The organism is Deltaproteobacteria bacterium CG11_big_fil_rev_8_21_14_0_20_42_23 (assembly GCA_002796345.1).
In the GTDB taxonomy this organism is placed as follows: domain Bacteria; phylum UBA10199; class UBA10199; order 2-02-FULL-44-16; family 2-02-FULL-44-16; genus 1-14-0-20-42-23.
Genome location: PCXC01000060.1, coordinates 1 through 43,482, shown reverse-complemented (window position 1 = coordinate 43,482; position 43,482 = coordinate 1). Strand labels below are relative to the sequence as shown.

At 43.6% G+C, this 43,482-nt stretch carries 35 protein-coding genes and 1 pseudogene; 26 read left to right on the top strand and 10 right to left on the bottom strand.

The features are described from left to right. Window positions 1-101 precede the first annotated feature (101 nt). On the bottom strand, window positions 102-1,049 hold the full coding sequence (locus COV43_07285) for a hypothetical protein (GenBank protein PIR25078.1): 948 nt from the start codon (window positions 1,047-1,049) through the stop codon (window positions 102-104). A 192-nt stretch (window positions 1,050-1,241) separates the two neighbouring features. Beyond that, window positions 1,242-2,057, bottom strand: coding sequence for a hypothetical protein (locus COV43_07280; protein PIR25077.1), 816 nt, complete (start codon window positions 2,055-2,057; stop codon window positions 1,242-1,244). A 15-nt stretch (window positions 2,058-2,072) separates the two neighbouring features. Here COV43_07280 and COV43_07275 point away from each other — a divergent pair, with 15 nt between their 5' ends. From COV43_07275 to COV43_07260, 4 genes are all read left to right on the top strand, one after another. Next, on the top strand, window positions 2,073-2,276 hold the full coding sequence (locus COV43_07275) for a hypothetical protein (GenBank protein PIR25076.1): 204 nt from the start codon (window positions 2,073-2,075) through the stop codon (window positions 2,274-2,276). A 154-nt stretch (window positions 2,277-2,430) separates the two neighbouring features. After that, window positions 2,431-4,839, top strand: a complete 2,409-nt coding sequence (locus COV43_07270) for a hypothetical protein (GenBank protein PIR25075.1) — start codon at window positions 2,431-2,433, stop codon at window positions 4,837-4,839. Between the two features lie 44 nt (window positions 4,840-4,883). Next, window positions 4,884-5,285, top strand: coding sequence for a 6-pyruvoyl tetrahydrobiopterin synthase (locus COV43_07265; protein ID PIR25074.1), 402 nt, complete (start codon window positions 4,884-4,886; stop codon window positions 5,283-5,285). A 39-nt stretch (window positions 5,286-5,324) separates the two neighbouring features. After that, complete coding sequence (locus tag COV43_07260; protein PIR25073.1) at window positions 5,325-5,972, top strand: hypothetical protein; 648 nt, start codon at window positions 5,325-5,327, stop codon at window positions 5,970-5,972. A gap of 238 nt (window positions 5,973-6,210) precedes the next feature. On the opposite strand, the gene COV43_07255 is transcribed toward COV43_07260, so the two are convergent. After that, window positions 6,211-10,581: a response regulator SirA gene (locus tag COV43_07255; GenBank protein ID PIR25072.1), complete on the bottom strand. Its 4,371-nt coding sequence runs from the start codon at window positions 10,579-10,581 to the stop codon at window positions 6,211-6,213. A gap of 487 nt (window positions 10,582-11,068) precedes the next feature. Here COV43_07255 and COV43_07250 point away from each other — a divergent pair, with 487 nt between their 5' ends. From COV43_07250 to COV43_07240, 3 genes are all read left to right on the top strand, one after another. Continuing rightward, window positions 11,069-12,232, top strand: coding sequence for a tRNA 4-thiouridine(8) synthase ThiI (locus tag COV43_07250; protein PIR25071.1), 1,164 nt, complete (start codon window positions 11,069-11,071; stop codon window positions 12,230-12,232). Between the two features lie 365 nt (window positions 12,233-12,597). Next, complete coding sequence (locus tag COV43_07245; GenBank protein ID PIR25070.1) at window positions 12,598-13,938, top strand: hypothetical protein; 1,341 nt, start codon at window positions 12,598-12,600, stop codon at window positions 13,936-13,938. Beyond that, window positions 13,935-15,161 carry a hypothetical protein gene (locus COV43_07240; protein PIR25069.1) on the top strand — a complete coding sequence of 409 codons (1,227 nt, stop codon included), beginning with the start codon at window positions 13,935-13,937 and terminating at the stop codon, window positions 15,159-15,161. The genes COV43_07245 and COV43_07240 overlap by 4 nt, the downstream gene beginning before the upstream one ends. A 169-nt stretch (window positions 15,162-15,330) precedes the next feature. On the opposite strand, the gene COV43_07235 is transcribed toward COV43_07240, so the two are convergent. Then, window positions 15,331-16,392: a hypothetical protein gene (locus COV43_07235; protein ID PIR25068.1), complete on the bottom strand. Its 1,062-nt coding sequence runs from the start codon at window positions 16,390-16,392 to the stop codon at window positions 15,331-15,333. Between COV43_07235 and COV43_07230 the strand changes: the two genes are divergently transcribed. Further along, a complete protein-coding gene (locus COV43_07230; GenBank protein PIR25067.1) occupies window positions 16,376-16,555 on the top strand; it encodes a hypothetical protein in 180 nt (59 codons plus the stop codon). The genes COV43_07235 and COV43_07230 overlap by 17 nt on opposite strands. A 44-nt stretch (window positions 16,556-16,599) precedes the next feature. Here the strand turns inward: COV43_07230 and COV43_07225 are convergent, their stop codons facing one another. Further along, window positions 16,600-17,610, bottom strand: a complete 1,011-nt coding sequence (locus tag COV43_07225; GenBank protein PIR25066.1) for a hypothetical protein — start codon at window positions 17,608-17,610, stop codon at window positions 16,600-16,602. A gap of 369 nt (window positions 17,611-17,979) precedes the next feature. Here COV43_07225 and COV43_07220 point away from each other — a divergent pair, with 369 nt between their 5' ends. The 11 genes from COV43_07220 to COV43_07170 all read left to right on the top strand — a co-directional run bounded on the left by COV43_07220 (window position 17,980) and on the right by COV43_07170 (window position 29,742). After that, window positions 17,980-18,276, top strand: a complete 297-nt coding sequence (locus COV43_07220) for a co-chaperone GroES (GenBank protein PIR25065.1) — start codon at window positions 17,980-17,982, stop codon at window positions 18,274-18,276. A gap of 50 nt (window positions 18,277-18,326) precedes the next feature. Beyond that, window positions 18,327-19,973, top strand: a complete 1,647-nt coding sequence (gene groL, locus COV43_07215) for a chaperonin GroEL (GenBank protein ID PIR25064.1) — start codon at window positions 18,327-18,329, stop codon at window positions 19,971-19,973. Window positions 19,974-20,044: 71 nt separating this feature from the next. Then, window positions 20,045-20,359: a hypothetical protein gene (locus COV43_07210; protein PIR25063.1), complete on the top strand. Its 315-nt coding sequence runs from the start codon at window positions 20,045-20,047 to the stop codon at window positions 20,357-20,359. 198 nt (window positions 20,360-20,557) lie between these two features. Beyond that, the gene (locus tag COV43_07205) at window positions 20,558-22,240 is read left to right on the top strand and encodes a hypothetical protein (GenBank protein ID PIR25062.1); all 1,683 of its coding nucleotides are present in this window, start codon (window positions 20,558-20,560) and stop codon (window positions 22,238-22,240) included. A gap of 71 nt (window positions 22,241-22,311) precedes the next feature. Continuing rightward, window positions 22,312-23,646, top strand: coding sequence for a Trk family potassium uptake protein (locus COV43_07200; protein ID PIR25061.1), 1,335 nt, complete (start codon window positions 22,312-22,314; stop codon window positions 23,644-23,646). A gap of 71 nt (window positions 23,647-23,717) precedes the next feature. Then, window positions 23,718-24,407, top strand: a complete 690-nt coding sequence (locus tag COV43_07195; GenBank protein ID PIR25060.1) for a potassium transporter Kup — start codon at window positions 23,718-23,720, stop codon at window positions 24,405-24,407. Continuing rightward, window positions 24,404-25,573, top strand: coding sequence for a hypothetical protein (locus COV43_07190; protein PIR25059.1), 1,170 nt, complete (start codon window positions 24,404-24,406; stop codon window positions 25,571-25,573). The genes COV43_07195 and COV43_07190 overlap by 4 nt, the downstream gene beginning before the upstream one ends. A gap of 53 nt (window positions 25,574-25,626) precedes the next feature. After that, complete coding sequence (locus tag COV43_07185; GenBank protein PIR25058.1) at window positions 25,627-26,652, top strand: hypothetical protein; 1,026 nt, start codon at window positions 25,627-25,629, stop codon at window positions 26,650-26,652. A gap of 26 nt (window positions 26,653-26,678) precedes the next feature. Then, window positions 26,679-27,689 carry an ABC transporter substrate-binding protein gene (locus tag COV43_07180; protein PIR25057.1) on the top strand — a complete coding sequence of 337 codons (1,011 nt, stop codon included), beginning with the start codon at window positions 26,679-26,681 and terminating at the stop codon, window positions 27,687-27,689. A 5-nt stretch (window positions 27,690-27,694) separates the two neighbouring features. Beyond that, window positions 27,695-28,237: a hypothetical protein gene (locus tag COV43_07175; protein ID PIR25056.1), complete on the top strand. Its 543-nt coding sequence runs from the start codon at window positions 27,695-27,697 to the stop codon at window positions 28,235-28,237. A 20-nt stretch (window positions 28,238-28,257) separates the two neighbouring features. Then, complete coding sequence (locus COV43_07170) at window positions 28,258-29,742, top strand: C4-dicarboxylate ABC transporter (protein PIR25055.1); 1,485 nt, start codon at window positions 28,258-28,260, stop codon at window positions 29,740-29,742. Window positions 29,743-29,762: 20 nt separating this feature from the next. On the opposite strand, the gene COV43_07165 is transcribed toward COV43_07170, so the two are convergent. The 3 genes from COV43_07165 to COV43_07155 all read right to left on the bottom strand — a co-directional run bounded on the left by COV43_07165 (window position 29,763) and on the right by COV43_07155 (window position 32,518). After that, window positions 29,763-30,239, bottom strand: coding sequence for a transcription elongation factor GreA (locus tag COV43_07165; protein ID PIR25054.1), 477 nt, complete (start codon window positions 30,237-30,239; stop codon window positions 29,763-29,765). A 77-nt stretch (window positions 30,240-30,316) separates the two neighbouring features. Next, complete coding sequence (locus COV43_07160; protein PIR25053.1) at window positions 30,317-32,146, bottom strand: hypothetical protein; 1,830 nt, start codon at window positions 32,144-32,146, stop codon at window positions 30,317-30,319. 69 nt (window positions 32,147-32,215) lie between these two features. Continuing rightward, the gene (locus tag COV43_07155; protein ID PIR25052.1) at window positions 32,216-32,518 is read right to left on the bottom strand and encodes a hypothetical protein; all 303 of its coding nucleotides are present in this window, start codon (window positions 32,516-32,518) and stop codon (window positions 32,216-32,218) included. Between the two features lie 6 nt (window positions 32,519-32,524). Between COV43_07155 and COV43_07150 the strand changes: the two genes are divergently transcribed. Genes COV43_07150 through aspA form a run of 5 tightly spaced genes read left to right on the top strand, consistent with a single transcriptional unit; the run spans window position 32,525 to window position 37,509 of the window. After that, the gene (locus COV43_07150) at window positions 32,525-32,872 is read left to right on the top strand and encodes a hypothetical protein (protein PIR25051.1); all 348 of its coding nucleotides are present in this window, start codon (window positions 32,525-32,527) and stop codon (window positions 32,870-32,872) included. 14 nt (window positions 32,873-32,886) lie between these two features. Next, window positions 32,887-33,504, top strand: coding sequence for an MBL fold metallo-hydrolase (locus tag COV43_07145; GenBank protein PIR25050.1), 618 nt, complete (start codon window positions 32,887-32,889; stop codon window positions 33,502-33,504). Further along, on the top strand, window positions 33,435-35,360 hold the full coding sequence (locus tag COV43_07140; protein PIR25049.1) for a bifunctional homocysteine S-methyltransferase/methylenetetrahydrofolate reductase: 1,926 nt from the start codon (window positions 33,435-33,437) through the stop codon (window positions 35,358-35,360). Before COV43_07145 ends, COV43_07140 begins: the two co-directional genes overlap by 70 nt. Window positions 35,361-35,375: 15 nt before the next feature. Further along, window positions 35,376-36,083: a hypothetical protein gene (locus COV43_07135; protein PIR25048.1), complete on the top strand. Its 708-nt coding sequence runs from the start codon at window positions 35,376-35,378 to the stop codon at window positions 36,081-36,083. 31 nt (window positions 36,084-36,114) lie between these two features. Beyond that, entirely contained in the window at window positions 36,115-37,509 is a 1,395-nt protein-coding gene (gene aspA / locus COV43_07130) for an aspartate ammonia-lyase (GenBank protein PIR25047.1), read from the top strand. 203 nt (window positions 37,510-37,712) lie between these two features. On the opposite strand, the pseudogene COV43_07125 reads toward aspA, so the two are convergent. Both COV43_07125 and COV43_07120 read right to left on the bottom strand, forming a co-directional pair. Next, a pseudogene (locus COV43_07125) lies at window positions 37,713-39,613 on the bottom strand (D-alanine--D-alanine ligase). Between the two features lie 39 nt (window positions 39,614-39,652). Next, a complete protein-coding gene (locus COV43_07120) occupies window positions 39,653-41,314 on the bottom strand; it encodes a sodium-independent anion transporter (GenBank protein ID PIR25046.1) in 1,662 nt (553 codons plus the stop codon). Window positions 41,315-41,360: 46 nt separating this feature from the next. Between COV43_07120 and COV43_07115 the strand changes: the two genes are divergently transcribed. Further along, window positions 41,361-41,540: a hypothetical protein gene (locus tag COV43_07115; GenBank protein PIR25045.1), complete on the top strand. Its 180-nt coding sequence runs from the start codon at window positions 41,361-41,363 to the stop codon at window positions 41,538-41,540. A 512-nt stretch (window positions 41,541-42,052) separates the two neighbouring features. Next, window positions 42,053-43,393, top strand: coding sequence for a hypothetical protein (locus tag COV43_07110; protein ID PIR25044.1), 1,341 nt, complete (start codon window positions 42,053-42,055; stop codon window positions 43,391-43,393). The last annotated feature ends 89 nt before the right edge of the window (window positions 43,394-43,482 follow it).

The following is a 43,482-nucleotide window of genomic DNA, read 5'->3' as shown; positions in this document are numbered from 1 at the left end:
GAATACGCTCATATTGAGCTTTTGTAAGTTCCATCCCTCCCACATCTCACTTTATCTCTTCTTTGTCAATTAGTGTTAACACGCCCTAGATTTTGCTCGCATTATTTTCCTCGTGCGTATTTCAATATCCCGAAAGAGAAAAAGAGCATTAACAGCAAAGCTGTTCCATTTGGCATGTTCCCGCCCGGAACAAGCCTAAAGGTGCAGCTTCCTGTGCCTCGTTTGTAAAGGAAACCGGCATTTTGTGCTGGTGTGCTGCTGGGGTTGGTGAAGAGGCACGCATCGCCGATGCCGTTGCCGTTTGAATCTGTTTGGTCTGGATTTGCAATGGCGATGCAGTTATCGCACGCGTTCCCAATCCTGTCTCCGTCGGTATCCAGTTGGGAACTGTTGGGAGATCTTGGGCAATTATCCGTGATGTCTTGAATGCCATCACTGTCTTCATCCAGTTCACACGCATTTCCGACGCCATTTCCATCATCGTCACTTTGATCTGCATTTTCTTGGAAGGGACAATTGTCACAGGCATTTCCAAAGCCATCAGCATCGATGTCTTCTTGAAGCGGATTGTGTGCATTTGGGCAGTTGTCCCGCTGGTCACTTCTGCCATCGTTGTCGCTGTCGGAGCAGGCATCGCCAAAGCCATTGTTGTTGCCATCAGCTTGGTCAGGATTTGGTACGTCGATGCAATTGTCTTTGTTGTCGACAATGCCGTCGCGGTCACTGTCTTCGCATGCATCACCAACTCCATTTTGATTGGAGTCGGCTTGATTTCCTGCGCGAAGTTCTGCTTCTGATAAAAGTTCATCGCCATCAATGTCGCAGTAGTGCATGCTTTCCTGGCAGGCACCGTTTTTTACGGTGAGGCAATTATCAAATTCATCTGCAACGCGGTCGCAATCGGTATCGATGCGTACAATGCCGCTTTCGGGATTTACATCTACAACGCTGCATACCCCTCCTATGCCTTGAGCCTTAGCTTCCAAGGTGTAAAGGAGTGCAGAGCTGAGAAGCAAGAGAGAAAGAAAAAGATGACGAGGTAAATGCATGGCAGCACTCCTTTTACTTCGGTGACGGACAGCAGAGTCTTATATAGCGCTTCTTTCGGCGGGTGCTAGGGAAATTTCATTTTTTTTTAAGGAAGTGGCGAAGTTCTAAAGGAAAAAAGCTTAAGTGACCGAAATAGCTTAAGATTTGCAAAAAAACCGCCTTCCGGCGGTTTTGAAAATATTCTTTGAAGCCTACACTTTTTTCTTTCGCCCTAGCAAAAGCGCAATGCCGGAAGCCATGAGAAGAAGGCTTAAAGGATTAAACTGGCCTGCATTTGAAACAAGGCTGCATCCTTCGTCTTCAAACACAAAGGGTGCTGGAAGAGGAACGGTGTCAATAGGAGTGATTGGGCTCACGGTGTCGCAAGCGTCACCGCGGCCGTTTCTATTTTCGTCTTCTTGATTTGGGTTTCTGATAGTGGGGCAATTGTCTTTGTTGTCAGCTACGCCATCGCCGTCGAGGTCTAAGATGCATGCGTTTCCGAAGCCATCATTATCGTCATCCAGTTGGCCTCCAAGGGCAAGTTCTTCATCCGTCACGGTGCCATCGTCATCTACATCGCAGAAAAGTTCGTTCAGCTCGCAGCTTCCGTTTGGAACGTATTGGCAATTGTCGCACAAGTCGCCAAGGCCATCGGCATCTTGGTCGGCCTGTCTTCTGTTTTGGGTAAGTGGGCAGTTGTCGATTGCGTTTTTGACGGTGTCATTATCATCGTCGCTGCAATCGTCAGCTGCTTGGTTTGGATTATGCATATCGCAGTTGTCGCAGACATCGCCAACGCCATCGCCATCAGTGTCTTTTTGATCTGCGTTTACTTGTCTTGGGCAATTATCGCGCGCATTTGATATTCCATCTCCATCGCAATCTCTAGCGGGATTGCTGTAGCAAGCTATGGCGTCATTTATGTTTGGAATGGCAGGTGCGGCCTGCGCAGGTGTGGAAAGCAGAAAGATGCTCGCTGTGACAAAGCTCGAAAACATTAAAGTATAAAGTGTGTTTCTGTTCATCTTCTCCCCTTACGGGTGTTTTTGCCGAAAAAACAAGATCTCCAGCAAAATGGGCAGTTTTCCCCCTGCATCATCATTATCGGGTGGGTTTTTGAAAAGTTGCGTAGATTTTTTATTTTTTTGGCGCAATCAAAAAATGACGATCTTCCTGGCTCATTTTGGAGTCTTAACACCCCATCTTTATCTGTCAAATCAGGAGTTTTCGAAAAAATAATATAGTAAATCACTGAAAATAAAGGTGTTTTTCTTGGCACTCAATTTGCTCTTTTAGCCTTGAAAGGATTTTCTTATGCGAAAGAGGTTTTCATTTTTATTGCTTTGTACCGTTTGCCTGCTTTCAGCCTGCTTACCCCAGGATAAAGAGGCTTATACCGTGGTACATCAACTTATAGGAGATCAGCACGCTTTTACCATTTCGTTCCATTTGGATGAGGGTGTGCGAATTGCTGCTGAGCATGACTCCACACTCCCAAATTTTTTAAATGGGAGATCTCCTTTGCGCGTAAATATGGAGAAGTGCATCGAAGGAGCTAATCAAGATGATTGTACTCCTCTTTATATTAATCAAGTTCCGATAGATTGTACTCCTGTTGCAAGAACAGCAGATCATGGTTCTCTTGATTGTCCTTCTTCGCCACCCGAACATCCGTTCTACAACATAGTATGTAGTGTAAGTGATCCAAGTATCTTAGAAGTAATTTGTGCTTTCCGTTTGCCCACACGATATAACGAATCGTTTGAACGTGATGATTTGTTTCTTATTTCACTTTTTTCTAGAAAAGTGCACACTCCTCAACTCAATTTGAAATCGGCACAAGAAGCATCTGAAGTGCGCGCTGAAAGAAGTCGCGAGCAGATTTTAGATCACCTTGAAGATTACATTTTCAGTAAATTTTCTGAACAGTATCGTTTTGAGCTTACACGATCTGCAGGAAAAACGAAGCTAAAGGCCTATCTTCCCTTCCGTTTGAATGATGGCGGTGCGATAAGCTTTTCTGAATATGCTTTTGATTTTTTACAAATTGGCGAGACAGACATCGAGACCAATGGTGATGAGTTAAAAGCCATTGCAAAGCTTCCGTATAAAGTTGCGTTTCTGAAAAAATCTCAAAGGAGTACTAAAAAAACTCGAGTTAAGTCTGGTGATCTTCACTGTGCTCTTGCAGAAGATCAAAAAGGTTTAGACTGTGAAGGCGAAACAAGTGACTTCAAACTGTGGAACAAGTTTCAAGCAGGAGAGTTTAACAAAGCAAAAGTTTTTGCTAAAAAACAGAGGTTTATTCGAGATAATGATGAAGAATCTGTTTCCGAGCGCTCTCTTTTGACTTCACTCATAAACGTGCATGCGAGAACAGAACTAAACAAAGAAGAAAGGCTTGCCGTTGAAAATGGAAAAGATATTTTTCCTGAGAAAAAACCACTTTCAACAGCAACTGAGTTTGAAGTGCCACAACATCTCATTTCTGATGATGAATCAAATGATACCGATGCAGATGGTGTGAGTGACGATGAAGATAGCTGCCCAGAAACTGAAACAGGGACTGCAGTTGATGAAGATGGTTGTGCATTGGAAAGTGATGATGAAGAAGTTTCAAAAGCTGTTTCATGTTTGGATACAACGAAGCAAAGACTTCACTATGAATTTGGATTAGAAAATGCCGATTCGCTTGGCGAAACAAATTGTGATACCGGTGCAAAATCTGTAGTTACTGATGACATTCCTGCAAAAGGCGCAGGTGGCTGCAGCCTTACAAGTGCTTCGGAAAAAGATGACTTTATGTGTTCACTTGCAGTAATTGGTTTACTGTTTTTACTTGGTGTTCGCATCGCAATGTCTGGGGGAAAAATGAAAAAAAGAAAACTACACTATACTTCGTTTTGGAAATCGTTTTTATTGGTTCTCATTTCACTTTCTTCATTTGCTTGTGCGCAAGATATTTTGTCACAAGACCCAGCTGACTATGTGATGACTTTAGAACAGACGGAGGATGCAGACATCATCACCCTTTCCTTCGAGCTTGCTCCGGTGAAAGTATATTCTAAAGATGGTATTTCAGAAATAGAAGAATATAATTTTTTAAGAATGTTAGACAGGGTTCAAACGATTGACGGTAAAAGTATTCGTGGAGATTTAGACAGAGCGGTGAAAGCAGCAGATCTTCAAGCGCATTTCTATCGTGAAAAAAAATTAGAATCACGCATTGGAAGTTTTGCTTCTGCATCAACGTGTACTTCAAAAAATTTAGAACTTGGGAAAGTGATGTGTACTGTCACTATGCCAGCGGGAACGTTTGAAAGTGAAGAAGGTCAAGAAGCGCAGTGGATGCAAATGCGAAGTTTAAAAGAAGTTGTAACTCTTAACGGAGGCACAACTCAGAAGATGATACAAAATTTCACTACAGCTTTTATTGATGTTTCTTCAACGCGAGATCCAGACGCAGATGGCTTTGTAGGAAGTTTTGATCTTTGCCCAAATGATCCAGAACTCTTTTTGAAGGATAATGGCGAGTTTGTTCTAGATGCTGATACAGGCGAAAGAGTTCCGGCCGATGGTATTCCCGATGGTTGCCCAAATTCTCAACCGGAAGAATGTGCTGCGGGAGAGGCTGATTGTTCCACAACGAAAACACCTCCAACTGGAGGCGGGTCAGTTTCTGGTGGTGGTGCTTCTGGCGGCGCCTGTTCGTTAGTTCAAGCGAGCGAGAAAAGCTCATCTTGCCTTGTTTTTCTCCTCTTTTTTGCTCTCGCTGTTTTGGTGGGTGTGCGAAGGGCGGAAGAATAAAAAGCTTGCGCCTTTTGCCAAAACTGCGTTAAGCCCTGCCGCATATGTACAGCATCAGCAAAACATTCTACTTTTGTTATGGCCATCGCCTGATGGATGATCACAGCAAATGCAAGCACCTCCACGGTCACACGGCGAAGGCTGCTTTGCACTTGAAACGTGATCAGCTTGATGAGCGCGGCATGGTGATGCATTTTTCAGAGCTGAAACAAAGTTTTGGAAAGTGGATTGACGAAGAAGTTGATCACGTAATGCTGCTCAACGAAAAAGATCCGCTGGTTGCAGTGCTGAAAGCTCAAGGCGAAAAATGCAAGTTGCTTCCCTTCCATCCCACCGCAGAAAACATTGCCAAATGGTTTTTCGAACAAGCCAAAAACTTTGGCCTTCCTATCGTTCAACTAGATATTTGGGAATCCGAAAGTTCCCTTGCCAGTTATGCTGAGTAGGTTTTAGTACAAGTCTTGACGCAAGTTGCGCACTCCTTTATGAGCACGTTTATGAATGAAACTTCAGCTATAGCTATTTCTGCGAAAGAAAAGCGCAATTGGTTTTTGTTTTTGATTGGCTATTTTCTTTTTGGCTATATGACGCTCAATTTTTATAACTTGAATCGCGAAACTTATTTTGATGTGAGTTTTGCTTTTGAGCAATCTCTTCCGTTTTTTCCATCTGCTATTTTGGGGTATTGCCTTGTGTTTGTGAGCCTTGCCTTAACGCAAGTGTTGATAAAAACTGCGCATGCTTATCAACGAGCAGTGGTTGCTTTTCTTGCTGTGACCACCGTTCATTTTCTCTTTTTCTATTTTATGCCAGTGCGAATGACGTTGCGCCCAGATTTAAGTGCTAGTTCTGGAGTGATGAATTTTCTTTCGCATCTTTATTTTTTAATCGATCAACCTACCAATTGTTTTCCTTCTTTGCATGTAGCTTATCCCACTGCCGCAACATGGGCTATCTGGAAAAGCGCGCCAAGGTGGCGTTTGCCGTTCATCGTGATGACATTGATTGTTGCGGTGTCGGTAGTGCTCGTGAAGCAACATTACATTCTTGATGCAGTAGTTGGTTGCTTAAGCGCACTCCTCATTTGTTTTCTCACTTCAAACACCGAGCGTTATTGGAAAAAGTTTTTTTGAGTTTTTACAATCCAGCAATTCAAACAATTTGCTGTCATCCTCGCGCTTGCCTGCCTTTGGCAGGAACGCGGGGATCTACAATTCTCTGTCATAGCGACTGTGGCAATCTCCTCATTCAATTGCCAGAGGAGATTGCCACGTCTTGCTTCGCAAAACTCGCAATGACAAAAAACAAAACATAAAAAAACCGGGCAGTGTTTCCACTGTCCGGTTTTTATTTTTTTATGTGCCCTTCTTCTTAACTACAGCCCATCGAATTTCCACAGTTCAAGCATTTGTAGCATGAGCCGTTGCGAACGGTGGTGTGTCCGCATCCGTCACAAAATGGCGCGTCGCCCATCATGTTTTGCAAGTGTTTATTTGCTGCCGATGTTGTTTTGCTGCTTGAAAGTGAAACCACTACTCCAGAGCTAGTGCTTGTGGCTTGGATGTTTCCAACGCTTCCAATGACGCTCTCTGTTTTTGTTGCTACGACTGTTGCTTCTGCTTTTTCAGTTTCTTCAATTTGTTTTTGAACTTTGTTGTGAGCAACTTTACGTTCGAGTTCATCCATTTGAACCGCAATATTTACATCATCATCTTTTGTAGGCTTTACTTGCACGAAGTCTGTGCGGCCTAAATATTCCATGCCTAAAACGCGAAATACAAAATCGATGACCGAAGTCGACATTTTAATATTGGGATGATCCACCGTTCCGTTTGGTTCGAAGCGCGTGAAGGTGAAGCAGTCGACATATTCTTGAAGTGGAACGCCGTGCTGCAAACCAAGTGAAATAGCGATGGCAAAGCAGTTCATCATGCTTCTGAAAGCAGCGCCTTCTTTGTGCATGTCGATGAAAATTTCGCCAAGCCCACCATCTTCATATTCACCAGTGCGAAGATAAACTTTGTGTCCGCCCACTCTTGCTTCGTGTGTGAGCCCTCTTCGTTTTTTAGGCAATCGACGGCGAATAGGCTTTGCTGCTTGCGCTGCGAGCGGCGCTTCTGTTTGTGCAGGTGATTTTTTTGCTTCAGCTTTTTCATCTTCATTTTCAGCAGAGCTGCTTGAAGTTAAAACTTGAGAAAGTTTTGAGCCATCACGATAAATAGCAACAGCTTTCAATCCTGATCTCCAACCTTCTACATAGAGCTGCTCAATTTCTTCCGCTGTTGTTTCGTGTGGAACGTTTACCGTTTTGGAAATGGCTCCGGATAAAAACGGTTGCGCAGCTGCCATCATTTTGATGTGAGAAATAGGAGAGAGAAAACGTTTTCCTTTTTCGCCGCATTTGTTTGCGCAGTCAAAGATAGAAAGATGCTCATCTTTGAGATGCGGTGCACCTTCAATGGTCATGCAACCACAAATATGAACGTTTGCCTCTTTGATGTGAGCATCGCTGAAGCCAAGTTCTTTTAATAAATTAAAACCAGGTTTGTTGTATTGCTCTTCGGTGAAACCAAAACGACCCATGGCTTCTTTGCCAAGGCTGTAAGGGTTGAACGCAAATCCAAGTTCAAATACGCCAGGAAGTTGTGATTCGATAGTTGCGATGTCTTGATCGTTAAACCCTTTGCTACGCAAGCTTGCAACATTGATGTGTGGTGCGTTTGCGAGCGATGATGTTCCTTGAATATAATTGATGATGTCATCAATTTCATGTTTAGCGTAACCAAGTTTTTGCAAAGCAAGTGGAACCGAACGATTGATAATTTTAAAATATCCGCCGCCCGCTAACTTTTTAAATTTCACAAGTGCAAAGTCTGGCTCAATACCTGTGGTGTCGCAATCCATGAGCAGGCCAATAGTTCCCGTTGGTGCCAACACGGTTACTTGCGAATTGCGATAGCCATGTTTTGAACCAAGCGTTAAACAATCATCCCAAATCTTTTTGTTGATGGAAACAAAGCTAGCGGGAAGATCATTGCTTGGAATGGCATAAGCTGCATCGCGGTGCATGTTGATGACTTCAAGCATGGGCTCGCGATTTTTTGCAAAACCAGGGAACGCGCCCTTTTGCGCTGCAATTTCAGCTGACGTTTTGTACGCCACACCATGCATGATGCTGGTGAAAAGTGATGCCCAATTTCGTGCGGCGTTGGAATCGTAAGACAAACCTTGCACCATCAGCAAAGTTCCTAAATTCGCATATCCTAAGCCAAGTGGGCGGTAATCGTGAGAATTTTTTGCGATGTCTTCTGTTGGATAAGAAGAAAAATCGACCAAAATTTCTTGTGCCGTGATGAACACTTTTGCAGCGTGTTGATAGCCTTCCAAGTTGAAGCTGTTGCTCGCTTCATCATAAAACTTCATCAAGTTAAGTGACGCCAAGTTACAAGCCGAATTGTCGAGGAACATGTACTCTGAGCAGTTATGAATTAAAATGCCATCAGCGGCAAAATGGTGTGTGATGGGCTCTGTAAGGTCATAGACTTTTTTTGTTCCAAGAAATTCGAGTGAAGCAAAAGAATCTGTGAGGGTGTCTAGATAAGTGCCAACACTTTCATTGAGCTGTCTCAGTGAAATCGCTTTTTTGCTTTTCGGATGAAAACCAATGAATTCTTCGAAAAGAACACGAGAAGATCTGCTAATGCGAAGAGAGTGCATTTCTTTTACAGCATATTTTTTTAAACCACCATTTCCATCGGGAAGATGTGATTCTAATTTTCCAGCTCGTCTATTGATGTACAACTTTGCTTTAATGCCAAAGTTGAGAAGCAGTTTTTGCACTTGTTGAAGGAGTTCGAGGCTGCTTGAATCGAGTGCTACATACTGAGATTTTTCACCATAGTTGGCTACTGTTCCATCGGAAGTGAAAAGACCTCTTAACAACGCAGCTACGCTTGGTTTATCAAGTTCGAACGCTGAAGTGAGAAGAGATTTTTTATGTGAACCCTCATTGAGAGTGGCATATTTATCTACAATTGAAGTAACCATTTCTGCAGAAGTTGAAGTTCTTGCGCCTGTTTCAGTGTAGCGAACGCCAGCAATTTTTCTGTTTTCTTTTACAGTGTTGAGATAAGCAACGACTTCTTCCAGAATTTCGCTTTCTTCGTTTGCCATCGTAATGGTGATGCTGCCTTGAGCGTCTGTTGCTTTACATCCATCGCCAAGCGCTAATCCAATAAACTCGGCCATTTGCTGATCGAGATGAGCCTGGCCAAAATGCCCAGGAATAAGCACGAGTTTGTCTTCAGAGCTTAAGTCTTTCGCAGCAACATCGCCTCTGTTTTCTGTCCATACTTTATGATCGGCAGTGAGTTTTAAAGTGTATCCACTTTTTGTACGAAGTTCATAAGTATCTTTGAAACCTGTTGGGAAAATTTTTCCCACGTGAACAACGCGACCATCAAAAGTGAGAAGATCAGTTGTTTTTCCAACCAGATCTTGAATAGGCTTCAAGCCTTCAGTTGTTGCTACAAGTGTATCTCCGGTGACGCACGGATTACTTGCATTGATGCGGTCTGTGTTTTTGCAGGTGTGCCATTTGTTGATGATGCTGTCGTACTGAATGCCAGGGTCAGCACAACTCCATGCGGCGTTTGCCATTTTGTGCATGAGCTCGCGAGCCTTGAAGGTTTCCAATTTTTCGCCCGTTGTGCGTGCGCGTGTAGACCACTCTTCGTCGTTCAAGTACGCGTACATAAATTCATCGGAGACGCGAACCGAGTTGTTTGAGTTTTGGCCCGAAACGGTTTTGTAGGCTTCGCCGTTGAAGTCTGACGGATAGCCAGCTTTAATGAGCGCAGCTACTTTCTTTTCTTCGCGCGCTTTCCAGGTGATGAAATCAAAAATTTCTGGATGATCGATATCGAGGCATACCATCTTGGCCGCACGGCGCGTGGTTCCGCCAGATTTGGTTGCGCCAGCTCCGCGATCTAGAACTTCGAGGAAAGACATCAAACCAGATGAAGTTCCACCGCCAGAAAGTTTTTCGTGACGAGATCTAATGCGCGAAAAGTTTGTTCCGGTTCCTGATCCAAATTTGAAAAGACGCGCTTCGTTTTTCACGAGATCAAAAATAGACATGAGGTCATCGTTGACTGATTGAATAAAACAAGCAGAGCATTGTGGATGGCTGTAGGCATCGGCTGTTTGCGCCATGGCGTTGCTTTGCTGATCCCAAAACCAATTGCCGCCGCTGCCTTCGATGCCATATTCTTGGGAGAGTCCGCAGTTAAACCACACCGGCGAGTTGAAGGCGCCCTTCTGCGTGATGAGCATGTGCGTGAGTTCTGCTTCAAAAATATCGGCATCTTCTTTGGTGGCGAAATAATTTTCCAGTTCCTCACCAGCTTTTCTGATGGAGCGTGCAATGCGTGTCACCACTTGTTTTGCGGAGGACTCATATCCTTTTCCAGGAACGCCGCGTTTGCGGAAATATTTCGAAACTAAAATATCGGTTGCAAGTTGCGACCAGGTTTCGGGAACTTCGGCGTCGTCCATTTTGAACACAACCGAGCCGTCGGGATTGGTAATTAAAGAAGAGCGCTTGGAATACTTTAATTCTTCAAGAGGATTGATGCCGGGACGAGTGAAAAAACGAGAAAAACTGATTCCCTTTTTTACGGCTCGTACTTCCCCCTTTTTTTTGCCGCGTGGTTTTTTGAGTGCGCTTTCTTTTGTTGCCATGATTCCCCCAGTTTTCGTGATTCCGAAGCAGTGTGCTCAAAGGCTTTTCACGTGCAGAAGCATTTTAGCAGCAGGCTTCGGAGTAGTTTTAAAGTCGTATAACAGGTCTTTTTTTTGTGAGTGAAGCAGTATTTTAAGGCTTGTGGATAAAGAAGCTGTGAAAACAATTTTGTTTTTAGCTACTTACATCTTTATCCCCAAGTTTTCATCTGTTTTATCCACAACATATTGTGCCTATCTACGGACTATTACCACTATATATAGTGGTGTCAAAGGATTTTTTGCGTCCGTGTTCCGTCTTGTGTACAGCTGAAAAAAAAGGCTTTTGTTTCTCAAGTTTAGCACTTTGCAGCGTTAGAATTTTTTTTCATTCACCAAAAAGTGCCAGGCACTTTCTGGTAAATTTGGGCGAGCTTCTTCACAAGTTGGCTTGACAACTTGGGGTGAACGCAGCACACGACAGCTTCATTTTTGAGAGGAAGCATTTATGGAGAATCATCGCACCATTGTTTTGCACTACGGCGAGTTATGCTTGAAGGGGAAAAACCGTGGCATGTTTGAAGATCAGGTTGCGCGCAACATTCGTTTTGCGCTTGGTCGCGATGCCGAAGTGCTGAAGCTGCGCAAATTGTTTGGCAGGTTGTGTGTGGATCTGCCGCAAGGGTTTGATGCGCAGTTTGCGATGCAAAAACTGCAGCGCGTCTTTGGACTTTCCAACATGGCGCTTGCCGTAAAAACAGAATTCACCTTGGAAGCCATTTGGAAAACATGCGAAAGCTTATTGCCAAGCGAATCACCAACAAGTTTTTGTGTGCGAACGAAAAGGGCGGACAAACGTTTCCCGATGAAGTCGGAAGAGCTTAGCCGCGAAATTGGCGCGCGCGTGGTGGAAACAAAAGGATGGAAAGTAGATTTGAAACATCCAGCTTTGGAACTTTCCATCGAACTGCAAAATGGCGAAGCTTATGTTTCAACCGAAAGGCTTCAGGCTGCAGGTGGCTTGCCACTTGCTTCTGCGGGGAAACTTGCCTGTTTGCTTTCGGGCGGAATTGATTCGCCACTTGCAAGTTTTAGAATGATGCGCCGCGGATGTGAACCGTTTTTTATTCACTTTCATTCTGCACCATTTACTAGCCGCGCTTCGGTGGAAAAAGTGTTAGACCTTGCCGAAATCGTTTGTCGCGATCGTTGCAAAGCAGAAATTGCCATTGTTCCTTTTGGCGAAATTCAGCAAGCCATCATCAAGGCTTCGGCCGAAGAATATCGCGTGCTGTTGTATCGGCGTTTTATGTTGCGCATTGCAGAAAAGCTGGCGCAGCAGAAGAGGGCGCTTGCCCTTGTTTCGGGCGAAGTGCTTTCGCAAGTGGCGTCGCAAACCTTAAGCAACTTGGCACACATCGAAGAAGTGATTAGCATGCCCATGCTTCGTCCGCTGATTGGAATGGACAAACAAGAAATTATCGATGAAGCCAAAAAAATAGGCACCTACGACACCTCATGCGAACCGCACGACGACTGCTGCAGCTACCTCATGCCAGACAAACCCGCCACCAAAACCAGGCCAGGTGAACTTCAGCGGGCAGAAGCAAAACTCAATATTGAAGCCCTCGTAGCAAAAGGTGTTACCGAGGCTGAGATTCAAGTGGTGTAAGAAGGCAATGCTTGTTTGTCACTATGCCCATTGTGAATGAGTGAAATGAAGTGTCGATCTCTTTGCTTCATTCTTTTTGTCATCCCTCCTCCAATATCGACGTTCTGAAATTCGTAAAACAGAACAGCTTTACTACAGAAATGCGGATCACTCCTATTGTGGCTGACATGATTTCAATATCTTAGACGATTGTATGTGTTGGCATGATGGTTGTAACACTGATTATCACATGAAAGGGGGTGATGTTATGTTTACACGCTACATAACGGCAGATACGCGAGATCATATTACGATCCGTTTCTAACGGTGAGGGGGCGACTGCTGGGTGGTTGCCCCTTTTACTTTGTCATGAAAAGGAGAATGTTATGTTATGCAATTATACCGGCTGGCTTTGTCAGTCGTATCTCAATTTAAGTCAGGTGCCAGCCAACGCGCCATTTCATGCCTTTGCACCTTTGATAGCGTATGACAATTTGTTTGCTGAAAAAACACTGCCATTAATCCAGTCAGTGTTGCCGCAAACATTTCGCCGTGATTTATTTGTAGCTGCAGGATTTGGCGAATATATCAGCGATGATCCGTTACGCATACCGAAAACTTGGCATACACTGCAATGGGAAGCGTTACAAAATGCCGTCAGCAGTTACTCAATATTAGAGCGGCCACAACAATCGTTGCTACTGCAGCTTTTGAGTAAGTTGTGTTTGTACGATGTGGCCTACCAACTGGGAAGCGCAACGGACCATGCGCAGCCTATTGTGGCGTCATATGAGATTATGTATTGGACTTCCATGGCGCAGCACAGTCTTTGGGGTGCCAATGCTATCGAAGACTTTTCGTTTGATCCGTTTATGCAAATTTATGAGCGTGCACCACGTGATAGCTTGATTGCCTTGCACGCATCCTATCAAATGATCATCGCGAATATCAAACATGCTCATAATGTGGAGGTTGCTGATCAGTGGTGTAAACGCCACTGGGAGATTTTAGATACGGATAGATTGCAGATCAACTCTGTGGATCGTCTCCGTTTTTTGAGTCGCTACTATCGCGTCTATGGCTTTATTCCCCAAATGCGTAACGATCGTGATGCAGTTCATGCGGTCATGGAGCAGGCTGAACATTACGCCCGTGAGTTGATTGTGCATGTTGAACATGAGTTCGCCGACGATCCTGATTTTGATTTCTATCACATTGCTGCGAAGGAGATGTTGCATCCGGTTTTGGAAAGTCGTACCAAAGAGGCTTTATGGCTTGGTGATCTCGATATGGCATTAGCAAAATCCATGGAACTCGTTGCTCTTTGTCCGAATGATCCGCGTTTGCACTTGCATCTTGGGCAGGTACAGATAGAGCGGCGTGAGATCGAAGCTGCGGCGGCATCATATCTGCGCGCCTTTGCAATTGGGCAACCGGGCCAAGCGGTAGCGGCATTTATGCATGCCCAATGTTTAGAACATTTGGGGAGATCGCAGGATGCGGTGGTATTTTATATGTTGGCATTACGGAGCGATCCACAAGGATTAAGCACTGTGGAAAAATTGCGCGCGCATATCGATATCGGCGCACAGATCGTTCCGCAATTTTCTGAGTACATTGACGAATACAACACAGCCAATCGAAATGTACAATGTGGGAACGCGGTGCAGCAGTATCAGCATCGACAATTGAATACGACGGCACAGAAAGATGAATGTCATAAATGACAGCGACATCAACTCAACACATTCGCGGCGTCTACATTTCACGTTTTATTTATTACGTTGGCTATTATCTTTTGATGCCGATCTTGGCGATTTTACTACAGCGCGCACCATATGCCTATTCATTGTCCGAAGTGGCATTAGCTGTAGCTGTCTACGGATTTTCTGAGCGTGGTCTATCTATTGTCGTGACACCGTGGGTGGAACGAATCGGTTATCAGCGAAGCCAAGTTATTGGTTATATAATGGGTGCGATTGGTTTGTTCATTGTTGCATGGAGTACGGCATTTTTTGGTGTGGTGGGAGCTTTGGCTTTTGCTGGGATTGGGTTTTCCATTACTGGTGTTGCCAGTCGTGGCTATGTGAATCGCTTGCCGGTAGAATTCCGTATGTCGGGATTTACCGCTATGTATATTGGGATTAATGCTGGCACTGCCATCGGCACTGCTGTGGCATTTTATCTGCCGTATGAATATGCTCCGCGGTGGGTGGTGTTGGGTACAGCTGCTTGTATTGTTATTGCCGCTGGCATGGCTAAGTGGATGCTAGAGCGAACGCCAGGAGTTGCCTCTGGTATTACGTGGAGAGAGTGTTTTCGCAATATCTGGGATGATGGTGATAGCTATGGAGTGCGAAGAGGATTTGGTTTAATTGGGATATCGTGTATTGCAGTCTTTCTTTTTTTACAAATTTTTGAACTCGTCCCACTCTATTTTGAGCAGACATTAGTGCTTCCATCGTATGTAGGCATTGTTCTTTCGTTGAATGCATTGATCATCGTTCTTGGTCAACAGCGTGTACGCATACTTTTTACCATACTGCATTCACGATGGCGTGATAGTGGTTTGTTGTTCGGACTTATCTGTATGACATTGGGTATGATGTGTTTTGCCGTCTATTGGAATGTTTATACGCTCTTACCGGCGTTGTTATGTGTTACCTTGGGAGAGATGTTCATCTTTCCTTACATCGATTATCTCATTAGTACTGATACACACGAAACACTTCATGCATATTTGCAGAGTATCAATCACACCATGGCTGCTGTTGCGCGTGCCGGTGCCGCATACGGTGGGATTCACTACTTGGGTGGTGTTGTGCAGTACGGTTGGCCAGTTGTTGGTTGGTGGTGGATTATGTCGACAATTGGTGGTCTTGCAATACTCGTCATGTGCGTGATGCGGTGGCGACGTGATGTGTGCGGCGGTATTAAAACTCAACATTGACCCTAGTAGCAAAAGGTGTTGCTGAGGCTGAGATTCAGTTTGTTTGGTGTAATGATGCCTTTGATTTTCTTCCTCTCCTAGAGGGTAGAGGAGTGAGGCGAGGGGGAGTGTTTTTTTGTCATTTCGTGGCTAAACATATTTGTGAAATTTATTTTGCCTCACACCTTGCTTACATTTCATCGACTACAATACCATCCATGCAACAGAGTTTATTTTGGTTTGCCAATGTGAGTTGTCTTTTGATTATATCAGCCATGCGAATAACGACATGCTGCATTGTATATTTTTTCCCGGTCCAAGTGTCACTCTTCCCCAGCATTTGATGAAGTGCTTGTACCCGAAAACCAACATAGACCATTCTGGTAATGTTGAAAGATAAGCGTGTTCCCATTGTGAACAGTATTAAGCCGTGAACATGCATAAGTGGGATAATGCTTTCCAGAAGAGTGGCAGTTTTTAAGACGCCAAGGTAACTGTTTGGAAACTCATCTTGCCAAGCATTGCTTAAATCAAACACACTAATCGGCTCAAAGTTTTGCTGAACATTTGTGGCTAATTGTTCAAGCGCAGCAGCTTCTCCAAGATCAATGCACATGGCAGTGTAAGCACCTCTTTGTGCGAGCGATGCTACTTGCGAAAAGAGCTTAGCGTCCCCCATGTACTGTACACCGTAAAAAGGTGAGTTGGCTTCTTCAGCTTTTTCATAAACATAATTCCAAGCTTTGTTTGGTCCTATAACTTGAGACCACCATTTAAATGTCTCTTTATCACTTACTGCGAGATACTCATCATGAGTGAGATTTCCTGAGGTGAAATGATTTCTCCAAACTTCGTAGTTATCGCATGTTCTGGCCTGCATATAGTTGTCGCAACTATCATAAGTTCGTAGGAGAGCATTGTTAATACGGTGAAAGCGAACAATTGAAGGTGAATAATCAACTCCAAGAATATGTGTTACAGAAGGCATTTGGAGTGCATGAAAAAGTAAACGTTCACTTCCTACAGACACGATGGCACCATGAGGTGCTTGAGATAAAATGGGACGAGCTTGAAGAGGATGGAGCTCGTTTGGCAAGAGAAATTCATCGTTTCCAGTTGGAACGAGCCAGTGTCCAATCTTTTTTTGGATTGTTGGAGTTTGAGGAGTGGCAAGTGCTGTGTGCGGTGCAGCGCTGCTTCCTGTTATTTGCCCTGAAAAAGGGAGGCGAAGTTGTATGGGAAGTGTTGCCATTTCTAGATTGTTTATCGACGGATGTATGAAAAAGTTGCTTATTCCTTTTTTCAGTAAAATGAAGCTTACTTCAAGAGAAAATACAGAAAGGCTGAAGGAGATTTGCTGGCTCTTTCCGCCTCTGGAGGAAAGAGGACAACGTGAATTGTCACCCTCACCTTAATCCTCTCCCTCAGGGAGAGGAGATAAAGTCATTGCACCAAAAAACTATTCCACCGAGAAATACAGCATGGCTGCGGCGTTGCTGTCGTAGAGCCATTGGTCTGATGAGTTGTTGTAGGTGACGCCCAAGGTGATTTCGTCACCGCTTTTGAAGTTTGTGCCTTGTGGATCTTCGAAGGGATTGTTTTCGATGTTGATGATGTGCGAGTCTGCATCCAAATCGGCATCGGCTTCCCACACAGCATCATTGCTTTGATTTTTCAGCAGTTCTAACGAGACGCCGTAATCGTCAATCACTGCATGCGCAAACACCAACTTGGCCTTCAGCGGAAGTTCATAGCTTGCCGTTTTTTCATCCAAGCTTTCGGGCGTGATATCCAGTGTGCCGTCGTTGCAAGGGTCGAAGTTGAGAAAAAGAGGGGTGAGGTCTTTTACTGTGCCAAACTCGCTTAGCGGTTTTGTGACGAGGGTGATTTCAACATAAACATCATAAAAATCTTGATCCAAATTATTTTCCATATGTGCATTCACTTCAATGGGGTCCGACGGCAAAAGTGGGTAGCCGTAGCCTTTGGGGAAGTTGACCTTGGTGAGCAAACTGTTGGCAACAGCAAAGGTATTCCCTTCATTTTTCCCCTTACACAGAATGTTGTCTTCATGTTTGTTGATGAGGCTCACGCGTTTTAGCAGTTGGGCTGGCAGTTCTTCGCCAGTGCCCGTGACCACTTTTGGTTCGAATCCCAAGACCCACATGGGATGATCGAGCTTGAAGTTCATTTGGCTGAAGGCTTCAGCCTGTTCGTAAGATTTTTCTTTGCTGGTGAGGTTGATGGGCCCAATATGGTAGGTGATGCGTTCAACGCCTACTTGATCGGAAAGTGTAGCTACCAAGTCTGAGCTCGGCGCTTGTGGGCTCTCGCTTTGCGGCGCTGTTTCAGACTCGGGGATGAATGGAATGTGCTGCTGCGCACTTTGGCTGCAAGCGATGCAGAAAAGAGTGGTGAACAGGAAAATGCCAACTATGGCTGATTTGCTGGTGATGGTAAAATTCTTCAAACAGTATCCTTTGATGTCCCTCCTGATGATCCTACATTTCTCCTTCACCAGATAAGGAAGTTTTTGCAGCGTGCTCTTCTAGCGAAAGCCCACCAGAGTGCAAGATGCACTGCGCTGCCGTTATGACGCACGCAATCACTCTTCGGCAGGTTTCGAAAAAGGTTGCTTCCTCATAACGCAGGCCTGGTTCGGGAGAATTTTGTGAGAGAATTCAAAAAATGAACATCCATCTCTTGACAAGTGAAGGAATGGCATTATATGTGAGCCTGGTTTGAGCTGTTAGCACTCTCATTCGATGAGTGCCAAATGTCTAAACTTCTAAAAAATAACATTTTTTTAACCACAAGCTGTTTTAACAAGGAGGGTTTCATGAGTACACCAAAGTTTCGTCCTCTTCAAGATCGCTTACTCGTAAAGCGTGTATCTGAAGAAGAAAAAACCAAAGGCGGGATCATCATTCCAGATTCTGCTAAAGAAAAGCCGCAAGAAGGTGAAGTTGTTTCAGTTGGAAACGGAAAAATTCTCGACTCCGGAAAAATTCAACCACTTGAAGTGAAAAGTGGCGACCGTATCTTGTTCTCAAAATACGCTGGAACAGAAGTGAAAGTAGACGGAGAAGATTTCATCATCATGCGTGAAGATGATATTTTGGGTATTGTTGGATAATTTTTGCTCACTCGAGCAGACTAACTAGAATTTTAACAAGGAGTTCAATCATGGCAAAAGATATTATTTTCAGCCAAGAGGCGAGAGAAAAAATCCTTAAAGGTGTAAACACTCTTGCGAATGCAGTAAAGGTTACTCTTGGACCAAAAGGTCGTAACGTAATTCTTCAAAAATCATTTGGTAGCCCAACTATCACAAAAGACGGTGTTTCAGTTGCAAAAGACATCGAGCTTTCTGATCATTTCGAAAACATGGGCGCTCAAATGGTGAAAGAAGTTTCTTCAAAAACTTCAGACATCGCCGGAGACGGAACCACAACAGCAACGGTTTTGGCGCAAGCTATCTACACAGAAGGCCAACGCCTTGTTGCAGCTGGTCACAACCCAATGTCGCTTAAACGCGGAATTGACCTTGCGGTTGAAGCTGTAGTTACTGAATTGAAAACACTTTCAAAACCAACTAAAGACCACAAAGAAATTGCTCAAGTAGGAACTATTTCTGCGAACAACGATTCTACCATCGGTGACATCATTGCAGAAGCTATGGAAAAAGTGGGCAAAGAAGGTGTGATCACTGTTGAAGAAGCAAAAGGAATGGAAACAACCTTGGAAGTAGTAGAAGGAATGCAGTTCGATCGCGGTTACCTTTCTCCATACTTCGTAACTGATCCAGAACGCATGGAAGCTGTTCTTGAAGATGCGTTCATTCTTATTTATGAGAAAAAAGTTTCAAGTATGAAAGATCTTCTTCCCGTGCTTGAGCAAGTTGCAAAATCTGGTCGTCCACTTGTTATTATTGCCGAAGATGTTGAAGGCGAAGCGCTTGCAACTCTTGTAGTGAACAAACTTCGTGGCACGCTTAACGTTGCTGCTGTTAAAGCTCCTGGCTTTGGCGACAGAAGAAAAGCAATGCTTGAAGATATCGCTTGCTTAACTGGTGGTCAGTTCGTTTCTGATGATCTTGGAATTAAACTTGATACCCTTACTATCGATCAACTTGGCCGCGCAAAACGCGTTACCATCGACAAAGAAAACACTACCATCGTTGATGGTGCTGGTGAAATTTCTGCTATCGAAGGCCGCATCAACCAAATCAGAAATCAAGTTGAAGCAACAAGCTCTGATTACGATCGCGAAAAACTTCAAGAGCGCCTTGCAAAACTTTCTGGTGGCGTAGCAGTCATCAATGTTGGTGCTGCAACTGAAACTGAAATGAAAGAGAAAAAAGCTCGCGTTGAAGATGCGCTTCATGCAACACGCGCAGCTGTTGAAGAAGGTATTGTGCCAGGAGGCGGCGTTGCTCTTATCCGTTGCAGCTGTGCACTTGATAAAGTGAAAGCAGCTGATGAAGAAGCTTGGGGCGTTGGCATTATTCGCAAAGCGCTTGAAGCTCCAGCTCGTTGCATTTCACAAAACGCAGGCCTTGAAGGCGCTGTGATTGTAAACCGCATTAAAGAAGGCAAAGGCGGCGAAGGCTTCAACGCTTACAAAGGTGAGTTCGAAGATCTTTTCGCAGCTGGTGTTATCGATCCAACGAAAGTGGTTCGTACTGCGCTTCAAAACGCAGCAAGCGTTGCAGGCTTGATGATCACAACTGAAGCCATGGTTGCTGATAAGCCTGAAGACAAAAAAGATTCTCCATCTGCTGGCGGCATGGGCGGAATGGGTGGTATGGGAGGCATGGGCGGCATGATGTAAGCAGTTGCTCCCACGCTTTTTGCAGTAGATACACAATTCAAAAAGGCAGCTCACTCCGAGCTGCCTTTTTTTTGTTTGCTTTGGGGTATGCTATAGACAAAGTGTATCTTGAAAGTGGGCAAAGCAAAAAGGTTTCGAAGCAAGACTGGAAAAACTCTATGAAGAAATCAGATACGAATCCTGAAGTGCAGAAGCGTTATGATGAACTGTGGAGAAAGCTTACGATGGAAGAGCGTTTTGTAAAAGGTTTACAACTCGTCAAGCTGAGTCGTGCACTCATCCTGGCTGGTATTAGATCGCGCAACCCTCAACTGAGCGAACAGGATGTGTTGAAAGAACTTCGCCAACAGTTATATTCAGGCGCTTTGCACACGAAAGCTTCTTGATTTCTTTTTTTTGTTTTCTCTCAAAGCAAATCTCATGTTGAAGGAGAAAAAAAAGCGGCTTTCTAACGCCGCTTTTTAATTTCAAAAGAGGATGAATAAAGCCTCTCTTACAGAATTAAAGTTGCAGGGTTTTTATCTGCGTGATACAAAATCGCACCGTTGCTAAACTTAATTTTCACTTCACACAAGATTGATCGCATGAAAAAAAACATACTTCTTTTTTCTTTTCTCTCTTTGCTTCTTTTTTCTTCCACGGCAGTTGCTTCAGATTTTTCCATTCATGGATATTATCGAAATCGTGTTGTTAATGGCCACGATTTTGATTTGCAGTCGCCGAATTCAGCTATTCCAAATTCGAATGATCGCTTTGGTTATATTTCGTACAATCAAATGCGCCTTCGCCTCGAGCCACACTTTAAATTAAATGATCATGTGGCCTTGCACAGTATTTTTGATGTGCTCGATAACGTTACCTTTGGCAGTAGCAACACACAAGAACTCAACGTGCTGGCTCCAGCTATTGGTACGCTTACGTTTCCGCCGGGTGCTGGTTCGTTTTATGTAACGGGTGGAACAGCTGGACAAAATGGCTCTATCAATGTGCGCGCTGTATGGGCTGATATTCTTTCGCCCATTGGTTTGTTTCGCATTGGTCGTCAGCCTTCGCATTGGGGGCTTGGTATTTTTCAAAATGATGGAAAAGAACGTCAAAGTGATTTTGGCGATATGCAAGATCGCATCGCTTGGCTTGTTCAATACGATCTTGGCGGCCCAGGTTCCATCAGCACAGGCCTTGCGTGGGATATTCCTTTCGAAGCGCAGTTCGATCCGCGCACCGATGGTCTAGATGGCCAAGTAAAAAGCAATTCAGAAGACGCCAACCAGTGGGGCGCCTTTGTTTTGTATGAGCAAGACAATATGCAACTAGGCGTACTTGGTGGATATCGTCGCAGAACTGGAAACAGTGGTGCAACTACGATAACAGTTACCGATGCAGCGGGAAACTCGGTAGCATCGGGCATTGATGGTAATACCAATCTTTACTTCGGAGATCTGTACGGAAAATACAAATACGGAAATGTTTATGTAAAAGCCGAAGGTATTTTTGTTGGTGGAAAAGTGACAACTGGGCTTGCTGTTGATGGGATTGCTTTTGAGGGTATCGGAGCTGCAGCTGCCGGCAACACTTGCGGAAGTGGTGGCATTATCTGTCTTCCCGCAGGTCAAGATATTCAAGTGGTGATGGCAGCATTGGAAGCTGGTGCCGAATATAAATTTGGTGGCGAGTGGAATGTGAAAACAGGTTTTGCTCAAGGTGATCAACGCATTCTTTCTTCAAAAATTACGCAACTTGGATTTCGTCCAGACTATCAAATTGCAAACTTGATGTTCAATATTCCTCTGGGAACAAGCCCAACACTGTATGATGTCACAACAGGTGCAAATCTTGTTGGCGGAAAACCCATCACCGGCAACTACATCAATAACGCGCTTTATCTGTCAGCGGGCTACAAACACAAGTTCACATTGCCCAAAAAACGTTGGTGGAAAATTGGAGGAAAAGTCACAACAGCTTGGGCTCACAAAAAGAATGTGAATGTCGACTTCGCCGCCTTAACGGGAACGGCAAACTTACCAGTCATCAGTGAAAAAACTTCGAGCATGTGGAGACGTTGGTACGGAGTTGAAGCTGATATTTCACTTGAAGCACAATTTTTAGAAAACCTTTACACAGCTCTGGACCTTGGAGTGTTGTTGCCAGGAAAAGCCTACGATATCGAAGTAAACTTAACTGATCCCGGTGCAATTGTAAGTGCTATCCCAGCAGACAAAGCAAATATTGCGTGGATGGCAAGGCTTACCACGATGTTGGAATTTTAGTGGTGATTTGATGTTTTTCTCTCACGCGATTTGTTATTACGTAAGAAATTCACCAAGAACGTAAAACGAATATGAAATTATCCCGAAGTTTTGCAAAAAAAATTACAAACGAACCGGCAAGAATTTTGGCGGTAAGTTTTTTTCTGGCTATTCTTGTTGGAACGCTTTTGTTGCTTCTTCCCCTTGCATCAGCTACCGGTGAACCCCTTTCCATTTTAGATGCACTGTTCACAGCGACTTCAGCTGTATGTGTTACGGGTCTTATTGTTCAAGATACGGCAACTTTTTTTTCGCCCTTCGGAAAAGCAGTGATTCTTGCGCTGATTCAGGTGGGTGGCCTTGGCATTATGACCATCTCAACCGCGATAGCACTTATTGTCCGGCAAGATATCAGCATCGTTTCCAAAAGCACCATGCGTGAAGCCTTAGACCAGCGATCATTTGAGGAGCTTTCACATTTGATGCGACGTATTATTCGCGGAACATTTCTTATCGAACTCATTGGTGGCGTCTTGATTGCTATGGCGTTGAAGCCAAATATGGAAACATGGAGAGAAGCGTTATTGTATGGATTTTTTCATTCTGTTTCAGCATTTTGCAATGCGGGATTTTCGTTATTTAGCGACAGCTTGATGAGTTACGATCACAATTTTTTGGTTTTGGGTACAGTATCATCGTTGGTTATTCTTGGAGGTTTGGGCTTCACTATCCTTGGTCCGTTGCTTGCGTTTAGACTTCCAAGAGGTTTGCATGCACGCCTTGTAGTTTCAACCACACTTGCACTGCTTGCCGGGGGTACTTTCTTTTTCTTTTTTACGGAATTCAGCCACGCTTTTCATGGATCAACAATACCACAGCGTTTTCTTCAGTCCTTTTTTCATTCGGCGATGGCAAGAACTGCTGGTTTTAACGCCATTGATCTTTCCACATTTGGAAGTGCTTCCATCATAGTGCTTTATTTTTTGATGTTTGTGGGTGCGTCGCCAGGTTCGACAGGTGGTGGAGTAAAAACAAGTACGTTTGGTATTTTGTTTCAATCGTTGAAGGCGCTGATGAAGGGAAGAGAAAACGTTGAGTATGCCGGAAGAACAATTCCGCAAGAACTCATTTTGAAAGCAGTAAGTATCACGATGCTTTCACTCGCGCTTGTTTTTGTTTTTTGCATCATCCTCTTCATTACTGAAGAGGCAAGTTTTCGAGTTGTGCTCTTTGAAGTTTTCTCTGCGTTTGGCACGGTAGGGCTTAGCTTGGGACTCACTCCTCATTTGACGGGGCTTGGGAAATTTTTTATAACCATTCTCATGTATTTGGGAAGAATTGGTCCCGTCACCTTGGCACTTGTGTTAAGTGGAACACCAAAGCTTGTGCGATACAAATATCCCGAAGGTAAAGTGATGATTGGATAAGCAACTCATCATTCCAGAGCGTGAAGCGAACACTCGCGAAGTACGTTTTGTTTTTCTGATACGAGGTTCTTATGCAAGTAGCAGTAATTGGTCTTGGAACGTTTGGTCGTTCTGTTGCAATTTCACTCACGCAGCTAGGAGCCGAAGTTATTGCAATTGATCGCGATGAAACATTGGTAGAAACCATAAAAGATAAAGTGGCTCAAGCTATCATCGCAGATGCTACAGACGAATTAACGTTGCGCTCAATTGGAATTCCAGAAGTGGATGCAGCTGTTGTTGCCATTGGTGAGATGTCGGCAAGTATCCTTGCCACCTTGCTTTTACGTCGCCTGGGTTTGTCTCGCATTATTGTTCGCTCTCTTGATGACAATCACTCCATTGTTTTGGAAGAGGTGGGCGCTAGTCGTGTTATTCCCGTGGAAAAACAAATGGGGCAACAGATTGCGCGTACTCTTATTGCGCCGCATATTATGGACAGAAAACAATTTGCCGAAGGATTTTCACTTGTAGAAATTCGAACGCCACATTCTTTGGTTGGACTGACCATCAAAGAGGCAAAATTGCGCGAACGACATCAACTTAATTTAGTGGCTCTTCAACGACGTGTTACCGAAGTAAACGAAGAAGGAAAAAGCGTGATTAAAACAGTAATTAATAGTGTGCCACAAGCAGATGAAAAAATGGAAGAAGGGCATATCCTTATTCTTGCGGGCTCCGATCACGACATCGACGTCTTTCTTGAAGGAGGTGCAGAATGATAGGCCTTCAGAAACGCTTGCACATTGCGTTTGTTCAAGCCCTTGCTTTGGTGCTTATCATTGGTGGTGTGTCACTTTATTATCTTCAACGTCTCGACAAAGAATTGCGTTTTACGCTTTCACAACATTTTAATGCGTTGCAAGCAAGTGAAGTTTCTCGCGATGGCTTCGAAGATTTAGCCAAAGCACTAAATGATAAAAATCTTTCGCTCCACAAAATGAATGAGCAGTTCACAGAAAAACTCGCTTTTTTAAAAGAGACCGTTACCGATGCAAAGCAAGCAGCCATTTCAGAAAAAAATATAGAGCGATATAAAAAATCTATTGAAGAAGCCGAAGCTTACCTTGGTGCCATTCGTTCGTTACAGCAAAAACCAGAAGAGTCCGATCGATATTTTGAAGAAAATGGAATAAAGTTAGTTGATAGCATCCGCGGAAACATAGGTGCCATCATCAATAGCCGTTATCACGAATTGCAAGCTTATCGTGGCGAAATTCAACTTCTTTTAGAACGAACACAACGAAATCTTATTCTCATTCTTATTTTAGTTGCGGGTGGTGGAATTGCGCTTGCGTTTTTAACTCCCATTCGTGTGGTGTGGCCATTTCGAAAAATGTTTGCAGCTTTTAATGAAGCGCAAGCGGGAAACCTTTCAGTTCGTTTGCCGGTAACGGGTGAAGGTGAAATAAATGAAATGGTCCGATCTTTTAACAGCTTGATGTTTCAAATTGAAGAGCTGGACGACATGAAAACGAAAAAAATTCAATTCATGCATCGTCGCTTTGAAACCCTTGCCAACATTGTGGATGCGGCGGTCGTGCTTATCAATGTTGAAGGAGAAATTCTCTTTTTAAACGCAGCTTCTTATCGCGTGTTTGGACTTACTTCTCAGCAAGTAGCAGGAAAAGATGTGAGGGATCTCAAAATTCCAGAAGAAGTAAAAAGTTTATTGGGAGAAGTGATTGACCATAAAGCGCGCATCGAAGACAGAGAATGGTGCTTCATGCTTCCCGACGAAGATGGCGCAGGGGTAAAAAAATGTTGTGTGCATTTAGATGCATTTCCAATCAGTCGATACACAGGTGAAGTGGTAAATATGTTGGTTGTGTTTGAAGAGAGAACTACGCCGAACGAACAGAGAGTGTTCAGAAGACATCTCGACTAACATTTTCCTTCTTGAGAGACATTTTCCAAAACGCAGTGCGTCAAGGGGATTGCTTGCGCTTTGTTGGTTTTGTTGCTAGGGGGTTCCCTTTAAAAGAGGCCTTGGGTGATCGTTCTTTTCGATCATTTTTAAAAGTCTCTTTCTTTTTTTTGAACGTTGTTTTGGACGTTGTGTATATGAAAAAAAAATCTCCACTTTTGCTTTGTCTTCTCGTGTGCATGGCCTCAGCGTGCAGTTTGAAAAATGCTGCAACGTCTACCATGAGCAGTATTGCATGGGATGGCCAGCCGGTGCTGGAGCAATCGCAAGATCCAGAACTTTCGCGCAAAAATATTTTGCCCATGCTCACCATGCTTGAAGTGTTTGCGCATGAAAATCCAACCCATAAAACCACAGCGACCTTACTTGCAAAATCGTATGGCCAATATGCGTTTGGTTTTTTTGAAGAAGATTTGCTTCAGTTAAAAAAAGAATCTGCTGCTTATGAACTTTCACAAGAGCGAGCAAAACGCTTTTACGAAAAAGGAAAGCAATATGGTTTGGCAACTCTTTCTCAAAAAAAATCTTTTCGAAAAGCGCTCAAGCTTCCTCTTTCAGATTTTGAACATGCATTGCAGAGCTTTGGAAAAAAAGATGTGCCGCTTCTTTTTTGGACCAGTTTTTGTTGGGCTAGCAATGTAAATTTAAATCGTGACGATCCCTTTGCAATTGCAGCTCTTCCCAAAGTGACAGCTATGTTGGATCGTGTGTTGCAACTCGATGCCAATTACTATTTTTCTTCTGCGCTTGCTTTCAGAGCTGTGCTTCATGCTTCAAAACCACAATTGCTTGGCGGAAATGCAGAAGAAGCAAAAAAAATATTTGAGACAACTTTTAAGCAAGAACCCTATTATTTAATGCATAAAGTTTTATATGCACAATACTATGCTGTTCAAATACAAGATAAAGCGCTGTATCAGCAAATCCTTAATGAGGTTGTGTTTGCGGATGATCAAGCTTTGGCATCTCAAGTTTTGGCAAATAAATTAGCAAAAAGAAGAGCAGCTATTTTACTGCAAAAAGTGGATCAGTTTTTTTAGTAACATGATTGAACCTTGGAGTTTTTATGAAAACATTTTTCAAAAAAAGTTTTTTTCTTTTCCTTCTTATAATCTTCGCTTCGAGTTTTTCTGCGCCTTCACTTCAAGCTGCTACAGAATTGAAGCTAGCTCTTTTGGCTCCCGAAGGATCCACTTGGGCGAAGGTGATGCATGATTGGGATAAAGAACTTACTCAACTTACACAAGGCAGAGTAAAATTTAAATTTTATTTTGGCGGTGTGATGGGCGATGAGCGAGATGTGATTCGCAAAATGCGCTATGGTCAAGTGCACTTGTCTGCATTTACAGGTCTTGGTCTTGGTGTCGTGAATCCTGAAATGAGAATATTGGAACTTCCTTTCTTGGCTCAAACGTATGAAGAAATAGATAAAATAAGCACAGCATTTCAGCCAAAGTTAGAAGCTGGATTTAAAAAAAGAGGTTTCACGCTTTTGGCATGGAACGAAACTGGTTTTGTGCATGTCTTTTCAAACAAACCCGTCAACTCGCTTGAAGATATGAAGGGGATGAAGTGGTGGGCGTGGGACGGCGATCCTTTGGTAGAAGCGCTTTACAAAGAAGTTGGTATTACTCCTATTCCTCTTGCTCTTCCCGATGTGTACACTTCCCTCCAAACAAATTTGGTTGATGCGGTTTACTCCACGCCGCTTGCAGTGCTTGCCTTGCAGTGGTCTTCGCGGGTGAAATATGTTTCTGATGTAAAGCTCACGCACGCAAGTGGTGGAATTCTTATTGCGAACGATGCTTACAAAATGTTGAGCTCGGCCGATAGAAGTATTTTAGAAAAAACAGCACAAAAATATTCACACATTTTACTCACCCGCATTCGAAATGATAACGAAAAATCTTATGACGTTCTGAAGGAACAAGGGTTGAAGTTTGTTTCTATTTCTCCAGTCGAACTAAAACGCATTCAAGAAAAATGCATTCATGTTTGGGATGAATTAGCTGGGAAATTATACTCAAAAGAAATGCTTGCGGAGTTAAAAGCGTTTCTTCAAACCTTACGAAAGTAGGATGTATGAAATTTCTCTTCACCTTTTTTCGTATTGTAGATGGTGTTTTTTCACAGCTTGTAGCTTTCTTGCTTTTTGTTTTGTTGCTTGCGCTTGGAGGTTTGGTTCTTGTTCAAGTTATTTCACGTGATCTCTTCAATTCGGGAATTGTAGGTTTGGAAACAGTTTCCCGTCACACCGTACTTTGGCTTGCTTTTTTAGGAGCAATGCTAGGAACCCGAAATCGACAACATATTTCCATTGATGTGCTTGCTCGCGCTCTTTCACATAGGCCTCGAAATGTACTTCGCATTCTTATCGATAGCCTTTCTTGCTTCGTTACTTTCATGCTGGCAAAGGCTGCATATACTTTTGTGATAGATGAAAGTTTTATGGGAGAACAATTTTTTGGAATGTTTCCTTTATGGTGGATCCAGACCATCATTCCCTTTGGCTTTGGAATGATTTCTTTGGAATATGCAATTGGAGTGCTTCTTGATGTTTTCCGTCTTTGGAAAGTGGGTGATCACCACTATGCCGGAGATTGGCGAAAGTATATTAGCAGTTAACTTTTTACGGCGAAAAAACGATGACGATACTTCTTGGAATAGGACTTTTACTTGCTGCAATCTGCGGAGCTCCGCTGTTCATCATCATTGGCGGCTTGGCGCTTTTATTTTTTACCGCGATTGATACAAATCTCACGGTTATTATTGGTGAGATGTATCGCATGACTTCATCTTCTACCTTGGTGGCAATTCCACTTTTTACTTTTGCTGGCTATTTGCTTTCAGAATCAAAATCTCCCGAACGCTTTGTGCGTTTGTATCGCGCCTATTTTGCATGGATGCCAGGCGGACTTGCCATTGTTTCGCTGATTGCTTGCGCCTTCTTCACCGCCTTCACCGGAGCATCTGGCGTGACCATCATTGCACTTGGTGGCATTCTGCATCCCTTGTTGATGAAGGATCGCTATTCCGAAAAATTTTCTTTAGGTCTTCTCACAAGCAGTGGTAGTCTGGGTTTGCTGTTTCCTCCCTCTTTGCCGCTGATTCTGTATGCCATTGTGGCAAAAGTGAATGTTGATTCGCTTTTCTTGGCTGGGATTTTGCCGGGAAGTTTTTTCATTTTGCTGCTTTCCTTTTATGCAATCTATATGGGCAAAAAAAATAAAGTGGAACGAGTGGCTTTTCCGTGGGAGCGCTTTTTTCTGATCGTGAAAAAATCGTGGTGGTGGCTTTTGCCGCTTAATCTTTTTGGCCTCGTGCAAGGCATGGGAAAAGCGGCGTACTTTTTTCCACTTCATGGCATTGCAGATAGCTTTTCAGCGTTTCGCGCCTTTTTTGTTCAAGACTTGATTGCCATTATTCCAACGCTTCTCACGTTGCTCACCGCTACGTTGTGGGATGAAGTGAAGCCAGCCTTAAAAGAGGCTTTTTGGCTGTTGCCGCTGCCTGCGATTGTGTTGGGTGGTATTTACGGCGGAGTTTTCACTCCTTTTGAAGCGGCCTCGGTTACCGTGGTATATGTGATGCTGGTGGAATTGCTGGCATATAGAGATTTGAGTTTTGTTTACGATTTCCCGCGCATCGCTTCTGAATCGATGGTGCTTGTTGGTGGTATTTTGCTTATTTTGGGTTGCGCTCTTGGCCTTACCAATTATTTGGTGGATGAACAAATCCCCATGAAGGCTGTAGCGTTGATGCGAGAATATATTTCGTCGAAGCTAATGTTCTTGATGGTGCTGAATATCTTTTTGCTGGTGGTGGGATGTTTAATGGATATTTTTTCGGCCATTATCATTGTGGTGCCGCTTATTTTGCCCATTGCACAAGAATTTGGCGTTCATCCTGTTCACTTGGGCATTATTTTTCTCACCAATTTGGAAATTGGTTACTCAACTCCACCCGTTGGACTGAACCTGTTTATTTCCAGCTATCGTTTCAAGAAAAAAATTCCAGAACTGTACCGCGCATCACTTCCATTTTTGATAGTTCTGTTTTTCGCCCTGTTGGTGATTACGTATGTGCCAGAACTGTCACTTGGATTGGTGGATTACTTCGGCTTGAAATAATCACCACTTCGCACCGGTCCTTATTTAAATTCCACTTTCAAAATTTCTACTTCGCGAATGCCTTTTGGGGTTTTTACTCTGGCTTCGTCACCTTCGCTTTTGCCTATAAGTGCGCGTGCCATGGGGGATTCGATGGAAATTTTTCCATGGTTTAAGTCTGCTTCTGGGGTACCCACAATTTGGTAGGTAGATTCTTCATCGGTATCGAGGTCAATAAGCTTAACCGTTGCGCCGAAAACAATTTTGTCCGAATCAATTTTTGAAGGGTCGATGATTTCAGCAAGCGCAATTTTGGCTTCTAAATCAACAATTTGAGAGTTGATCATGCCTTGCTCTTCTTTGGCCGCATCATATTCCGCATTTTCGGACAAATCACCATGACTTCTGGCTTCTTCAATAGCAGCAATGTTTCGCGGACGTTCAACGCCCTTAAGATGCTTCAGTCGCTCTTGCAAGGTTTTGTAGCCCTGTGGTGTAAGTGGAACTCGATCTGTCATAAAACACTCCAAACATGAAGAATGAAGGCGGAAACATTCCATTTCTCTATGGGAAAGTAAACCCCATTTTTGTGGGCTTATAAGAGAATGATAGGGGGAGTTAGCACGGGAGGAGGAAGGGTAACGCGTGTAGACATTGCTGAAGCCCCTAGTATATTAGCTCCACCAACAGGAAGAGCTCCGCTAAATTTCGCTGCGCCACCTACAGAGATGACAGGTGAAGCTACGTTTCCAGAACTTGGAGTTGAAAAACCACATCCCAGCCCAAAACCAGGTCCTGGTGGAGCGCTACTTCCACCGCCACTCTCATTTGAACTTCCTGGTATTTTTCTTGAGTTTGTCCACCATTGTTCCCAATAATCGCTTTTGCCTCCGGGGCTAGAAGCAAAATCACCTTCCTTTTCGTTTAATTCAGCATACAAGGAAGCAAGCACCTCACGAGTTTTAGTGATATCACTCTGCAAGTCTCTTAAAAGAGAAGGAAGTACAAGTGCTGCGAACACAACAAGACCATCCGTTCCGAATTGGTCAAGATAGTCAGCAAAAATGGAAACCACTGCAGAATGCTCTACTTCAATAGCAACGTTGGTGTCAGTGTGTCTTTGCCAATACGCTTGTTCATCTCCGCTTGTATATGCAGCAAGGGAAGAAACGTAGTTTTCATAATTGCTTAACATAATAATAAAATGGTAAGCGAGTGCCTCTGCATACTGTTCACTATGAACAGAAGGAAGATATGCTTTGTCTAAAAGATGAGAAACAACTTCTTGCATGAGCCCCCCTGCTCTTCGGTAGGATTTGCTGGCAAGCAATCCCCAACGCATCAGAGACGGATCTGGAATATACGGACCGCGTGCGCTGTATTTTGAGAGGTCGGGCTCGGGGTTGTAGCCATCGGGGTGATTGAAACAGCGAAATGCAGACCGGGCATTCATAATTTCAATTTTGCTTGGATCAATTATTCTTACAAGTGTATTATCGGTCTGGTCTCCAATGTTCACCGCCAAGTCCCATCCCGTTGCGCAAAGACCATTTTTGCGAAGCATGTATGCTACATGTTTAAGGGCAAGTACTATGTTGGCAGCCCTTGTGGGATCAATATTAATCCTATTCTTTTCAAGAAGCGAGTTTAGCTTTTCTAAGCGTAGCCATCCTCCTGGGACGTCTAGAGCAACTCCGGTTCTGAAAACATCATTCTCTGTACCATATTCCGTTCTGTTTGTGTGGATGTTGGGAACAAAAAATTCGGGTTGCATGCATGGTATCTTTAAAGCATAAAGCAATCCATACATTGCTCCTAGCCAGGGAATAGAAAGTTTTCGCGGAAACAGACACCAGTTTAAGCCGTTTGCCTTAAAGCAATTTACTTCCTCTAGCGAACCTGGAAGCTCAAAACGCTGCAAGAGAACTTTTGCACTCCAAGGCATTTCAAAGCGATCACTTACCCCTTTTGCTTCTGCGATGAGATCGGTAGTAGTGAAACGACCTCTCATCTCCCAAAGGGCATTTCTATAATTTTCTGGAGTAAGAAAATTACTGGCAGCTGGAGAATCGAACGTTAATGCCTGGGCACTAACTCCATCAGGAACTAGTTGAGAGGAAAGAAGGTGAGGGGAAAAGCGATGTCGAAGAAGTGCCAGAGCCGCTTTTGCGTGGTCGTTGGTGCTTGCTTCAACTGTGTGAATAACAGCTCTCAAATTAGTGGCTTCTTCCGCTGTAGGGGGATTTCCGGTTGCTAAAGTATTTAGAGTGGTTAAGAGTCTACTTGTGCTGTAGTCAGTAGGTGCCCTGCGGACTTCTCTAGCTCCATCAACCAAAGCTGCTATTGGCTCCTCCAAAACGCGGGCAAAACCATACAAATGGCCTGCTGGGAGGGGTGAGTCTGCTTTGGAGATGCTACTTGGCATTTGTCCTCATGTACCTGGTTTCTTGCTTAACGCTCAAGCTATCGGCTACTCTCAAAATTAGTTGCGTGTTTATTCGAACTTTTTTTGTCTGACAAGCAACAATTTGGCAAAATCAGGCTCCATCGGTGTTTTCAGGCGACGGCCTTTGTATACATAAAAAATATTATTTGAAATCAACGGGTTAAAGACTTGTAAACCATTTTGTACTTTTTGGGGCCGTAAAGAAAAAGGGGCTTCTTTTGCTGGTGTGCAGTTTTCCGAAAAAAACAGATCATTTTCACTAACGCTTTGACAAAAGCGGCTAGTGGAATAAAGTGCCGGCTTATGTCCAAGGTCATTCCCATTTTTTCGAAGCGAATTTTTGATAAGCAAAGCGTTATGGAGCTTGTTCCTATTTTGGAACGCATTACAAAACAAACTTTCTCCAAATTTGGACAGTTGAAAGAAGAGTTGAGATGGATTCCCAAGGGCGAGCCTTTGTATGCGCAGATCAGCGACGAGCTTGAAGATTTGGTTGAAGCGTGGGCGCTCAAAATGGTGAAGCTTGGATGTTCACCGCGAGGTTTGTGGCAAGTAGATTTCGATGCTAAAGATGGGCGCTACTCTTGGAAAAAAGGAAATATATCAGCGTTGTTTATTCCTCATCAACAAGATGATCTTGATCCCTCGCTTGAACATATTGCAGACACCCTTTCTTCATCGTTTCCTCCACCGCCATTTTTTTAGATTGAGATTGTTCTATGAAGAAAATAATCCTCACACAAATTCCTGTTGGTCACATGCAAAACTTTGCGTATGTGCTTGTTGATGCTGCTTCGAAAAAAGCAGCTGTTGTTGATCCGGGATGGGATGCCGAAAAAATTATTTCAGTTTTGGAAGAGGGCGGCGCAGATCTTTCCGCTGTATGGCTTACCCATACACACTTTGATCACGTAAAAGCTTTGCCCGGAATTTTAGCCTACAAAAAAGTTCCTGTGTATGTGCACCCTCTTGAAAGAGAAATGCTGAAGCTAGAAAATGCTGATGTGCAAGATCTTTCGGATGGTTTGCATCTGCAACTTGGTGAAGCTCAAGTGACATGTCATCACACGCCAGGGCATTCACCTGGCATGATTTGCTTCGAAGGTGAAGATTTTCTCATCACCGGAGACATGCTGTTCATCGATGCTTGCGGGCGAGTTGATCTTCCAGATTCAAATCCAGAAGACATGCAAAGATCACTTGAAAAACTACGAACACTTTCAGACGAGCTCATAGTTTATCCGGGTCACGACTATGGAGAAACTTCATGTGCACGTTTGGGGGAACAGAAAAAAACAAATCCTTTCTTACAACACAACGTGAGAATGAAAGGCTAAGTTCAACGATGAACTTTTTAGAAAAACTTCAACATGGCATTTTAGCTGATGGTGCAATTGGAACCGAGCTCTACAAAAGTGGAGTGTTTGTGAACCGTTGTTACGACAGCTTAAATCTGCAAGAGCCAGCAAGAATCAAAGCTATTCATCAAGTTTATTTTGATGCTGGCGCAAGATTAATTGAAACAAACACGTTCACTGCAAATCGGCTAGCCCTTGCAGAGCACGGTTTAGAAGATGATCTTGAAGCTATCAATGCTGCTGGTGTGCGGCTTGCCAAAGAAGTTGTGGGTGAGCAAGGCTTTGTAGCTGGTGCCATGGGTCCCATTTCTTGGTTTCAAAAACAGGGTGGCGACGCGCGCGCGAGCAAGGCTATTTTTGTAGAGCAAGTAAGTGCGTTATCCAAAGCAGGTGCCGATGTCATTTTGCTGGAAACATTTTTAAGCCTTGATGAACTTGCGCTTGCACTTGAAGCGACTAAGTCTGTCACTTCACTTCCGGTGATGTGTCAGGTTTCGCTGAAGTTTACGAGCGACGAAGAATTTGAAGGCTTGCAGCCGGAAAAAGTGGTGAGCTTTTTGGAAGAGCGCGGCGCAGATGTTATCGGCGTCAACTGTTCCGACGGTCCCATTGGAATTTTTGAAGCCCTTAAACGCATGAGCGCTGTGAGCAACACTCCGCTCTCGGCCATGCCCAATGCGGGAATGCCAAAGATGGTACAAGGCCGCATGTTGTACATGGTGACGCCGGAATATATTGCAGAGTATGCAAGGCGCTATGCGCAGCTTGGGGTAAAGCTCATCGGTGGATGTTGCGGAACAACGCCAGAGCATATTCGTGAAATGGCCAGATTTTTAAAAGGTGTTTGGACAGAAAGTGCCAGAGAAATTCCTTCGTCCCAAAAAGAATCAAAAAGTATTGTTTCCGAAAAAAATGAAGCAAGACCAGCAATTGCCACCGCAGAAAAAAGTCCTTTCGGTGCGAAAATCGGAAAGGAATTTTTGATTTCAGTTGAAATCGAACCGCCCGCAAGTATCCACCCAGACAAAGCCGTAGAGGGAGCGCGTATTTTGAAAGAGATGGGTGTGAATGCGGTAAATATTTCTGATGGTCCTCGTGCAATGGCGCGCATGAGTGCGGTTTCGCTTTCTATGATTTTGAAAGAGCAAGTTGGCATTGAAACCATTACACATTATTGCTGCCGCGATCGAAACTTGCTTGGCATGCAAATGGACTTGATGGGCCAAGCTGCGCTTGGCTTGAAAAATTTGATGTTGATTACGGGAGATCCTCCAAAGATGGGGCATTACCCAGATGCAACTCCGGTTTTTGATTTGGATGCCATTGGTTTGATTCGAGGCGTTTCCCATTTGAATCAAGGTTTAGATTTTTCAGGTAGGCCTATGAAAGATCAAACCAGTTTTCTCATCGGCTGCGGAGTGAACCCTGGTGCGGTTGATCTGGATCTTGAAGCTGAACGGTATCGCAGAAAAGTGGAAGCTGGTGCCGAGTTTGTGTTTTCTCAACCAGTGTACGACATCAAATTATTAGAAACGTTTTTGGGAAAAATTAAAAATGTAAAACCCATTCCATTTTTTGTGGGAGTGCTTCCACTTGCATCTCTTCGAAATGCAGAATTTTTGCACAACGAAGTTCCTGGCATGCAAATTCCAAATGAGATTATGAAGGCCATGCAGGCAGCAAGCACTAAAGAAGCGCAACGTGAAGTGGGGCTTGAAATTGCGCGAGATGCGCTTGTTGCAGCAAAGTCAATTTCCTTTGTACGTGGAGCTTATGTTTTTCCACCGTTTCGCAGTTATCAGGCAGTTGAAAAATTAATTGAAGTGATTCGGTAAAAAGAGGAAAACAAAATGAAAAAAATAAAATACATTTTCTTTTTAGCTTTTCTCACCACTTTGTTTTCTTGCGGAACATCTTCCACTGTTTCAACCGAAACGGAGAGTATGAATTCAACTGTTTCTTGCACTCCATCAGAAGCGACTGCGACATATGAAGTAACTTTCAATGCAACCTGGTCTGCAGATACACACCCAACTGACTTTCCTGCCAATGCTCATTTTTCGAGATTGATAGGTGGCACGCACAAAAGTGACGTGACTTTTTGGAAAGAGGGAGAGCTTGCTTCGGAAGGTATTGAAGCGATGGCCGAAAGAGGCTCTGTTACAGATTTAACCGCCGAAATAAACGCAGCTATAGCTGCGGGCACCGCAGAAAGTGTTCTTTTGGGATCTGCTATAGCACTGTCTCCAGGTTCAACGAGTTTCACTTTTCCTATTACAAGCGACTATCATTTGGTGACTCTTGTTTCGATGGTTGCTCCAAGTCCTGATTGGTTCGTTGGTGTAGAATCTCTCGATCTTTGCGAGAATGATAGTTGGGTTGCAAGCAAAACTGTTTCACTTGAACCTTATGATTCTGGAACAGACAGCGGTGTTACGTTTCTTTCTGCAGATGATGATACTTCCCCAGCAGAGGAGATTGCAGAAATTACGGGAGATCCATTTTTGAATGAAGGAAGCGTTGCTCCACTCGGGACGTTTACATTTGTAAAACAGTAGGTTCTAAGTCGAAAAATTTAAAGAGGAACATATGACAAAAACACGTATTGAAGCTGATTCTATGGGCGAATTTAAAGTCCCCGCTGATGCGCTCTATGGGGCTACTACAGCGCGGGCGGTTGAAAATTTTCAGATAAGTGAAAAACCATTTCCAAAAACATTCATTCAAATGTTTGCTGAATTAAAATTTGCATGCGCAAAAGCAAATGAGCAATTGGGAAAACTAGATAAAAAACTTTCACACGAAATTCAAGAAGCAGCAAAGCAAGTTGCCGAAGGAAAATATTACGAACATTTTCCAATCGATGTTTTTCAAACTGGCTCTGGAACTTCAACCAACATGAATGTGAATGAAGTGATTGCGAATATTGCAAATCTGAAATGTGGAAATGCAATAGGCAGTAAAAAACCTGTACACCCAAACGATCATGTGAACATGGGCCAGTCTTCAAATGACACGATGCCAACGGTGATTCATTTAGCCGCAGCAAAACAAATTAAATCTGAATTACTTCCTGCTCTGTCTGGTTTGCAAAAAGCTTTAGAGAAAAAGGCAAAAGAGTTTGATGACATTATTAAAATAGGTCGAACGCATTTGATGGATGCAACCCCCATCCGGCTTGGCCAGGAAATAGGCGGGTTTGCGGCTCAAGTAAAACATGGAAGACTTGCCTTGGAAAAAGCACTTCCTTCTTTGTATGAACTTGCACTTGGTGGAACTGCCGTTGGTACCGGTATTAATACGCATCCGCAATTTTCGAAAAAAGTGTGCAAAGTGTTGGCAGAGCGTACTGGTTTGGAAGTGCGCGAAGCTGAAAATCATTTTGCAGCGCAAGGTGCAAAAGATGCCTGTGTTGAAGTAAGTGGAGCGCTAAAACTTGTTGCTTCGGCCTTGCTCAAAATTGCAGATGATATCCGCCTGCTCGCAAGTGGCCCCAGAGCAGGGTTTGCCGAGCTTGTGCTTCCAGCTTTACAGCCTGGTTCTTCCATTATGCCCGGAAAAGTAAACCCAGTTATTCCTGAAGTGGTTACGCAAGTTGCCGTGCAAGTGATCGCCAACGATCTTGCCATTACTTACGGTTCTGCGCTTGGTCGTTTAGACTTGAATGTGTTTATGCCTCTTATTGCCTGCAATCTTCTTGAAAGCATTCAGTTGCTTGCCAATGCCGCGAAGGCTTTTGATAAAAAGTGCATTGCTGGTTTAGAAGCAAATAGAAAGCGTTGCGAAGAATTGGTGGAGCAAAGTTTGATGCTGGCAACGCCACTTGCGCCGCACATTGGCTACGACAAAGCCGCTGCTCTTGCAAAAAAAGCGCACAAAGAAGGAAAAACAATTCGGCAAGTTGCCACTGCGGAAAAAGTTTTACCTGCAACAGAGTTGAAACACTTACTTGATGTGAGTGGGATGACGACCCCTCAAGAGTAACTCTGGGAATTGATTTTGAATTGAGGGCGAAAAATTATCTTTTCCTTTGCTCGCTTCGCATCTTCTGCTCAAGCGCCGCAGAAGATGCTGCCGTTGCAGCCTCCATATTTTTTTCTGGCTGTAGCAGATATGAAGGCTGCAAATGGCCGCTCCGCAAAGGAAAAGATAATTTTTCGCCCGAGTTGAAAATCAGTACCGCTTCGTTAAGATTTAGTTTTGATTCGTTCTCTTGCTGCGTTTAAAATCATGTTGAGTAAATCGTTGTACTTCAATCCTTTGAAACCTGCCATGATATTGAGTTTTCCGTCCCAACACCAACCTGGATTTGGATTTACTTCTAGCAATTTAATCACGCCGTTTTTGTCAGCTCTAAAATCGAAGCGTGCGTAATCTCTGCATTCAAGTCGTTCGAAGAGCAAAGCTGAGGCATCAATAAGACGCCGCTCGGTTTCTTCATCTAGTTTTGCTTGGTGGTGGCTAATGTTGGTCCAATAAGGAGAATCGGGGAGCCACTTCGATTCATACGAAAGAATTTTCGGAAGGTTTGCAGGAAGTTTGCTGTAGTCAACTTCTAGTAAAGGAAGTGCTTCAAGTTTTCCTGGGTTTCCAATGAGGGCAACACTGTATTCGGTTCCCTCCAAAAATTCTTGAATGAGAAGCGGAACTCCGGGAAATGTTTGTCGCAAGTAATCAAGATAACTCATGAGCTCGATGGCATTGTGCACAACGGCATCTTTGGTGATGCCAAGTGAAGAGTCGCCCAAATTTGGTTTGAGCAACGCCGGAAAAATTGAAGGCAAGTTTGCGGCTTGATCGTTGGGATCAAAATACGTTTCTTGAGGCACCGGAATTTCAAGCCCGTTTGCAATATGCCGAATGAGAGCCTTGTTGTAACAAAGTCCCAAACAAGCAGGGCCAGCGCCTGTGTAAGGTATATCAAGCATTTCCAGCAGTGCAGGAATGTGAAGTTCCGAAGTGGCTTTGTTTTGATAGCCTTCATCGCAAAGATTGAGGACAAACGATGGAGGATTTTTGCTGAGTTCGGAAATGAAATGTTTGTGCGAGCTTAAATACTCAAATGAAAAAGATTCGAGCTGTTCTAAATGTTCCTTTAAACTTTCGATGGTAGCAAGATCTTCTTCGTTGAACTTTCCATCACGTTTTACGCTATCAGAAAGTTGAGGATCACCAAGCAAGACCGTGATTTTTTGCAGAGCATCCGGAGCTTTTTTGGGGATGTTTTGCTTGATGACATGCGCCGAAATGTGAAGGCGGTTTGCCATCATGTCCAAATCTTGCCCTCTGCTAGATTCTGCTGAGATGTTTCCGTGATATTGCACATTTTGAAATCCAACGTGCTCCAATGTTTTTTTAATGTGTTCGAAATCATAAAGTCGTTCGGCATAAAACTGATCAGCAATCACGCCAAGTTCAGCGTGGGTAATGATTTCCCGCGAAATGATACGTTGCTTGTCACTTGTGAGCGAACGCTCTCTGCAGACAAAATAATTTTGATCTAGCCATTCCCAAGAACGAGGTTCGAAATGATTTTGCATCCATTTTCCATCAACAAGATCGAGAAAAATTTTTCCTTCGGTTTTTAAAACTCGTTTAATTTCGCCCAGCACTGCAAGATCATCTTCTTCACGCTCAAAATATCCAAATGAATTTCCCATGAGATAAATACAATCCATGGTATCTGATTTAAGTTTTATGTTTCTTGCATCTCCCTCAGAAAAACTTGGCCGGATTTCACATTGCTTTGCCCTTTTTCGAGCAAGTCTAATGAGATATTTTGAGCGATCAATTCCAGTGACGTGCTTAAACCCACGGCTGGTAAGCTCTAGCGAGTGCCTTTCTTGGCCACAGCAGAGATCGAGAAATTTATTTTCTTTCCCCATGCCTGTATGCCGAAGCAAGAGATCAACTTCTTTTACGGTATTTGCTTTATTCTCAACTACATCACCATCGGTTTTGAGATAGAGGTGAATTAAAAAGAGTTATTCCACCACTCTCTTGGAAGATGACGTTCTAAATCTGAAATAGGCCCCAAAGTTCGTTGAGGTTTTTGAAGTGGCGTAGCAGTTTTTTTAGCAGCAGGTATTTTTTCTAAAAGTATATGTGCTCCTTTGTGAGCGGGGGGTTATTTTTTTGTTACTAAATCTTTAGCTGCTGAAAGTGCATCTTCGAAATGATCGAAAATATTTTTCTCCCCAATTTTTTGCGCGATGCCACTTTTTCTTAAAGTGTGAAGAACTCTTCCGTGAATTCCCGAGAGGAAAAAAGTGGTTTGATCTATCTTCGCTTTGTGAGTCACGTCCTCTAAGGCTTTAAGCGCACTAGCATCTAACGTCATGATGTGACGCATGCGCAAAATCAATACTTTTGGTTTTTTCTGAATACGATCTAGCGTTTCTTTAAACTGGTAAACCGCACCAAAAAACATAGGGCCATACACTTCGAACACTTCAATCTCTTGCGGAATATTGTGAAGTTGTTTGAAGTTTTCTTTTTCATTTATGTTTGCATCGTCAGTAAGATGAGTTGCCTTTGTATTTTCAGACATATGTTTCATAAAGAGAAGCGCCGCAAGCACTACGCCCACTTGAATAGCCACGATGATGTCCACGAAAACCGTGAGGAAAAAAGTGCTGAGCAGCACAAGCACATCAGACTTTGGCGCTTTCAAAATGCTAACAAAAAGTCTCCACTCACTCATGTGATAAGCCACCAACATCAAAATAGCGGCAAGAACTGGCATGGGAATAAGCCCGGCCCATTTTCCAAAACACATCATGATGACCAGAAGCGTGACGGAATGAACAATGCCCGCAATAGGAGTTTTCCCTCCATTTTTTATATTGGTTGCCGTTCGTGCAATTGCACCCGTTGCTGGAAGACCTTGGAAAAAAATTGAACCGATATTTGCCAAGCCCTGTGCCACCAGCTCCATGTTTGACCTGTGTTTCCCGCCAGTCATCCCATCGGCAATCACCGCCGAAAGCAGAGATTCAATGCCGGCCAAAAGGGCAATGCTGAGTGCAGGTTGAAAAAGCTGCTTGCATAATTCCCATGTGACGTGAGGAAAATGTGGCATGGGAAGGTGAGTTGGAATTTCTCCAAATCGAGACGTGATGCTTGCAATATCTAAGTGTGCAAAATGAACAACAAGCGGTGCCAAGAACACAGCCACGAGAGAAGCCGGAATTTTTTTTGTGATTTTTGGAAAAAAAATCAAGATAACTAAACTCATGATGCCGATGAAAGCCGAAGAAAAATCAAGAGTCTGAAAATGCTGAAAAAGAGTTACGCATTTTGGCCAAAATTCTGAAGGAAGATTTCCAGCAACCTGCAAACCGAAAAGATCTTTAATTTGAGAAGTAAAAATAATGAGCGCAATACCCGAAGTAAAACCAATTGTGACAGGATAGGGAATAAACTTAATTACGTTTCCAAGCCGAATCACTCCCATGCAGATGAGCATGGCGCCAGACAAAAGAGTTGCGACAGCTAAACCATCATAACCATATTTGGTGATGATCCCGTAGATAATAACAATGAAGGCGCCGGTGGGTCCGCCAATTTGCACACGGCTTCCGCCAAAAAACGCAATCAAAAATCCGCCAATGATAGCGGTGTAAAGCCCTTGCTCGGGTCTGGCACCAGAAGCAATGGCCAGTGCAATGGAAAGCGGAAGTGCAATGATAGCAACAATAACGCCGGCAAGAAGATCTTTAAAAAAAAGCTGAGAAGAATATCCTTCTTTAAAAACGCTAAAAAGTTTTGGAATAAGACGCGTGCGCATGAGCTTGCTCATTTCGTAAAAGGTTTAAGAAGAGAAGGGGAAGAGCATGAAAGCCTTCGCATATGAAGCCACAGAATGTAGCTTCAAGTTGTGCGTCAGCTTACGCCTCTTCTTTATTTGGTCAAGAGGAAAACTGAAGAAGAAAAATAATTTTTTAGCTCACACTTTTTTGTGGGAAGATTTTTTGTTCTGCGCTAGCTTGCCGCTCGCCAGCTGCAGTTTTTGAAGCGTTTCCCAAGGGAACGTTTTCTACGAGAGGGGGTGTAGTATGGCAAAGAAAATGTTGGGGATGTTTTTGTTTTTCGTTCTCGCAATGAGCGTAGTCGCATCACAGGTAAAAGCAGAAGACCAAGGTGACGATTGTGCTTGTGGTGTAGATGAAGAAGGCGTTTGTCTTCCGTGTGACGAAGAATAAGAAACACCAAAAATGAAACGAGAAAGCCTGATGCATATTCAGGCTTTTTTGTTTTTGAGGGCAAAGGAAAGAAGCGTTGAATAATCTGTGGAAAAGCTGTGGATATGGGCGTTGCCTTAGGCTGTTCCCGGGAGGGATGACGTCAAGAAAATGGGGTGTTTTGGCCCTATTCTTGAGTTAAGAGGAAGGGGAGAAAAGAAAGGGTTGGTGGGAAATTCATCTAACAAGCTGAAAAGTAAAAGTTTTTTTTAGGCCCCACAAAAAAGAAAGGTTGTTAAGGAACAGAATTTTTGGTATACTCTTTGCTCTTATAAGGTCTGGTCATGAAAAAAAACCTTCTCATTTTATCGATCTTTTTACTCAGCGCCTGCCATAGTCAGCAAGTTGGCACACAAGAACCCACTTGGTTTCAGCTGAATGTCATCAATCCTCTTTTTGGAACTCTTGAGCCTGAAAATGGAGCGTCACTTGCTCCTGCAGAAGACGAGAGGCGCGTTGATGGTGGTGGGGTTGAGCCTTCTTCTGCGGATCTTGGTCTCGATGAAAATGAGGGAGAAGTTTTTCCGCCCGCGCTAGTTCCTGTTGCGCCACCTGCACTTGGAGGAGATTTTTCTGGAGGAAGGCCAAAAGTTTCGATTTCTTCTTTGTTTGAAAATTATAGTAACAATGGAGAAATCTCCCCCGGAAACTTTAGCAGCTATAACTTCAATGAAGAAGCCCCAGAGGTTTTACCACCAGCCGCAAATATATATCATGCCGCAGCAAGACCCGTTTCAGAATATACTCTTCGCCTCTCTTTAAAAAATATGTGTTTTGACGGCAGTGACTATTGTCATCAGCATTTGCCGTTTTCGTATTGGCTAAAAATTTCACGCTATGCAGATAGCATTTCTTTTTCATATGCAAATTTTCCTCGCGAGGAAGATGTAAGCTCACTTCAAATGATCAACAATTTCTATCCGCAACTTCCGTTGTTGGCTCAGGGATATGTGCTTCCCCTTATTTATGGGGACCAAATGCTCAATGAGTATGATCCTCGAAAACGAGCAACAACAAGTATCCGCACCTTTGCAGCTCCTGATCAGTGGGCGCTTGAGGTGGAAGAACAACTGGGAAGAGTGGGCACCGCAGTAACGCAAGATCAGTTGGTGCGAGGTGCGGGAAGATCTGGAAGAGATGTTCCTTTTAATTATCCCATTCGTTTTTATACTTTTTCTGAAGTGTTTCCAGGACAAAAACAATTTCAATTCGATCGCTACTGTGTAAAGCGCGATCCAACAGCGCCAGAAGCTTATGCAACAGCAGGAAGTTTGCAGTTACCCCAGTTAGACCCAAATCTTTCTCTTTCATATTACGACACGATTCCCGGTGGAAGTACTTTTCGAGAGGTGCAAGGAAATGTGATGCAGTTTTTGGGAGTTGGAGAGAGAGGCTATTATCAAAACAGCAATGGAGTGCGTGTTCCCTTTGAAGCAAAGTGGAAATCGTTTCAAGATGGAAGCGCTGTTTCACATCCAGTGCGTTCTCCAGAATCAATTGCCATTCAAGATGCTGCCTGTTTTCAAATCGATCCTTCAAAACCAGCTGCAGGAACAGTTATTGCCTCGGCATTGAAAGGACAAATCGATTTTTTCAAGGCAGATGGCATTATCACTGATAACTAGTTCCCCCTGAAAAACCCATTTTTTCAAGATAGCGGACCTTGAGCGGTGTGTTTTTTCGGAGGCTCAACAAAAATCAACCTCAAAAAATG

Coding starts and splice junctions, on each gene's coding strand:
- COV43_07285 (PIR25078.1), bottom strand. CDS start 1,049: ATGCATTTACCTCGTCATCTTTTTCTTTCTCTCTTGCTTCTCAGCTCT.
- COV43_07280 (PIR25077.1), bottom strand. CDS start 2,057: ATGAACAGAAACACACTTTATACTTTAATGTTTTCGAGCTTTGTCACA.
- COV43_07265 (PIR25074.1), top strand. CDS start 4,884: ATGTACAGCATCAGCAAAACATTCTACTTTTGTTATGGCCATCGCCTG.
- COV43_07260 (PIR25073.1), top strand. CDS start 5,325: ATGAGCACGTTTATGAATGAAACTTCAGCTATAGCTATTTCTGCGAAA.
- COV43_07255 (PIR25072.1), bottom strand. CDS start 10,581: ATGGCAACAAAAGAAAGCGCACTCAAAAAACCACGCGGCAAAAAAAAG.
- COV43_07250 (PIR25071.1), top strand. CDS start 11,069: ATGGAGAATCATCGCACCATTGTTTTGCACTACGGCGAGTTATGCTTG.
- COV43_07245 (PIR25070.1), top strand. CDS start 12,598: ATGTTATGCAATTATACCGGCTGGCTTTGTCAGTCGTATCTCAATTTA.
- COV43_07240 (PIR25069.1), top strand. CDS start 13,935: ATGACAGCGACATCAACTCAACACATTCGCGGCGTCTACATTTCACGT.
- COV43_07230 (PIR25067.1), top strand. CDS start 16,376: ATGGGAAGTGTTGCCATTTCTAGATTGTTTATCGACGGATGTATGAAA.
- COV43_07235 (PIR25068.1), bottom strand. CDS start 16,392: ATGGCAACACTTCCCATACAACTTCGCCTCCCTTTTTCAGGGCAAATA.
- COV43_07220 (PIR25065.1), top strand. CDS start 17,980: ATGAGTACACCAAAGTTTCGTCCTCTTCAAGATCGCTTACTCGTAAAG.
- groL (PIR25064.1), top strand. CDS start 18,327: ATGGCAAAAGATATTATTTTCAGCCAAGAGGCGAGAGAAAAAATCCTT.
- COV43_07205 (PIR25062.1), top strand. CDS start 20,558: ATGAAAAAAAACATACTTCTTTTTTCTTTTCTCTCTTTGCTTCTTTTT.
- COV43_07200 (PIR25061.1), top strand. CDS start 22,312: ATGAAATTATCCCGAAGTTTTGCAAAAAAAATTACAAACGAACCGGCA.
- COV43_07195 (PIR25060.1), top strand. CDS start 23,718: ATGCAAGTAGCAGTAATTGGTCTTGGAACGTTTGGTCGTTCTGTTGCA.
- COV43_07190 (PIR25059.1), top strand. CDS start 24,404: ATGATAGGCCTTCAGAAACGCTTGCACATTGCGTTTGTTCAAGCCCTT.
- COV43_07180 (PIR25057.1), top strand. CDS start 26,679: ATGAAAACATTTTTCAAAAAAAGTTTTTTTCTTTTCCTTCTTATAATC.
- COV43_07175 (PIR25056.1), top strand. CDS start 27,695: ATGAAATTTCTCTTCACCTTTTTTCGTATTGTAGATGGTGTTTTTTCA.
- COV43_07170 (PIR25055.1), top strand. CDS start 28,258: ATGACGATACTTCTTGGAATAGGACTTTTACTTGCTGCAATCTGCGGA.
- COV43_07165 (PIR25054.1), bottom strand. CDS start 30,239: ATGACAGATCGAGTTCCACTTACACCACAGGGCTACAAAACCTTGCAA.
- COV43_07160 (PIR25053.1), bottom strand. CDS start 32,146: ATGCCAAGTAGCATCTCCAAAGCAGACTCACCCCTCCCAGCAGGCCAT.
- COV43_07150 (PIR25051.1), top strand. CDS start 32,525: ATGGAGCTTGTTCCTATTTTGGAACGCATTACAAAACAAACTTTCTCC.
- COV43_07145 (PIR25050.1), top strand. CDS start 32,887: ATGAAGAAAATAATCCTCACACAAATTCCTGTTGGTCACATGCAAAAC.
- COV43_07140 (PIR25049.1), top strand. CDS start 33,435: ATGTGCACGTTTGGGGGAACAGAAAAAAACAAATCCTTTCTTACAACA.
- COV43_07135 (PIR25048.1), top strand. CDS start 35,376: ATGAAAAAAATAAAATACATTTTCTTTTTAGCTTTTCTCACCACTTTG.
- aspA (PIR25047.1), top strand. CDS start 36,115: ATGACAAAAACACGTATTGAAGCTGATTCTATGGGCGAATTTAAAGTC.
- COV43_07120 (PIR25046.1), bottom strand. CDS start 41,314: ATGCGCACGCGTCTTATTCCAAAACTTTTTAGCGTTTTTAAAGAAGGA.
- COV43_07115 (PIR25045.1), top strand. CDS start 41,361: ATGAAAGCCTTCGCATATGAAGCCACAGAATGTAGCTTCAAGTTGTGC.
- COV43_07110 (PIR25044.1), top strand. CDS start 42,053: ATGAAAAAAAACCTTCTCATTTTATCGATCTTTTTACTCAGCGCCTGC.